This window comes from Citrobacter sp. wls613 (genome assembly GCF_005281195.1).
GTDB lineage: Bacteria > Pseudomonadota > Gammaproteobacteria > Enterobacterales > Enterobacteriaceae > Citrobacter > Citrobacter gillenii.
This window is the reverse complement of the sequence record NZ_SZXN01000069.1, coordinates 114,941-169,538: the sequence shown is the minus strand read 5'-3', so window position 1 is coordinate 169,538 and position 54,598 is coordinate 114,941. Positions and strand designations below refer to the sequence as shown.

Here is a 54,598-nt window from a genome sequence, read left to right as displayed (position 1 = left end):
CGGCGGGGGCGGCACGGCGAACCGCCGGGTTATAGCTGGCAGGCGTTTCATCAGCACTGTCAAACTGGGGTGCTGTAAGCGTATTAATTTTGCGCAGAGAGGGCATCGCGGCCAGCAGAATGGCGCCGACGATTAAACCAATCGCGACCGAACGTAAAAGCTTCACAAACATGATAGCGGCGTCATTAAAAAGGGGAACGGCAGCAGCATATCACGAGTTTACCGGACATCACACGGTGGGCTGATGTCCGGTCTACCAGCTTAACGCAGGAGCAGATAGATATTCTCGTTACCGCGTACCACCTGCAACGCGATGATCGACGGTTTCGCTTCCAGCACCTTGCGCATTTCGGCAATGGAGTTCACGCGATCGCGGTTTACACCGATGATAACGTCATCTTTGTGCAGACCGGCTTGCGCGGCTGGGCTGCTTTTTTCGACGTTATCAATCTTGATGCCCTTAGTGCCGTCTTTTAACTGACCGTTGCTAAGCGTTGCACCTTGTAATGCCGGGGCGATCATTTCCGCACTGGCGGACGACGACGTGCTGGTATCCAGTGTGACTTCCACCTCCAGTGGCTTACCGTTACGTAGCAGACCCAGTTTAACCTTGGTGCCCGGTTCAGTGGTGGCAATACGCGAACGTAACTCGGCAAAACTGTTCAGCGGCTTGCCGTTGAGGCTGGTAATGACGTCACCGGATTTCACGCCCGCCTTCGCGGAGCCAGAGTTCGGTAGCACTTCGCTAACAAACGCGCCGCGCTGTACATCCAGCTTGAACGCTTTGGCGATGTCGGCGGTCATTTCCGTCCCTTTAATACCCAACAGGCCGCGTTTGATTTCGCCAAACTGCATTAACTGCTGCGCCAGCGTGCGCGCCATGTTGCTGGGAATGGCAAAGCCAATGCCGATACTGCCGCCGCCCGGTGCCAGAATGGCGGTGTTAATACCGATCAATTCACCATTCAGATTAAGCAGCGCGCCACCGGAGTTACCCCGGTTAATGGACGCATCGGTCTGAATAAAGTTTTCCAGACCTTCCAGATTCAGGCCGCTGCGACCCAATGCCGAGACGATGCCGGAGGTTGCCGTTTGCCCCAGCCCGAACGGGTTACCGACGGCGACGGCAAAATCACCCACGCGGAGTTTGTCGGAGTCGGCGATGGCAATTTGTGTCAGGTTGCTAGGGTGCTGGATTTGCAGCAGGGCGATATCGCTCTGATCGTCGCTACCAATCAGCTTGGCGTCAAACTCGCGACCGTCGTTGAGCTGGATACTGATCTTCTGTGCCTGATTAATAACGTGGTTATTGGTTAGCACGTAGCCTTTGGCGGCGTCGATGATGACTCCTGAACCCAGGCCTTCGAACGGTTGTGACGGCTGATCGGGTAGGTCATCGCCAAAAAATTTTTTGAATTCTTCCGGGACTTTCTGCCCCTGCGCGGCGGTACCTTCGACCCTCACGCTCACGACCGCAGGTAACACTTTCTCCAGCATTGGTGCGAGGCTGGGGAGTGCGGCTTGACCGGGAACCTGGCCGGGTATCGACGCAATGGCCTGAAACGGCGCCGAGAGAGTTAACCCGACACTTAACGCTAATGCACTCAACAGCTGGGTTTGTTTTTTCATTGATCCTGCTCTCGTACCTTGAGTAAACGGAAGATGATTCAAAACAGTTTGATGTTATTGAATTTTCGGTTTGGTCACAATGCGGCTAACGACTAAATAATAGCTGGGACGGGAAGAGAAGCGGAGGGCGCAATTGCTGCGCCCAATAAATTTCTTAACGATGTGCAGTTAGTCGCGCTTTGCGCCACTACGCAGCAGGCCGGAGGCCCCTTCGGAATAGTCGCGTGGCATCTGAACCGGTGCCTGATCGTTGCCTGCTTCAGACTCTGCCAGACGGTTACGGAACGGGTTGGATTCTGGCGACATACCCGGCAGCAGGTTGCTGGAACTTTTTGCCATATGTTGGTAGATCTGACGATAGTCGTCGGCCATGTTATCCAGTAGCTCAGCGCTGCGGGCAAAGTGGCTTACCAGCTCTTCACGATACTCTTCCAGCTCAGCTTTGTTTTTTTCCAGTTCGTACTGCAATGCCTGCTGTTGGCGTAATTTACGATTACCAAAACGCATGGCTACGGCACCAATAATGATACCGACGACTAACCCAATTAGCGCATATTCCCAGGTCATGAACATCTCCCGTTGTCTTGTGTTTCCGTAGGGTGTTGGCTTTAGGCTCCATGCCTGCGCCTGATTATGCCACTATAACCGCTAATCCCGTAGAAGTGGAATCCCGACTTTATATCGCGTAGTGTAGAACGGCCTTTTTTTCGTCAACCGTGAGCGACGGCACATCGATTCTCAAGGAATAACAATAACATCATGCAAAGCTTTTCCCCGACATCGCGTTACCTGCAGGCCCTCAACGACGGCAGTCATCAACCCGACAACGTACAGCAAGAGGCAGTGAATCGACTGGATATTATTTTCCAGGAACTGACTGCCCCAGCCCGTCCTGCGTTGCAGGAAAGTGGGCTGATTGCTCGCTTTAGCAAATTTTTGGGTAAACGTGAACCGACGGAGAGCACGCCGGTGCGTGGTCTGTATATGTGGGGGGGCGTGGGGCGCGGGAAAACCTGGCTGATGGACCTTTTCTACCATAGCCTGCCGGGCACGCGTAAACAGCGTTTGCACTTTCACCGCTTTATGCTGCGCGTACATGAAGAGTTGACCGCCCTGCAAGGGCAAAGCGACCCGCTGGAAGTGATTGCCGACCGCTTTAAGGCAGAAACCGACGTGCTGTGCTTTGATGAGTTTTTTGTCTCAGATATCACCGATGCGATGCTGCTCGGTGGATTAATGAAAGCGCTGTTCGCCCGCGGCATCACGCTCGTGGCGACATCCAATATTCCGCCTGATGACCTGTACCGCAATGGTCTGCAACGTGCCCGCTTTCTTCCGGCGATTGAGGCTATTAAACAGTACTGCGACATCATGAATGTGGATGCCGGAGTTGATTACCGTCTGCGTACGTTAACCCAGGCGCATTTATGGTTATCGCCGCTGAATGATGAAACCCAACGGCAGATGGATAAGCTGTGGCTGGCTTTAGCGGGAAGCAAAAGTGAACATGCGCCGACGCTTGAGATAAACCATCGCCCGATGCAGACACTGGCCGTCGAAAACCAAACGCTGGCCGTCTCGTTTACTACCCTGTGCGTCGATGCCCGCAGCCAGCACGACTATATTGCGCTATCGCGCCTGTTTCACACCGTGTTGCTCTCTGACGTCCCAGTGATGACGTCGTTGATGGAGAGCGAAGCACGGCGCTTTATCGCGCTGGTAGATGAGTTCTACGAACGCCACGTCAAGCTGGTGGTGAGTGCGGCAGTTCCTTTATATGAGATCTACCGGGGAGAGCGCCTAAAGTTTGAATTCCAGCGCTGTTTGTCGCGTTTGCAGGAGATGCAAAGCGAAGAGTATCTGAAGCGCGAACATTTAGCCGGTTAAACCCATCGCAAATCACATAAAGGGGTCGATCTTTGACCCTGACTTCTCTATAATCTTGCGACCCCACGTTACGAGAGAGTTTTTTTCCCAAAACTTTCTATGTGCCGGCATAGGCTATTCGAAGGGGTAGGTTTGCTGGACAATGTCGTGTGAACCTCAACTGACAAAACGTTTGGGTGTTCACCAACGTGTAACTAATTTATTTGGGTAAGCTTTTAATGAAAACTTTTACAGCTAAACCAGAAACCGTAAAACGCGACTGGTATGTTGTTGACGCGACCGGTAAAACTCTGGGCCGTCTGGCTTCCGAACTGGCTCTGCGCCTGCGCGGTAAGCACAAAGCGGAATACACTCCGCACGTAGATACCGGTGATTACATCATCGTTCTGAACGCTGACAAAGTTGCGGTAACTGGCAACAAGCGTACTGACAAAATGTACTACCGTCACAGTGGCTACGTCGGTGGTCTTAAAGAAGCGACCTTTGAAGAGATGATTGCTCGCCATCCTGAGCGTGTGATTGAAATCGCGGTTAAAGGCATGCTGCCAAAAGGCCCGCTGGGTCGTGCAATGTACCGTAAACTGAAAGTTTACGCGGGCAATGAGCACAACCACGCGGCACAGCAACCGCAAGTTCTTGACATCTAATCGGGATTATAGGCAATGGCTGAAAATCAATACTACGGCACTGGTCGCCGCAAAAGTTCTGCAGCTCGCGTTTTCATCAAACCGGGCAGTGGTAAAATCGTTATCAATCAACGTTCTCTGGAACAGTACTTCGGTCGTGAAACTGCCCGCATGGTAGTTCGTCAGCCGCTGGAACTGGTCGACATGATTGGTAAACTGGACCTGTACATCACCGTTAAAGGTGGTGGTATTTCTGGTCAAGCTGGTGCGATCCGTCACGGTATCACCCGCGCACTGATGGAATATGACGAGTCACTGCGTGGCGAACTGCGTAAAGCAGGCTTCGTTACTCGTGATGCTCGTGAAGTTGAACGTAAGAAAGTCGGCCTGCGTAAAGCACGTCGTCGTCCTCAGTTCTCCAAGCGTTAATTGGTTTCTGCTTCGGCAGATTGCAATTTGCGAAAAAACCCGCCTCGGCGGGTTTTTTTATGGATTTTTACCCGCGAATAAGCACGGTAATCTGCTGATTGCCACCTCTTTTTTCCCATTTCCAGAATCGACTCACCACAAAGGTCACAAAATCTGGTAAACTATCATCCAATTTTCTGCCCAAATGTGCGGTATTGTTCATTTTTTGTTTGTATTTTGAACAGCAATGGCTTTCCGAATCTGGGTGACATCACTTCTGGCTGGCCACCTGGTGGCTGGTAGCAGTAAAATTCTTAATATACCTGGAGGTTTTCATGGCTGTCGCTGCCAACAAACGTTCGGTAATGACGCTGTTTTCTGGTCCTACTGACATCTATAGCCATCAGGTCCGCATTGTACTGGCGGAGAAAGGTGTTAGTTTCGAGATTGAGCATGTGGAGAAAGACAATCCACCTCAGGATCTGATCGACCTCAACCCGAATCAGAGCGTACCGACACTGGTGGATCGTGAGCTGACCCTATGGGAATCTCGCATCATTATGGAATACCTGGATGAGCGTTTCCCGCATCCGCCGCTGATGCCGGTTTACCCGGTTGCGCGTGGTGAAAGCCGCCTGTACATGCAGCGTATTGAAAAAGACTGGTATACGCTGATGAACGTCATCGTAAACGGTTCTGCTTCTGAAGCGGACGTCGCGCGTAAGCGACTGCGCGAAGAGCTGCTGGCAATTGCGCCAGTGTTTAGTCAGAAACCGTATTTCCTGAGCGATGAGTTCAGCCTGGTAGACTGCTACCTGGCGCCGCTGCTGTGGCGTTTACCGCAGATGGGTATTGAATTCAGCGGTGCTGGTTCGAAAGAGCTGAAAGGGTATATGACCCGCGTATTTGAACGTGACTCTTTCCTGGCTTCTCTGACTGAGCCTGAACGTGAAATGCGTCTGGGCCGGGGTTAATCTGTATGGATTTGCCACAGCTATCACCGCGCCGTCCGTATCTGCTGCGCGCATTCTATGAGTGGTTGTTAGACAACCAGCTCACGCCGCACCTGGTGGTGGATGTGACGCTTCCGGATGTGCAGGTTCCTATGGAATATGCGCGTGACGGGCAAATTGTTCTGAATATTGCTCCACGTGCAGTGGGCAACCTGGAACTGGCAAACGACGAAGTGCGTTTTAACGCGCGCTTTGGCGGTATACCACGTCAGGTTTCCGTGCCGCTGGCTGCTGTTCTGGCTATCTATGCCCGTGAAAACGGTGCAGGTACCATGTTCGAGCCAGAAGCGGCCTACGACGAAGATGTCGCCAGCTTAAATGATGACGACAACGACACGTCCGGCTTTGAAAGCGAAACGGTCATGTCCGTCATTGATGGCGATAAGCCCGATCACGGTGATGACAACGACCCGGATGATACGCCGCCACCTCCGCGTGGTGGGCGTCCGGCGCTACGCGTAGTGAAGTAAAATCAAACAGGCCCTTGCGGGCCTGTTTTGTTTTCTGTGCCAGCCATCAATAAAACAGCACAATCGTGGCTATCATATTCACCACAAATCCTACCGCCATTGGGATCGCCGTGCGTTTAACCACCTCAAAAGGCGATACACCCGCAATACCGGAAGTTACTACAATGACCGCAGTAATGGGTGAAACCGCGCGGGCCAGGGTAGTGGCAAAGTGCATTGGCATAATCATTACCACCGCCGGAATATGCAGCCCTGCGGCGATGTCCGGGATCAGGCTGGCGAAAGACATAAACGGCGCGTTACCGGAACCCATGACAATGGCGCAGGCGGCGATGACCACCGCCATGATGATCATCACGCCGATACCGCCAAGCCCGGAATGTTCCGCCCCCCTAATCACCGCGTCGACAGTGCCGATGGTGGTTAAGCCTTTGGCAAAGATCTCACCGGCGACGACCAGCGTCACGACGTTGGCGAACTGGGTGCCCATGCCATCAAAAAACGCCTGCACATCATCCATGGTTTCGCGCAGATTATGGGTGCGAAAGAATTCGACAAACATGGTGACTGTCATGCTCATCAGCATCACCACCACCAGATTCAGCTCTGTTTTCATGAGTCCACTATGTGCAAGGAACAGCGAGCCTAGCATCAGGATCAGTGGCATCACCGGTAAAATGGCGTAATAGAGCGGCGGAACATCTTCCAGCACCTTTTGTTCGGTAAAGCCGATGTTTTCTGGTGCCGCTTTTTTATCAAACTGGCGCTGCACAAAAAAATGCGCAATAGCAACGGCGATAATCACGCACGAGGCCACGGGTAACTGGTAGTGGAAGAAGTAGGTGGCGATTTTCATTCCCGCTACCTGAGCGGCAAAAATCGAGTTTGTTTCCAGAATACCCCATTCAATCGACATTGACGTGGCAATGACCGCCACTGCCGACAAACGGCTTACGCCAAGGCTGACCAGCGTCGGGAAGAGGGTGACCATCAGCAACATCCCTAACCCGGAGGCGCTGGTAATGAACTGCGCCATGATCTGACCGATCACATAGGTGGCGGCAAGCACGATATACGGTGAGCGGATAAGCTTTAGCGGACGGCTCAGCAGGCTCACCATCGCCCGACTGGCTCCCATCCTGTCCATATAGCGGGCATAGCCACCGACGGCCATAATCGATAGCCCCAGGCCTGCTGCACGACTGGAGAGCATGCGCAGAATTTCGTTATAAATATCAACCAGCAGGTAGCCGCTGCTTTTTTCGGGTGCAACCAGCGCACCGTACCCCAGCCAGACGCCGCAGATCATTAGGAAGATCCCAGCCGCCGCAAGGACCACCTGGGGTTTGTAGTTTTTGAGGATCAGGTAACCCATCGTTAATAAAACGATGACAGAAAGTATGATGCCGAACATTTTTTCACTCCATGCAGGAAAGAAGATAAATCCGGTAATAGCGCTGTTATAAAAGCGGATGTTATATTTTTTTTACCGTTTTTTATGGAGTGAATATCGTATTTTTAAAATCGAGATTAAATTATTTTTCGTTTTAAAATAGTGGGTTATGATAATTTTTCACGATCATATTCGCAGATTTCATAAATTCGATGTCATACTCAGAAATTAAAATTCATCATATTGTTTTTGAGTGAAAATATATTTGTATTTCATATGTTATCAATAAGCGGGCTAACCCGATTGACCTCCATTTCACCCCGCTTTCGATCCTGTGTTACGATGAACCCGCTGTTGTTTTTCACCAATGACTTAGCTGAATGGACCCTATGAACGCATTTGATTCGCAAGCTGAAGACTCTCCATCCACCATTGGCCGTAGTTTACGTAACCGCCCGCTGGCGCGTAAAAAGCTGTCTGAAATGGTTGAAGAAGAACTGGAACAGATGATTCGTCGTCGGGAGTTTGGCGAGGGTGAACAGTTGCCGTCCGAGCGGGAGCTGATGGCCTTCTTTAACGTCGGTCGTCCCTCGGTGCGAGAAGCCCTCGCGGCGTTAAAACGTAAAGGCCTGGTGCAAATCAACAACGGCGAACGTGCCCGCGTTTCGCGTCCATCTGCGGACACCATCATTGGTGAACTGTCGGGGATGGCGAAAGATTTTCTCTCGCATCCCGGCGGCATCGCGCACTTTGAACAGTTGCGACTGTTCTTTGAGTCAAGCCTGGTGCGTTACGCCGCCGAGCATGCAACCGACGAGCAAATTGACAGACTGGCGAAAGCGCTGGAGATTAACAGCCAGTCGCTGGATGACAACGCGCTGTTCATTCGTTCGGACGTGGATTTTCACCGTGTGCTGGCGGAGATCCCTGGTAATCCTATCTTTATGGCGATCCATGTCGCGCTTCTGGACTGGCTGATCGCCGCACGTCCGACCGTCGCTGACCGCGAATTATACGAGCACAATAGCGTAAGTTATCAACAGCATATTGCTATTGTCGACGCCATTCGTCAGCACGATCCTGATGAAGCAGACCGCGCATTACAAGACCATCTCAACAGCGTTTCCGCTACTTGGCACGCCTTCGGTAAAAATAAAAAATTGAGGAAGTGATCGCGATCCTGATGATCGTTTAGTGAGGCAGATCGCAATATAAGCGTTCTGTATTGTATTGCTGCTTATTTGGTCTGGTATAACAGGTATAAAGGTATGTAGTTAGACAACACTAATCATCGACAGAGGTAGTTATGGCAAGAGATTTAAGAGGCGTAATGCCAGCGTTGTTAACCCCATTCGACAACCAACAGCGACTGGACATTGAGAGCCTACGTCGTCTGGTACGTTTCAACATTGGGCAGGGTGTTGATGGCCTGTACGTCGGTGGCTCAACGGGTGAAGCGTTTGTCCAGAACCGGGCTGAAAGAGAGCAGGTACTGGAGATCGTGGCGGAAGAAGCGAAGGGTAAAGTCACGCTTATCGCACATGTGGGCACGGTGAGCACCGAAGAGAGCCAGCAGTTGGCGAGCGCAGCCCATCGCTACGGCTTTGATGCTGTCTCTGCCGTCACGCCGTTTTACTATCCGTTCAGTTTTGAAGAGCACTGCGATCACTACCGTGCAATTATTGATTCCTCTGATGGCTTGCCAATGGTGGTCTATAACATCCCGGCGCTGAGCGGCGTAAAACTGACGCTGGATCAGATCAACACGCTGGTCACGTTGCCGGGTGTTGGCGCGTTGAAGCAGACTTCTGGCGATCTCTATCAAATGGAGCAGATCCGTCGCGCCCATCCGGATCTGGTGCTGTACAACGGCTATGACGAAATTTTCGCGTCAGGCCTGCTGGCTGGGGCAGACGGTGGTATCGGCAGTACCTACAACATTATGGGCTGGCGCTATCAGGGAATCGTGAAAGCACTCAAAGAAGGCGACATCCAGACGGCACAAAAGCTGCAAACCGAGTGCAATAAGGTTATCGATTTACTGATTAAAGTCGGCGTGTTCCGTGGACTGAAAACGGTTCTGCACTATATGGACGTGGTTTCCGTCCCACTGTGTCGTAAGCCGTTTGCCCCTGTTGACGAAAAGTACCTGCCAGAACTGAAAGCGCTGGCTGACCAACTGCTGGCAGAAAAGGCGTAACAGCGGATTGCCGGGGGCTCTTTGCTTGCCCGGCCTACACAGGCAGACCGTAGGCCGGATGAGGCACAGTCGCCCACCAGTACAACAATGAAAATCGTCGGGAGAGTCACATGAGTACTTCTACCCAGAGCATTCCGTGGTACCGCCATCTCAACCGGGCACAATGGCGTGCGTTCTCTGCCGCCTGGCTGGGATATTTGCTGGATGGTTTTGATTTTGTCTTAATTGCCCTTGTGCTGACGGAAGTACAAGGTGAATTCGGGTTGACGACGGTGCAGGCTGCCAGCCTGATCTCGGCTGCCTTTATTTCTCGCTGGTTTGGCGGGCTGATGCTGGGGGCGATGGGCGATCGCTACGGGCGTCGCCTGGCGATGGTCACCAGCATTATTCTGTTCTCGCTAGGGACGCTGGCTTGCGGTTTTGCACCGGGCTACACCACCATGTTTATCGCCCGCCTGGTCATCGGCATGGGGATGGCAGGTGAGTATGGTTCAAGTGCGACCTATGTGATTGAAAGCTGGCCTAAACAGTTGCGCAATAAAGCCAGTGGTTTCCTGATTTCGGGCTTCTCCGTGGGGGCCGTGATCGCCGCTCAGGTCTACAGTCTGGTGGTACCGGTGTGGGGGTGGCGCGCGCTGTTTTTCATCGGCATTGTACCGATTATCTTCGCCCTCTGGCTGCGTAAAAATATTCCGGAAGCCGAAGACTGGAAGGAAAAACACGAAGGCAAAGCGCCGGTGCGCACGATGGTGGATACCCTCTATCGGGGTGAACATCGGGTCATTAATATTCTGATGACGCTCGCCGCCGCAACCGCGCTGTGGTTCTGTTTTGCTGGTAACCTGCAAAACGCGGCTATCGTGGCGATCCTCGGTCTGGTCTGCGCGTTTATCTTCATTAGCTTTATGGTGCAAAGCAGCGGTAAACGCTGGCCGACGGGCGTAATGCTGATGGTAGTGGTGCTGTTCGCCTTCCTCTACTCGTGGCCAATTCAGGCGCTGCTGCCGACCTACCTGAAAACTGAATTGATGTATGACCCGTCGACGGTCGCCAGGGTGCTGTTCTTCAGCGGCTTTGGGGCGGCGGTAGGCTGTTGTGTCGGTGGTTTTCTGGGTGATTGGCTGGGTACGCGCAAAGCCTATGTCTACAGCCTGCTGGCCTCACAGTTGCTGATTATTCCCGTGTTTGCGATTGGCGGTGCCAACGTCTGGGTACTGGGTCTGCTGCTGTTTTTCCAGCAAATGCTCGGGCAGGGGATCTCCGGGATCTTACCCAAACTGATCGGCGGTTATTTCGATACTGACCAACGTGCGGCGGGTCTGGGCTTTACCTACAACGTGGGTGCGCTGGGCGGGGCACTGGCGCCGATCATCGGTGCGCTGATTGCACAGCGTCTGGATCTGGGTACGGCGCTGGGATCGCTGTCGTTTAGCCTGACTTTCGTGGTGATCCTGCTAATTGGCCTTGATATGCCGTCCCGCGTGCAGCGCTGGCTGCGCCCGGAAGCGCTGCGTACCCATGATGCCATTGATGGTAAACCGTTTAGCGGAGCCGTGCCGTTTGGCAGCGATAAAAGCGCGCTGGTGAAATCAAAAAGTTAATCCGATTGCCCGGTCCTGCACCGGGCTATTTTGGTAAGGGAATAAGTATGTCGTTACTTGAGCAACTGACGCTGAAAAAGGTCGTGCTATGACAACGCTGGCGATTGATATTGGCGGCACCAAACTGGCCGCTGCACGGGTAGACCGCGATTTACAGATCCGCGAACGCCGTGAACTGCCGACACCTGCCAGCAAAACGCCGGATGCCCTGCGGGCCGCGTTACAGACGCTCATTGAGCCGCTGCAGGCGCAAGCAGAGCGCGTTGCCATTGCCTCCACCGGTATTATCCGCGAGGGCACACTACTGGCGATTAATCCGCTCAATCTTGGCGGGCTGATGCACTTCCCGCTGGTACAAACCTTAAGAGAGTTGACCGGCTTGCCGACCATGGCGGTCAATGATGCGCAGGCGGCGGCCTGGGCGGAATACCACGTAATGGCTGACGAGATAAGCGACATGGTATTTATCACCGTGTCGACCGGTGTGGGCGGCGGCGTGGTCAGCAACGGCAAGTTACTCACCGGGGCTGGTGGTCTGGCGGGGCATTTAGGGCATACGTTGGCAGATCCTAATGGACCAGTCTGCGGCTGCGGTCGTACCGGCTGCGTGGAGGCTATTGCATCTGGTCGCGGAATTGCCGCTGCCGCACAGGGCGACCTTGCCGGTTGCGATGCCAGAACGGTGTTTACGCGTGCGGTGCAAGGGCATGAACAGGCCACGCGGTTGATTGCACATTCTGCACAGGTGCTGGCGCGACTGATTGCCGACGTCAAAGCGTCTACCGACTGCCAGTGCGTAGTTGTGGGTGGCAGCGTCGGGCTGGCTGAAGGATATCTGACGCAGGTCCGCACGCTGCTGGCGCAGGAACCCTCGGTGTATCACGTCCCACTGCGCACCGCACATTACCGACATGACGCCGGGTTGCTAGGCGCAGCATTGTTAGCACAAGGAGAGTTATCATGATATTAGGCGAGTTACAGTCGCTATCCGCCGCGGGATTACCCCCTGTTCTGCTTGATGCGCTGACCCTTGCGCTGGCGGCAGACGTGCAGAATAACGCGCCGGGACACTATGTACTGAAAGGCGACGATCTGTTTATGAACGTGATGCAGTTCGCCACGCAACCGCCACAAGAAAAAAAGGCGGAGCTGCATGAATGCTATATTGATATCCAATTGCTGCTGGCAGGTGAAGAGCGTATTTTTTTCGGTTTGGCAGGTTCCGCACGTCAGTGCGAAGACGTGCATGTTGAAGAGGATTATCAACTGTGCAGCGAGATTGCCGATGAACAGGTTGTCACCCTGAAACCGGGGATGTTCGCGGTGTTTATGCCTGGCGAGCCACATAAACCGGGCTGCGTGGTGGGTGCACCTGGAGAAATTAAGAAGGTGGTGGTGAAGGTCCGAGCCAGCTTGCTACACGCCTGATAGGAATGCACCAACATGGTAATTGCCGCAGCTGCGTGTCTGCGGCAATTATTCAAAAGACAACCTACCGCTTAAATGTCACTGTTTCTGGCTGCGACAGATGCAACGTTGTTTGGCTCGGTACGGTCTCGGCGATGACCCGCCCGTGGCGAATGGAATAACGGGCAGGTGTTTGGCGACGAACCGCGTCAAACCCATTTTCTGCCGGTAAAATTACCAGGTTAGCGGAATTTCCAACGCTCAGGCCGTAGTCTTGCAAGTGCAGGGTTTTTGCGCTGTGAGTGGTTATCAGGTTCAGCCCATCATTAATCTGCCCGTATCCCATCAGTTGGCACACGTGTAATCCCATATGCAGCACCTGCAGCATATTCGCGGTGCCCAGCGGATACCACGGATCAAAGACATCATCATGGCCAAAGCAGACGTTGATCTCTGCCTCCAGCATCTCTTTGACGCGGGTGACACCGCGACGCTTGGGATAGGTGTCAAAACGTCCCTGCAGGTGAATGTTCACCAGAGGATTCGCAACAAAGTTAATACCTGACATTTTCAGCAGACGGAAAAGACGGGAAGCATACGCGCCGTTGTAGGAATGCATCGCTGTGGTATGGCTGGCAGTAACGCGCCCGCCCATTCCGTCGCGATGCGCCAGTGCTGCAACGGTTTCAACAAAGCGTGATTGTTCATCATCAATTTCGTCACAGTGCACATCGATAAGGCGGTCGTACTTCTGGGCCAGGGCGAAAATTTTATGCAGCGACTCCACGCCATATTCACGCGTAAATTCAAAGTGGGGAATCGCACCAATCACGTCGGCGCCCAGGCGTACCGCTTCCTCTAACAGTGCCTCACCGTTGGGGTAAGATAGAATCCCCTCTTGTGGGAATGCCACAATTTGCAGCTCCACCCACGGTGCGACCTCTTGCTTCACTTCCAGCATCGCTTTCAGTGCCGTTAGCGTGGGATCGGAAACGTCAACGTGCGTACGAACATACTGGATGCCGTTGGCCATCTGCCATTTCAGGGTTTGCATGGCACGCGTCTTCACGTCTTCGTGAGTCAGCATCGCTTTACGTTCAGCCCAGCGCTCAATACCCTCAAACAGCGTACCCGACTGATTCCAGCTTGGCTCGCCTGCCGTTTGCGTGGTGTCCAGATGGATATGCGGCTCGACGAATGGCGGGATGGCGAGTCCACCTTCGGCGTCCAGTACCTCACCTTGCGGTAAAGATGCTGCTTCCTGGGATTCAATACGGCTAAAACGCCCGTTTTCAATTGTAAGTTGCCATAACCCGTCGCGTCCCTGTAAACGTGCCTGACGAATGGTGAGGGTATTAGTCTGCATGGCTGACCTCCGTGGACTGAGCAAGACTGCGATTAAAAAGTGGATTCAGCAGGATAAAGCTGACTACACCGCCGAGTACGGCGTTGACGGGCACAATACCGGGAATATAGTGGCCGGCAGCGATGCCCAGTGCAACGGACAGAATGGCTATCCAATTCACCGGCGTAAATTGTGCGTTGTTGAAATCGGCGTATCGGCGGTGGTTTAACAGATAGTCGGCAATAATCACCCCGCCAATCGGAGGGATCGCGGCCGACAGAAATGTCAGCCAGCCGACAAAGTTATTGTACAGCCACAGCGCGCACAGCGTGCCAATAATACCGTTAACCACCGACAATGTACGGCTGGAAAAACCGGTAATATTGGCAAAGCCCAGACCCGACGCATACAGCGCGTTGTCGTTGGTTGTCCAGATATTCAGGCCGAGAACGACAATCGCTGGTAGCAGGAGCCCCTGGGCAATCATCACGTCGGAGATGTCCGCCTGTCCTACAGCGGCAGCGCCAGCAGCACCGAAGATAAACATCAAGGAGTTGCCGAGGAAAAAAGCCACCATGGCAATCAGCACCGCAGCTTTGGCATTACGGCCAAAGCGAACGAAGTCGGCCGTCAAGGTACCTGCGCTGACAAACGATCCCACGACCAGCGCCAGCGCGGTTGAAAAATCCAGCGGTGTCTGTGGCACAATCGTTTTTAAATGATCTAAGCCGCCCACGTCGGATACTGCCAGCCAGACGGAGTAACTACCAAGAATAACGATAGCGGGTACGGCGATAATTGATAAAACCGTCAGCGCCGAAATGCCAAAAAAGATGGTCATGGTCATCAACAGGCCAGACACGGCAATCAGGATATTAACGTCGATTCCCGTCGCTTTGCTGACCGGGATAGCAAACATCGCCACGCCAACACCAAACCAGCCCACCTGCGTGCCGCCTAACAGCATTGAGGGAAGCCATGAACCTTTTACGCCAAATGAGTAACGCGCCAGGAGATGGGTAGAGAGTCCGGTTTTTGCGCCGATGAAACCAAGAAAGGCAGTGTAAATACCGAGGAGAAGATTACCGAAGAGAACTGCCAGGAAGAAATCATTATAGGAAAGACCGGTACCGAGTGTGCCCCCGGTCCACATACTGGCGGAAAAAAACGTTAATCCCAACATTACAAATGTCAGTGGAACTATGCCTTTCCGCGCGGCCAGAGGGACGGGGCCCTGGCTATAATTGTTATCTTGCGACACAACGCCTCCATGAATTTTGCCCAAAAAATCCGCCGCATAATATACACTTTTCAGAAGAATGCAAACGTTTACGTACTGGCGTTTTAAGCTGGTTGGTCGCGAATTTATGCTATGTAGCAACTACGTATTTTTAGAAGAGAAGACGGATATCCGGCATCTCATCCATATGTGCGGACGAGATGCCAGAAAAGATGTGTTTATACTTCCAGGTAATTCAGGATCCCGTCTGCGGCTTTACGGCCTTCGGCAATCGCCGTCACCACCAGATCCGAACCGCGCACGATGTCGCCATTGGCTCAGTCGCTCCGTGAATGCTCTCATTGAGACGCTAATCGAGTTTGTGAACGGGCAAGTTCATCCGCCAGTAATTTCTCGTCAGGCAACTGCATTTTGTATTCGCTGGTAAGCACTTTATGAGGTAAACCGGTTAGGGCATAGTGAGCTTCGCCAGCACCTTTTTCCGCGCACAGGATTAAGCCTACGGGCGGATTCTCTCCAGGCATTGTCCAGTGCTCTTGGGCGTAATTCAGGTACATATTCATTTGCCCTGCATTGGCGTAGCTGAATTTTCCTACCTTGAGGTCAACGATGAGCAGGCAGCGTAAGCGTCGGTGGAAGAACAGCAGATCGATGCGAAACCAACTATCGTCAATGCGTAAGCGACGCTGGCGACCCACAAAGGAAAAATCATCACCGAGTTCCAGCATAAAATCCATCAGGTGGTTTATCAGCGCTTCTTCAAGGTCAGATTCAGAATATTCGTCCTTTAAATCTAGGAATTCAAGAATGAACGGGTCACGTATTGCTTGTTCTGGCGTAACGTCAGCGACGGTGGGGGCGACCTGCTGTAACATGGCGGTTTTGTCGTGGGACAATAATGTTCTTTCGTAAAATTGGGTGGTGATTTGCCTGTCGAGTTGCCGTACTGACCAGCCGTTACGTAGCGTCTCTTTCTCGTAAAAGATGCGGGCATCAGGATTTTTAACCGATAGCAGGCGGACATAGGCTGACCAGGGAAGCGGGAAAATTTTGGCGAGTTGTGCCAGACGGGAAGATTCACCAGACACTGTCTGCTGAATTTCAATATTTTGAAAATAAAGATAAAACGCTCGTATTTGTCGCAAGTTTCCCGTGGAAAACCCACGTTTGTACCGCTGGTTTAAATCGACGGACAAACGTTCAATCAGTTGAGTACCGTAAGCCGCTCGCGCTTCACCGCCTTGTTCAAATTCGACAATTCGATGGCCAATCTCCCAATAGGTTGCCGTCATAATTGCGTTGATGCTGCGGACCGTTTCTGTCCTGGCGTTATCCAATAAATGGATTATTCCGTCATGGATTTGCTGATAATCCTCAGCATGGTGTGTCGAGGTGAGTGTATTCATGTCTTCCCTAGCGTGATAGTTGCGAAATGAAAATATATCGTTATCAATACGCTCGAGGTCTAATGCCGTCAATCCATGACGATTGCATTACATGGACCTGCATCAGCATTTGCGAGTCGCTTTCCAGGAATGACGTGAATGTGTGAGGCAGAAGAAAACTGGCCCCCATCCAGCAATGTGAATTTTGGCAGGGGGCCAGCAGAGAGGCTTTTTATACTTCCAGGTAATTCAGGATCCCGTCAGCGGCTTTACGGCCTTCGGCAATCGCCGTCACCACCAGATCCGAACCGCGCACGATGTCGCCACCGGCGAAGATTTTCGGGTTGCTGGTCTGGAACGCGTTGTCGCTGCGTTCCGGGGCGATAATGCGGCCCTGTGAATCCAGCTCGACGCTGTGCTTTGCCAGCCATTCCATGCTGTGCGGACGGAAACCGAATGCCATCACCACGGCATCGGCGGGTACCACGTGTTCAGAACCGGGCACGATCTCCGCACGGCGGCGGCCTTGTGCGTCCGGTGCACCCATTTCAGTATGCGCCATTTTTACACCGCACACTTTGCCGTTGGCGTTAATTTCCACGCCCAGCGGCTGCACGTTGAACTGGAATTCTACACCTTCTTCACGCGCGTTTTTTACTTCGCGTTTCGAGCCAGGCATGTTTTCTTCGTCGCGACGATAGGCGCAAATCACGTGTGACGCGTTCTGACGAACGGAAGTACGTACGCAGTCCATCGCAGTATCACCGCCGCCCAGCACCACCACGCGTTTGCCTTCCATACTGATGTACGGCTCGTCGCTGCTTTCGCCAAAGCCCATCAACTGCTTGGTATTGGCAATCAGGAATGGCAGGGCATCGAATACGCCATCGGCATCTTCGTTTTCCAGCCCACCGCGCATCGACTGATAGGTTCCGACGCCGAGAAACACAGCGTCATAATCTTTCAGTAGATCGTCGAGCTGCACGTCACGACCCACTTCTACATTGAGTTTGAACTCAATGCCCATACCGGTGAAGATTTCACGACGACGGGTCATCACCTCTTTTTCCAGCTTGAAGGCTGGAATACCGAAGGTCAGCAGGCCGCCAATCTCCGGATGACGGTCAAACACCACCGCCTTTACGCCGTTACGGGTGAGTACGTCGGCACAGGCCAGCCCTGCCGGACCGGCACCGATAATGGCGACGCGTTTATCGGTCTGGCGTACGCCGGTCATATCCGGGCGCCAGCCCATTTCAAACGCTTTATCGTTGATATAGCGCTCAATGTTGCCGATGGTTACCGCGCCGAACTCATCGTTCAGCGTGCAAGAACCCTCACACAGACGGTCCTGCGGACACACGCGACCGCAGACTTCCGGTAGCGTGTTGGTCTGGTGTGACAGCTCGGCTGCTTCAAAAATACGTCCTTCGTTAGCCAGCTTCAGCCAGTTCGGGATGTAGTTGTGCACCGGGCATTTCCACTCGCAGTACGGGTTGCCGCAGGACAGGCAGCGGTCTGCCTGCGCCTTAGCCTGGCCTTCGGAAAACGGCTCGTAGATTTCGATAAACTCGATCTTACGGATCTTCAGCGGTTTCTTCGGCGGATCAACGCGCTGCAGGTCGATAAATTGGTATACGTTCTGGCTCATTGCTGCTACCCCTTACTGCGCCTGCACGCGCAGCTCAGCTGCGCTACGACTACGGTGACCCAACAGTGCTTTCACATCACTGGACTTCGGTTTAACCAGCGCGAATTTCGCCGAGAATGCCGGCCAGTTGGCCAGGATCTCTTCTCCACGTGACGAACCGGTATGCTGTACATGCTCGGTGATCAGTCCACGCAAATGCTCTTCGTGGATAGCCAGCGAGTCCACGCTCAGGACTTCGACCAGTTCCGGATTCACGCGTTTGCGGAATTCGCCGTCTTCGTCCAGCACGTAGGCGAACCCGCCCGTCATGCCAGCGCCGAAGTTGACGCCCGTTTTACCGAGAATACAGACGATGCCGCCGGTCATGTATTCACAGCCGTTGTCACCGATGCCTTCGACCACGGTGATGGCACCTGAGTTACGTACCCCAAAGCGTTCACCCGCGCGACCTGCGGCAAACAGACGACCGCCGGTTGCGCCGTACAGGCAGGTGTTGCCGATGATGCTCGCTTCATGGCTGCGGAAGGCAGAACCGACCGGAGGACGTACCGCCAGCAGGTCGCCCGCCATGCCTTTACCGACATAGTCGTTGGCATCGCCGGTCAGATACAGCTCCACGCCGCCCGCGTTCCACACGCCAAAGCTCTGGCCTGCGGTACCGCTGAAATGCGCCTTGATCGGGTCGGAAGCCAACCCCTGATCGCCGTGCGTCTGAGCGATATAGCCCGACAGTGATGCGCCGACAGAACGGTCGGTGTTGCGGATGTCGAACCAGAAAGTTTTACTCTGGCGCTCATCAACAAATGGTTTGGCCTGTTGCAGCAACTGCGCGTTGAGCACGCCGTTGTCGAACGGTGGGTTGTTCTCAGTACAATACACCGCTTTGCCTGGGTGAGGTTGTGCGGTTTCCAGCAGGTGAGACAGCTCCAGTTTCTGCTGCTTGGCAGTATACCCGTCCAGCTCTTTGAGCAGGTCGGTACGACCAATCAGATCCACCAGGCGTGTTACGCCAAGCGATGCCATCAGCTCGCGGGTTTCACGGGCGACAAACTCAAAGTAGTTGGTCACTTTGAACGGCAGACCGTGGTAGTGGTTCTTACGCAGTTTTTCGTCCTGGGTTGCTACACCGGTTGCACAGTTGTTCAGGTGGCAAATACGCAGGTATTTACAGCCCAGCGCGACCATCGGGCCGGTACCAAAGCCGAAGCTTTCCGCGCCGAGAATGGCTGCTTTGATGATGTCGACGCCGGTTTTCAGACCGCCATCAACTTGTAAACGGATCTTATGGCGCAGACCGTTAGCCACCAGTGCCTGCTGAGTTTCTACCAGCCCCAGTTCCCACGGACAACCTGCGTATTTCACCGAAGAGAGCGGGCTGGCACCGGTGCCGCCGTCGTAACCGGCAATGGTTATCAGATCCGCGTAGGCTTTTGCCACGCCGGTGGCGATGGTGCCGACGCCCGGTTCGGAAACCAGCTTCACAGAGATCATCGCCTTCGGGTTAACCTGTTTTAAATCGAAAATCAGCTGCGCCAGGTCCTCGATAGAGTAGATATCGTGGTGTGGCGGCGGGGAAATCAGCGTCACGCCCGGCACCGAATAACGCAGTTTGGCGATGTACGGAGTAACTTTATCTCCCGGTAACTGACCACCTTCGCCGGGCTTCGCGCCCTGTGCGACCTTAATCTGAATGACGTCAGCGTTGACCAGATACGCCGGGGTTACACCGAAGCGACCAGAAGCCACCTGCTTGATGCGCGACACCTTGTTGGTGCCATAACGTGCTGGGTCCTCACCGCCTTCGCCGGAGTTGGAATTACCGCCGATGCTGTTCATCGCTTCGGCCAGCGCTTCGTGCGCTTCCGGGCTTAACGCGCCGATGGACATGGCTGCGGTATCAAAACGTTTAAACAACTCGGTTGCGGGTTCGACGTCGTCAACACTTACTGCTTCATTGCCAGGTGCAATAGCCAGCAGATCGCGCAGCGTTGCTGCCGGACGTTCGTTAACCAACTTCGCGTATTGCTGGTAGTCGCTGTATTCGCCGCTTTGTACTGCCTGTTGCAGGGTGCGTACCACGTCCGGGTTGTAGGCGTGGTATTCGCCACCGTGAACGTACTTCAGCAGGCCGCCCTGGCTAATCGGTTTGCGCGCCAGCCAGGCATGTTTGGAGAGGTTCAGCAGATCCTGCTGGAAGTCGGTAAAGCCTGCGCCGCTGATGCGACTGACCACGCCCTGGAAGCACAGTGCCACCACGTCATCATGCAGGCCGACGGCTTCAAACAGTTTCGAACAGCGGTAGGAGGCAATGGTCGAAATGCCCATTTTGGACATGATTTTGTACAGACCTTTGTTGATGCCGTTACGGTAGTTCAGCATCACGGTCCGGTAATCTTTGGCAATAGCGTGAGTGTCAATCAGACGCCCCAGCGTTTCATAGGCCAGATACGGATAGATAGCTGTGGCACCAAAGCCGAGGAGTACCGCGAAGTGATGTGGATCGCGGGTACTGGCGGTTTCGACGATGATGTTAGCGTCGCAGCGCAGGTTTTGTTCCACCAGACGCGTTTGCACCGCACCAACCGCCATCGGTGCCGGGACCGGCAGGCGATTTTTGGCGATGTTACGGTCAGAGAGCACCAGCAATACCGTGCCGTTACGCACCATCTGTTCGGCTTTATCGCACAGCGCCTTGACGGTCTCTTCCAGCGTGGTTTCACTCACGTCGAAAGTGATATCGAGCCGGTCAGCGCGATAATGTTCCTCTTTCATGGTGGTGAGCTGGGTGAAATCAGAGTACAGCAGGATCGGTGATTTAAAGCTCAGGCGATGCGCCTGGCCTTCGGCTTCACAGAAGACGTTCATCTCACGACCAATGCTGGTGGCCAGCGACATCACGTGCGCCTCACGCAGCGGATCGATAGGCGGGTTGGTCACCTGCGCGAACTGCTGACGGAAGTAGTCATAAATGATACGCGGCTGGCTGGAAAGCACGGCAAACGGGGTGTCATCGCCCATTGAACCGACCGCTTCCTGGCCGTTTTCACCTAACACGCGAATCACGGAATCCAGTTCTTCGGCGCTGTAGTTAAACTGTTTTTGGTAGCTGGCAAGGGTGTCGTCGTCCAGCTCACGGCTGCCGACTTGATCGTCAGCCAGGTCTTCAAACGGTACCAGACGGCGGACGTTCTTTTCCATCCACTCTTTGTACGGATGGCGACTTTTCAGGTCATCATCGGTTTCCGCCGAGTGCAGAATGCGACCCGAGCGGGTGTCGATCACCATCAGTTCGCCGGGACCGACGCGGCCTTTCTCGACGACTTCATCGGGCTGATAATCCCAGATACCCACTTCGGAGGCGCAGGTGATGAGCTTGTCTTTGGTGATGACGTAGCGCGCCGGGCGCAGGCCGTTACGGTCAAGGTTACAGGCGGCAAAGCGACCGTCAGACATGACAATACCTGCCGGGCCGTCCCACGGCTCCATGTGCATCGAGTTAAAGTCAAAGAATGCGCGCAGCTCCGGGTCCATATCCGGGTTGTTCTGCCAGGCCGGTGGCACCAGCAGGCGCATCGCGCGGATGATGTCCATCCCGCCTGCCAGCAACAGTTCGAGCATGTTATCCATTGAGCTGGAGTCGGAGCCGGTTTCGTTGACGAACGGCGCGGCATCGTGGAGATCCGGGATCAGCGGGGTCTGGAACTTATATGTACGGGCGCGCGCCCACTGGCGGTTACCGGTAATGGTATTGATTTCGCCGTTGTGCGCCAGGTAGCGGAACGGTTGGGCCAGCGGCCAGCGCGGTACGGTGTTGGTGGAAAAGCGCTGGTGGAACAGGCAGATGGCCGATTCCAGACGCAGGTCCGCGAGGTCCAGGTAAAAGCGCGGCAGATCCGCCGGCATACACAGACCTTTATAGATATTGACCAGATTGGACAAGCTACAGACGTAGAAGTCTTTATCGTCCTGTAAACGTTTTTCGATGCGGCGACGCGCGATGAACAGACGGCGCTCCATATCGCGTGGACGCCAGCCCGCAGGGGCGTTAACAAAAATTTGCTCAATACGGGGCAGGGAGGAGAGGGCAATTTCACCGAGAACACCGTCGTTGGTCGGCACGTCGCGCCAGCCCACAATCGACAGGGTTTCCTGCTGTAACTCTTCTTCAACGATGCGACGAGATGCCGCCGCCAGTTCAGCGTCTTTATTTAAAAAGATCATGCCGACCGCGTAGTTTTTGGCTAAACGCCAGCCGCGCTCTTGCGCAACAATGCGGAAAAAGCGATCGGGTTTTTGTAATAACAGGCCACAGCCGTCGCCGGTTTTACCGTCCGCGAGGATGGCTCCACGGTGCTGCATACGGGCCAGTGCGTGTATGGCGGTACGCACTACCTTGTGGCTAGGTTCGCCTTCTATGTGGGCGATCAGGCCGAAACCACAGTTATCCTTCTCAAGGGATTTATCGTACAACATATCAGTGAACCTCCCCAGGCTCTGCGGGACGCCTCTCCGATACCGTTTGCGCACAGGCACACCAAGAGCATGGCGACGGGGGTTGCGCGTTATACGCTCACCTCGCATTCGCCCTCTTTAATCCTTTTCGCATAGGTCAAACAAGTTTGAGGACTTGCTTCAGAGGGAATCTCAATTACTGCATAAATATGATGAGCAGGCTGCTCATCCAGAAAGCTTCCAGCGGATTTCCACGTTATCGGGAATCCACACACAGGTCAAATGGCAATCTTATTTATGCAAAAATGTGCTATAGGTCGATTAACGATATGAATGTATTGAAATTAATGGCATTTTTACATTGATTTAACGCACAGTGGATGGCGAGGGAAGTGTGATCTGTCTCACTGTCAGAAAGGTCCGTTATCGCTTGTCCTCCCTTTGTTTATCGCGATGTTTGGTATTTTATGCTGGTTTATAGAGTTTACGCGTCTTAAAGATACTGTTTTTATCCGTTGGCCGTCGGAAGATAAAAAAAATCATCGGATATAAGGAAAAGTAATCACATTTTGATTGAATGAAATTTCATTTATTTTGCTTGAATATGCAATGAATAAAAGCACGCCGGGGCGATTGATCCAGGTCATCGCCGACGGGGGCTAAAAATGGCAGGCTTTGGCCTCTTTTCAAGGCGCGGTCTATCAGATTATGCAGTTACAGAAATTAGTCAATATGTTTGGTGGGGATCTTTCTCGTCGTTATGGGCAAAAGGTTCATAAACTCACGCTGCACGGCGGGTTTAGCTGCCCAAATCGCGATGGCACCATTGGACGTGGCGGGTGCACCTTCTGTAATGTCGCCTCCTTTGCCGATGAGGCACAGCAGCATCATTCGATTGCTGAGCAGCTCGAACATCAGGCTCAACTGGTGAATCGCGCCAAGCGCTACCTGGCCTATTTTCAGGCTTATACCAGCACGTTTGCCGAAGTGCAGGTGCTGCGTTCGATGTACCAGCAGGCGGTCACTCAGGCCAATATTGTCGGGCTGTGCGTCGGGACGCGCCCTGACTGCGTGCCAGAGGCGGTGCTCGATCTGCTGTGCGAATATAAAGACCAGGGCTACGAGGTGTGGTTGGAACTGGGGCTGCAAACGGCCCATGATAAAACGCTGCACCGTATTAACCGTGGGCATGACTTTGCCTGCTATCAACGCACCACGCAGTTGGCGCGTGAGCGTGGGTTGAAAGTGTGCTCACATCTGATTGTCGGCCTGCCGGGAGAAGGGCAAGCGGAATGTCTGCAAACGCTGGCGCGCGTGGTGGAGACCGGCGTTGATGGCATTAAGCTGCATCCGCTGCATATTGTGAAGGGCAGCATTATGGCGAAGGCCTGGGAAGCAGGGCGTCTGAGCGGTATTGAGCTGGCCGATTACACCGTGACGGCGGGCGAGATGATTCGCCATACGCCGCCAGAGGTTATTTATCATCGTATTTCTGCCAGCGCCCGTCGCCCGACGTTACTGGCGCCGCTGTGGTGTGAAAATCGCTGGACCGGGATGGTCGAACTGGACCGTTATCTCAATGAGCATGGTGTACAAGGCTCCGCTCTTGGAACGCCGTGGGCTCAGCCGGGGAGCTAACCCTCTGTAGGCCGGATAAGGCAAAGCCGACCTCCGGCAATCTGCGCCTGCTTGCCTGATGGCGCTTCGCTTACCAGGTCTACGATGAGCTCTCCTCAGTCATTTCACCGATAGCCTCCGCATTTATTGCACAATCTCAAACGTCACGCCGAGAATTGAGTATTATTGTGCCAAGTTGTCGTGAAGGAACCCTCTATGAAGCAAATTCGAATGCTGGCGCAGTATTATGTCGACCTGATGATGAAATTAGGTCTGGTGCGCTTTTCGCTGCTATTGGCGCTGGCTCTGGTGGTGTTGGCCATAGTGGTGCAAATGGCCGTCACCATGGTGCTGCATGGCCAGGTAGAAAGTATTGATGTAATACGTTCCATCTTTTTTGGCCTGTTAATTACCCCCTGGGCGGTCTATTTCCTGTCAGTGGTCGTGGAGCAACTGGAGGAGTCCCGGCAACGCCTGTCACGACTGGTGCAGAAGCTGGAAGAGATGCGCGAACGCGATCTCAAGCTTAACGTGCAGTTAAAGGACAATATTGCGCAGCTTAACCAGGAGATTGTCGAACGTGAAAAGGCGGAAGCGGAGCGCCAGGAAACGTTTGAACAACTCAAAGTCGAAATTAAAGAGCGTGAAGAAGCGCAGATCCAACTGGAACAACAATCCTCTTTTCTGCGTTCTTTTCTCGATGCTTCACCGGATCTGGTTTTTTATCGCAATGAAGATAAAGAGTTCTCCGGCTGTAACCGCGCCATGGAATTGCTGACAGGCAAGAGCGAAAAGCAACTGGTGAATTTAAAACCGATTGAAGTTTACTCGCCAGAAGCGGCTGAAAAAGTTATCGAAACCGACGAGAAAGTGTTCCGCCATAATGTCTCGTTGACCTATGAACAATGGCTGGATTACCCGGACGGACGTAAAGCCTGCTTTGAAATTCGTAAAGTGCCTTATTACGACCGCGTCGGTAAACGACACGGCCTGATGGGCTTTGGCCGCGATATTACCGAGCGCAAGCGCTACCAGGATGCACTTGAACGTGCCAGCCGTGACAAGACGACCTTTATTTCCACCATCAGCCACGAACTGCGTACGCCGCTGAACGGTATTGTCGGTTTAAGTCGGATCCTGCTGGATACGGATCTGACCGCTGAGCAGGAAAAATACCTGAAAACTATCCATGTTTCTGCCGTTACGCTTGGGAATATTTTCAACGATATTATCGACATGGATAAGATGGAGCGGCGTAAAGTTCAGCTCGATAACCAGCCGATAGATTTCACCAGCTTTATGGCGGATCTGGAAAACCTCTCCGGCCTGCAGGCGCAGCAAAAAGGGCTGCGCTTTGTACTTGATCCGACCTTGCCGCTGCCGCATAAGGTCATTACCGACGGGACGCGTCTGCGTCAAATCCTGTGGAATCTGATCAGCAACGCCGTGAAGTTTACCCAGAAAGGGCAGGTCACCGTGCGGGCGCGCTATGACAAAGGCAACATGCTGCATTTTGAAGTGGAAGATTCTGGTATCGGTATTCCGCAGGATGAGCAGGATAAAATCTTCGCCATGTATTATCAGGTGAAGGACAGCAATGGCGGTAAACCGGCCACCGGGACCGGGATTGGTCTGGCAGTGTCTCGTCGTCTGGCGAAAAACATGGGCGGCGATATTACGGTTTCCAGCCAGCCGGGGAAAGGTTCCGTCTTTACCCTTACCGTTCATGCCCCAGCCGTTGCGGAAGAGATTGAAGACGCCTTCGAAGAAGACGACATGCCGTTGCCTGCCCTGAATGTGCTGCTGGTTGAGGACATTGAACTGAACGTGATTGTCGCCCGTTCGGTGCTGGAAAAACTGGGTAACAGCGTGGACGTCGCCATGACCGGGAAAGCCGCGCTGGAAATGTTCAAACCGGGTGAGTACGACCTGGTGCTGTTGGATATTCAGTTGCCGGATATGACTGGTCTGGATATCTCCAGAGAGTTAACGCAAAAGTACGCGCGGGAAGATCTGCCGCCGCTGGTGGCGCTCACCGCTAACGTTCTGAAAGACAAAAAAGAATATCTGGAAGCGGGTATGGATGACGTGCTGAGTAAGCCGCTGTCGGTACCGGCGTTAACCGCCATGATTAAAAAATACTGGGATACCCGAAACAAAGAGGAGAGCACTGTGACATCTGAAGAAAGCAGTAAATCGCAAGCGCTGTTAGATATTCCCATGTTGGAACAATACCTCGAGCTGGTGGGACCGAAGTTAATTACCGACGGATTGGCGGTATTTGAGAAGATGATGCCGGGTTATTTAAGTGTGCTGGAGTCCAACCTGACCGCGCGTGATAAAAAAGGTGTTGTTGAGGAAGGCCATAAAATCAAAGGTGCCGCGGGGTCAGTGGGACTGCGCCATCTGCAGCAGCTGGGTCAGCAAATTCAATCCCCGGACCTTCCTGCCTGGGAGGACAACGTGGGGGAATGGATTGAAGAGATGAAGCAGGAGTGGCAGCACGACGTGGCGGTATTAAGAGCCTGGGTGGCGAGTGTTGAAAAAAAATGACCCCGGCTTAGCCGGGGTGCGCGAATACTGCGCCAACACCAGGGAAATCGTGGCTGCGCCGTAAATTATTATCATTGTTTACAAGGGCGCAGCCCTAATTTTCAGGCCGCACGCAGTTAAGATAGCAAATCTTAAATAATTTGTTACATGAATCAGTTAAATGTGTGAAGCGTAGCATTTTAATAAGAAATATTAATATGCTACAGCCAGTTGCGAAAGGAGTCTCACGATGAAGAAAATTGGCGTAGTGCTCGGTGGATGCGGCGTGTATGACGGCTCGGAGATCCATGAAGCCGTGTTAACGCTGCTGGCTATTGCCCGCAACGGGGCTCAGGCCATCTGCTTTGCGCCGGATAAACAACAAGCAGATGTGATTAATCATCTGACGGGCGAACCCATGCAGGAGACCCGCAATGTCCTGATTGAGGCTGCACGTATAACCCGTGGTGATATTCGCCCGCTTGCCCAGGCGGTCTCTGCTGAACTGGATGCGCTGATTGTCCCTGGTGGATTCGGTGCAGCGAAGAACCTGAGCAATTTCGCCAGCCAGGGAAGCGAATGCCGGGTGGATAGCGACTTAGCCGCGCTGGCAGTCGCCATGCATCAATCCGGTAAGCCGTTGGGGTTCATGTGTATTGCCCCAGCGATGCTGCCTAAAATATTCGATTTTCCGCTGCGTCTGACGATTGGCACCGATATCGATACTGCGGAAGTGCTGGAGGATATGGGGGCAGAGCATGTGCCGTGTCCGGTCGATGATATTGTGGTTGATGAAGACCACAAAATCGTCACCACGCCGGCTTATATGCTGGCACAGGATATTGCCCAGGCGGCGAGCGGTATCGACAAGCTGGTCTCGCGTGTGCTGGTGCTGACTGAATGAAAAAAGGGGTGACCGCCAGTTTGCGGCGACTCTTTCTGCGGGCGGTCATTGTCCTCGCCGTGTTCTGGGGCGGGGGCATCGCCCTCTTCAGCGTGCTGCCCGTGCCCTTTTCAGCGGTGATGGCTGAACGACAAATTAGCGCCTGGTTGCACGGTGATTTCGGCTATGTGGCGCATTCTGACTGGGTCAGTATGGATGAGATCTCACCGTGGATGGGGCTGGCGGTTATTGCCGCAGAAGACCAAAAATTTCCGCAGCACTGGGGATTTGATGTCTCTGCGATAGAAAAGGCGCTGGCGCATAATGAGCGCAATGAAAGCCGCATTCGTGGAGCATCGACGCTCTCGCAGCAGACAGCAAAAAATCTCTTTCTGTGGGATGGACGCAGTTGGGTGCGTAAAGGTCTTGAGGCCGGACTCACACTGGGTATGGAAACAGTGTGGAGTAAGAAACGTATTCTGACGGTTTATCTGAATATCGCCGAGTTTGGCGACGGTGTATTCGGCGTAGAAGCGGCAGCACAACGTTATTTCCATAAACCGGCCAGCCGCCTGAGTCAGTCTGAAGCAGCGCTGCTGGCGGCGGTGCTGCCAAATCCTCTGCGTTTTAAGGCGAATGCCCCGTCAGGCTATGTACGTAACCGGCAGGCATGGATCATGCGGCAAATGCGCCAGTTAGGCGGTGAGTCGTTTATGCGGGAAAATAAGCTGTATTAGTCGATGCTGACGCTGTTTTTGTAGGCCTGATAAGCGCAGCGCATCAGGCAGAATACGACACAACGACATTGCCGGATGTGGCGTAAACGCCTTATCCGACCTACTCGCTACGTGCTGAAATGGTAGCTCTGTACTGACTAATCCTCGTCAAACCCCGAATTAAACAGCGCAATCACCGCTGCCAGGGCTTCTACTTCCTGTGGGCCAGAGGCTTCAACCTCTATCTGGCGACCTTTGGCGGAATCCAGCATCAGCAGGGCGATGACGCTGTTCGCTTCCGCCTCTGTACCTTCATCGTTACGCAACAGCACTTCCGCCTCAAAACCCTGCATTAATTCAAACAGCTTCATCGCAGGCCGGGCGTGCATGCCCAGCTTATTGGTGATTTCGACAGTCTGTTTTACGGTCATGATTTGCGTTTTTCCAGCGTGCGATGGCGTGACTGCACGTTTTTACCGCGAGAGCGGAAGTAGTCAGCCAGTTGCTCTGCAATATACACCGATCGGTGTTTCCCGCCGGTACAGCCGATGGCTACGGTGAGGTAGCTGCGGTTGTTAGTCTCCAGCATCGGTAACCATAGCTCAAGATAGCTGCGAGTCTGGTAGATAAAATTGTGTACTTCTGTGTGGCGGTCGAGAAACGCGGCAACGGGCCTGTCCAGACCGGTCATCGGACGCAGTTTAGGGTCCCAGTGTGGGTTTGGCAGGAAGCGCACGTCAAAGACGTAATCCGCATCAATCGGGATGCCGTGCTTGAAGCCAAAGGACTCGAATACCATGGTCAGTTCACGTTCACGTTTGCCCAGCAGTCGGGTACGCAACATTTCTGCCAGCTCGTGCACGGACATTTCAGAGGTATCGACGATCAGGTCCGCGCGAGAACGTAGTGGCTCCAGTAAGTCACTTTCCTTATCGATAGCACTTTCCAGTGACAGATTTTTGCTGGAGAGTGGGTGCAGTCGACGGGTATCACTGTAGCGACGGATCAGCGTGTTACGGTCAGCATCGAGGAACAGCAGCTGCGGCGAGAAACCTTCAGGCAGGTTATTCATTGCCTGCTCGAAAATTTCTGGTGACTCAGGCATATTGCGCACATCAATGCTGACGGCCGCAGAAATTTGGCTATCGGCCAGGGTGCGGGCCAGATCGGGCAACAGCACTACGGGAAGGTTATCCACGCAGTAAAAACCCATATCTTCCAGCGCTCGCAGGGCAACAGATTTGCCTGACCCTGAACGACCGCTGACGATCATCAGTACCATGTACTGTTTCTCCTCACAACGACAAAAAAGGGTGCCATTGGGTTGTTATGCTTCATCCTGTACACCTTCGGTGTCCGTGATGATTTGATACAGCTCCTGATCGCTCTGCGCGGAACGCAGGCGGCGACAGATGGTTTTATCCGCCAGACGTTTTGCAACCAGTGACAAGGTGTGCAAATGCGTCTTGGTTTGGTCTGCGGGAACCAGTAGGGCGAACAACAGATCGACCGGTTGATTATCAATGGCGTCGAACGCGATAGGCGTTTCGAGCTGCACAAACACGCCGACCGCGCGCATCGTGTCTTCTTCCAGCTTTCCGTGCGGAATGGCAATACCATTGCCGATGCCGGTACTGCCCATTTTTTCACGCGTCAGAATGGCTTCAAATACCACCTGAGAAGGCAAGCTGAGCTGCTTTGCTGCCAGTTCGCTGATGATTTCCAGAGCGCGTTTTTTGCTTTGGCAGTGAACACCAGAGCGCGTACATTCCTGGTTAAGAACAGTACTCAGTTGTAGAGTCGTATCGTTATTTGTCATAATTTCACCTAAGCGCTAACTGTACAAATGGCCCGTTGTGCTGCACAACAGGCCGTCCTGCACCCGCTAACTGCCCGGACAAGTTAGTGCTGTTTCAGTTTATCTTTATGTTTTGTTAACTGCCGAGCCAGTTTATCAATTAAACCGTCAATGGCGGCGTACATATCCTGACCTTCCGCGCTGGCATGAATTTCGCCACCGTTCACATGCAGTGTTGCATCCGAGATGTGTGTCACCTTCTCCACCTTCAACACAATATAGACCTGATTAATCCGGTCGAAATATTGCTCAAGTTTGGCGAACTTTGTGTTCACAAAGTCACGCAGTGCTTCAGTGATTTCGACGTTGTTTCCAGTGATGTTGAGCTGCATAGTGTCTTCCTTATCGGTTGGGTCAGACCAGCTGTTTGCGCTGGTTAGACGGCGGAATGGATAAAGACTCTCGGTACTTCGCAACGGTGCGGCGTGCCACCATGATACCCTGTTCTGACAGCATAGAGGTTAACTTGCTGTCACTCAGCGGTTTCGCAGGGTTCTCCGCAGCAATTAATTTCTTCACCAGTGCGCGTATCGCTGTAGAAGAGGCTTCGCCCCCGCCCTCAGTGTTGACGTGGCTGGAAAAGAAATACTTGAGTTCAAAAATGCCGCGTGGACTGTGCAGATACTTTTGCGTGGTCACTCGGGAAATGGTCGATTCGTGCATCTCGACGGCCTGGGCGATATCCGCCAGCACCATCGGCTTCATAAATTCTTCACCTTTCTCAAAGAAGGCTTGCTGTTGCTCAACAATACATCGACTGACGCGCAACAGCGTGTCGTTACGGCTTTCCAGACTTTTAATCAGCCACTTTGCATCCTGGAGATTGGTGCGAATAAACTGGCTGTCGGCATCGTTGCGCGCGCCATTGCACATGGCGGCATAGTGCTGATTAATCTGTAGACGCGGAATGCTGTCGCTGTTCAGTTCGACGACCCAACGATCGTTATGTTTGCGCACCAGTACATCTGGGATCACGTACTCTGGCTCACCGGTTTGGATCGACTGCCCGGGTCTCGGATCCAGCGACTGGATCAGGTTGACGGCTTCTTTCAGCACATCTTCTTTCAACCGGGTAACGCGCATGAGCGAGCGGAAATCGTGATTGGCTAACAGATCGAGGTGATCGCTGATGATCAGGCGGGCTTCTTCCAGCCATGCTGTGGCTTTGTCAAACTGCGACAGTTGAATCAACAGGCAGTCGCGGAGATCTTTCGCCGCCACGCCAACTGGATCAAAACGTTGAACGCGTTTTAGCACGGCTTCGACTTCATCGAGACCAATGTCGTCATCACCCATGCTCTCGAGAATATCATCCAGAGAAACGGTGAGATATCCGGTGTCATCAACCGCATCGACAATTGACGTCGCAATGGCGCGATCGGTATCCGAGAACGGGGTCAATCCCACTTGCCACATCAGGTAATCTTGTAATGATTGCGTAGTTTCACCCTGATACACAGGCAGTTCGTCGTCGATGTAATCCCCACTGGTGCCCGACGGCGTGCCTGCGGTGTAAATTTCATCCCAACTGGCATCCAGCGGCAGTTCTTCCGGCATCTCTTTTTGTTCGAGAGCATCTGCGGTATCGAGGGAATCGCTGTCCTGCTTTTCCTGGGTATCAATTTCGTCGTGAAGATCGGTTTGCTCGAGCAGTGGGTTACTTTCCAGCGCTTGCTGAAGTTCTTGCTGAAGTTCCAGCGTAGACAACTGCAACAGACGGATAGCCTGTTGTAGCTGAGGCGTCATTGCCAGTTGTTGGCTAAGCCTGAGTTGCAAACCTTGCTTCATGTTCAGAGTGGTTTTCTCCTGCAGTAACGTGACGTCTTCTACCCTATCAGAGTCTGAAGTCTTCCCCAAGGTATACGCGCTTAACGTGTTCGTCTTGCAGTATTTCGGTTGGCGTGCCGTGTGCTATCAGATGTCCCTGACTCACAATATAGGCGCGTTCACAGACCGCCAGCGTTTCACGTACGTTATGGTCGGTGATCAGCACGCCCAGTCCGCTGTCGCGCAGGTGTTCAATGATACGTTTGATATCAATAACGGAGATCGGGTCAACGCCCGCAAATGGTTCATCCAGCAGGATAAATTTCGGATTTGCAGCCAATGCACGAGCGATTTCCACACGGCGACGTTCCCCCCCGGATAGCGACTGTCCCAGGCTGTCCCGCAGGTGTTCGATATGGAACTCTTCCATCAGTTCGTTAGCACGATCTTCGCGCTGTTCGCTGGAGAGATCGTCACGAATTTGCAGTACCGCCATCAGGTTATCAAACACGCTCAGACGACGAAAAATAGAGGCTTCCTGCGGTAAATAACCGATGCCGCGACGGGCGCGTGCATGCAGCGGCAGCAGGCTGATGTCTTCGTCATCGATGATGATGTTGCCCGCATCGCGCGGCACAATGCCCACCACCATGTAAAAGGTCGTTGTTTTGCCCGCACCGTTAGGGCCGAGCAGACCGACGATCTCCCCAGAGTTGACGGTCAGACTGACGTCTTCCACCACACGGCGGCCTTTATAGGCTTTTGCAAGGTTCTTTGCAGTTAATGTTGCCATAACGAATCAGTTACCTTTTTTCTCTGCCGGAGCTTTGGTTTTGTTTTTATCCTGCAGTTGTGACGGCACCAGAACGGTAGTGACGCGTTTGCCTTTATCGCTGAAGGCCTGCATTTTCTGCTCTTTTACCAGATAGGTAATTTTGTCGCCGGTGATGTTGCTGTCCACCTGCTCCAGATAGGCTTTACCCGTCAGCACAACGAAATCTTTTGCCAGTTCATAGTGCATCTGTAAGGCATGGCCGTTAACGGGTTTACCGTTATCCTGCATCTGGTAAAACGTTGCCGGATTGCCGTAGCCATCGATCACTTCTTTACCGTCTTCACCGCCCGGACGGGTCACGACAACCTTATCGGCATTAATTTTGATGGTGCCCTGCGTCACGATAACATTACCGGTAAATGTCACCACGTTACCCTGCATATCCAGGGACTGCTGATCCGATTCAATGTGAATCGGCTGCTCGGTATCGCCGGTGACGGCAAATGCCGGAATGCTGGCGGCCAGAAGGGAGCTGGCAAGCACAAGATTAAGGCTGAGTTTGTTTGTTTTGGATTTCATATGAGGTTCTAACCTTTTCAATCAGCTCGGCGTTCTTGCTGCGTAAATTGCCGCGCATCTTCAGTCCGCTGGAGTTAAATGTTGTTCCATACAACGTGACCAGATCGTTTGAGGTGACATCTTGCGTCACCAGGTTAATCTGCGCGTTATCGGTCGTAATTCTGCGTAGTTGAGAGTCTGCCACCAGGGCGTTGACTTCAACATGGCCATACAGATACAGCATCCGATCCTCAGTCAATTTTGCTTTATCAGCCTTGATAGACCAGGTCGGCACTTTATCCTTATCAAACGTGGTTAATACCGGTTGAGTAAACCACGAAACAGCCTGATCGGAATAATATTCAACGTGTTGAGCGATAAGTCGATAGCTCAGTGCGCCTTCCGGGCTATACACGACAGTGTCGGTATGTTCGCTCTTATAGGTCGGCTCGTTGTTATTGATTACCACCTGAGTGGTGTCGTCTTTGTCTGCCAGGTTAATACCGATCAGCACAAGGACGGCCAGCGACAGTAGAATGATAACCCAACGTCTGGTTTTGCTCATATCGATTGACCTTTGGCCTCGTCCAGTTTGCCCTGCGCCAGGAGTAATAAATCGCAGACCTCACGTACCGCGCCGCGCCCTCCATCAATGCGCGTGACATAGTCGGCACGGGGGATCAGCAGCGGGTGGGCATCCGCTACCGCCACGCTTAATCCGACTTTCGCCATCACCGGCCAGTCGATCAGATCGTCGCCGACGTATGCCACCTGTTCCGGCGCGATAGCCAGCTTGTTGAGCAGATCGTCGAAGGCGACCAGTTTGTCCGACTGTCCCTGGTACAGATGGGTAATCCCCAACGTGTTACAGCGGTCTTCTACAAGTTTAGCCTTTCGTCCGGTAATAATAGCAACCTCGATACCGGAAGTGAGCGCACAACGAATTCCGTAGCCATCACGGACGTTAAACGCCTTGAGCTCTTCGCCGTTGTTGCCCATATAAATCAGGCCATCAGACAGTACGCCATCCACATCAAGGATCAGCAGACGAATATTCTCTGCCCTGGTGATGACTTCAGCGCTGACGGGTCCATAACAGGTCGCAAGCGACGCACCTGCGTTACTCATTTCTTTTATCCTTGCGTTTCTACTCTACTTTTTACACTACGCCTGCACGCAGGAGATCATGCATATGTAACACACCGAGTAAACGGTCGCCATCAGCAACCATCACCGAGGTAATATGGCGGGATTGCATTAAATTCAGAGCGTCCACGGCAAGAATGCCCGGACGCACGCGAATGCCCCCGGGGGTCATCACGTCGGCAATCCCCAACTGGCGAACGTCAACGCCCATATCAAAGACGCGGCGTAAGTCACCATCCGTGAAGATGCCGTCGATCTTCATGGTGTCATCGCAAATGACGGTCATGCCGAGATTTTTACGCGTAATCTCAAGTAACGCATCGCGCAGGCTGGCGTTTTTATTCACATGCGGGATCTCGTCGCCCGTATGCATAATATCGTTAACGCGCAGCAAAAGCTTACGCCCCAGTGCGCCACCGGGGTGCGACAACGCAAAATCTTCCGCAGTAAAGCCGCGGGCTTTCAATAATGCCACGGCGAGCGCATCGCCCATCACCAGCGTCGCGGTTGTGCTGCTGGTCGGCGCCAGACCTAATGGGCAGGCTTCCTTGGGTACTTTAACACACAGATGCACATCTGCTGCACGCGCCATGCTGCTTTCCGGACGACCGGTCATGCAGATAAGCGGGACGTGAAGGCGTTTGAGCACCGGAATTAATGCGGCAATCTCATTGGATTCACCGGAATTAGAAATGGCGATCACCACGTCCTGCGGCGATACCATGCCCAGATCGCCGTGTGCGGCTTCACCAGGATGTACGAAAAAGGACGGCGTACCGGTACTGGCAAACGTGGCGGCCATTTTGCGCCCGATATGCCCGGATTTCCCCATTCCCATCACCACAACTTTACCCGCGCAGTTGACGATTTTCTCACAGGCGAGGGTAAAGTTCAGGTCGATGTACTGATCAAGCTCCGCCAGGCCTTCACGTTCAATAGCCAGGACTTCCTTGCCTGCTTGCTGAAAGTCAAAACCCGGTTGCAACTCTAAGTGCGACATAATGCGTTTCCAGTTATCCAACGAGAAGTGGCGATACCCAATACAGCATCGCCAGCCATATGATAAAACCGCCGGTCAGCAGCGCACCCGCGCCGCGACCAATCTGGCGCGGACGTCGCCAGCAGAGTAATGCAAAAATAACACTTACCAGTAGCATCACACTGTAGTCACGGACGAAGGCCATCGGATTGACCTCGCCCGGTGTGATCAGTGCGGGGAGTCCGAGAACGATAACAATATTAAAAATGTTGGCCCCGATGATGTTGCCGACAGCAATATCATTTTCACCCTTACGCAGGCCCGCGATAGCCGTTGCCAGCTCTGGCAGGCTGGTGCCAATCGCCACCACCGTTAATCCGATGGTGAGTTCGCTCATGGCAAAGTAATTCGCCAGTACGGTGGCGTTATCGACCACCATTCGCGTTGCCATTGGCATAATAATCAGCGCAATGCCCAGCCACAGAAAGGCGACAGGTAGTCCCCCTTCGCGCGGCAGTTCTGCCACTTGCTCCCGGGTCAGGCTGTCATTGCCTTCCCGTTCCGCCAACCGCGCGATTTTAACAATGAATAGCAGCCATAGCACGGCCAGAAGCAGAAGAAAAAAACCATCGCTGCGGCTTAGTTCCCCGTCGTACAGCACGGATGCGGCCAGAATACTGACCAGCAACATTAGCGGTAATTCGCGACGCAGAACATCAGAATGCACGGTAAAAGGGTGAATCAGCGCTGACAGGCCTAAAATCAGGAGAATATTGGTGATGTTTGAGCCGAGCGCGGTGCCGACGGCTAAATCGAGCTGCCCATTCATAGAGGCGGCAACGGAGACAATAATTTCAGGTAACGATGTGCCTATGCTGACGACGGTCATCCCAATGATGATGGGGGGAATGCCGAAGGTGCGGCATAAAATAGAGGCGGCAAATACCAGACGGTCGGCACCGTAGACCACCAGAAGTAAACCAATTATTAACAGCGCCGTCGCTAAAAGCATCTAAAGTCCTTTCTTCAGGTATACTCGCCGGTCCACGTGAAGGATCTTCTGGAAGCCGTAACGAAGTCTTAATTTTGACTTTATGCGGCTAAAAAGTAAAACAAATGCCAGCTTTCGCTAACCAGAGCGGGTAATAATCTGTAAATATGTTGGGTTCATGGCTAAATTGAGCGCCAAACTCTTCGATCAACGAGGCAATAGTAAAGGATGAATCAATGGGTCAGTCTGTGGCGAATCTAGTCGATATGCACGATGTCAGCTTTTCCCGAGGCGACCGCTGCATTTTTGATAATATTTCCCTGACGGTGCCGCGCGGCAAGATAACGGCGATCATGGGGCCATCAGGCATCGGCAAAACGACGCTGTTGCGTCTGATTGGCGGACAAATCCCCCCGGATAAGGGTGAGATCCTGTTTGATGGCGAGAACGTCCCGGCCATGTCTCGTTCGCGGTTATACACCGTGCGTAAACGTATGAGTATGCTGTTTCAATCGGGTGCGCTGTTTACCGATATGAACGTGTTCGACAACGTTGCCTATCCGCTACGTGAGCATACGACGCTACCCGCGCCGTTGCTGAAAAGCACGGTGATGATGAAGCTTGAGGCCGTTGGCCTGCGCGGTGCAGCAAAATTAATGCCTTCTGAATTATCTGGTGGGATGGCGCGACGTGCCGCACTTGCACGCGCCATTGCGCTGGAACCAGACCTGATCATGTTTGATGAGCCGTTTGTCGGTCAGGACCCCATCACCATGGGCGTGCTGGTGAAGCTGATCTCTGAACTGAACAGCACGCTGGGTGTCACCTGTGTGGTGGTGTCTCATGATGTGCCGGAGGTTCTGAGTATTGCGGATTACGCCTATATAATGGCGGATAAAAAAATTGTGGCCTACGGTAGTGCTCAGGCACTGCAAGAAAATGCCGATCCGCGTGTACGTCAGTTCCTCGATGGCATTGCTGATGGGCCGGTTCCGTTCCGCTACCCGGCGGGTGATTACCACTCCGATTTACTTAAAACAGGGAGTTAAGCCATCCATGTTGTTAAATGCGCTGGCCTCACTCGGACATCGAGGGATTAAAACCCTCAGGACGTTCGGGCGTGCCGGATTAATGTTGTTCAATGCGGTAGTCGGCAAGCCGGAGTTTCGCAAACATGCGCCGCTTCTGATCCGTCAACTCTATAATGTCGGCGTCTTATCGATGCTGATTATTATCGTTTCTGGCGTGTTCATCGGTATGGTGTTGGGGCTGCAGGGATACCTGGTTCTGACGACCTACAGTGCGGAAACCAGTCTTGGTATGCTGGTGGCGCTTTCGCTGCTGCGTGAACTGGGACCGGTTGTGGCGGCGCTGCTGTTCGCCGGGCGAGCCGGGTCGGCCTTAACCGCAGAAATTGGTCTGATGCGGGCAACCGAACAGCTTTCCAGTATGGAAATGATGGCGGTTGATCCCCTGCGTCGGGTGATATCCCCACGCTTTTGGGCGGGGGTGATTTCACTGCCGCTGCTGACGATTATTTTTGTCGCGGTAGGTATCTGGGGCGGTTCACTGGTCGGCGTAAGCTGGAAAGGTATTGATGCAGGCTTTTTCTGGTCTGCGATGCAAAATGCCGTCGACTGGCGCCTGGACCTGGTCAACTGTTTAATTAAGAGCGTGGTGTTCGCCATTACGGTCACATGGATTGCATTGTTCAATGGTTATGATGCAATCCCGACCTCTGCCGGGATTAGCCGGGCAACGACACGTACCGTTGTGCACGCCTCTCTTGCCGTTCTGGGGCTGGATTTTGTGCTGACCGCACTGATGTTTGGGAATTGAGTTCATGCAAACGAAAAAAAATGAAATTTGGGTCGGGTTATTCCTGTTGGTTGCGCTGCTGGCGGCGCTGTTCGTCTGCCTGAAAGCAGCTAACGTCACTTCTATGCGTACTGAGCCGACCTACACGATTTATGCGACCTTTGATAACATTGGCGGCTTGAGAGAACGCTCTCCGGTGCGGATTGGCGGGGTAGTTGTTGGACGCGTGTCGGACATTTCGTTGGATCCGAAATCGTACCTGCCGCGTGTGACGCTGGAGATTGAATCGCGCTTTAACCAGATTCCAGATACCAGTTCGCTGAGTATCCGCACTTCCGGTCTGCTGGGTGAGCAATATCTGGCATTGAACGTCGGTTTTGAGGATCCTGAACTGGGAACCGCTATTCTCAAGGATGGTGATACGATCCAGGACACCAAATCGGCGATGGTGCTGGAAGATATGATTGGTCAGTTCCTTTACAACAGTAACAGTAAAGGCGATGACAATAAGAATTCTGGCGATGCGCCGACTGCGGCTCAGGGTAATAATGAAGCCACCACGCCTGCGGGCGCGACGAAATAATCTCAGGAGAATCGACATATGTTTAAACGATTGATGATGGTGGCTATGCTGGTCATTGCTCCACTTAGCGCAGCAACGGCAGCGGATCAAGCCAACCCTTACAAACAGATGGATGAGGCGGCGCAGAAAACCTTCGACCGTCTGAAGAACGAACAGCCGAAAATCCGTTCTAACCCGGATTACCTGCGTGATATCGTCGATCAGGAGCTGTTGCCGTACGTGCAGGTGAAATATGCCGGCGCGCTGGTGCTGGGTCGTTATTACAAAGAAGCGACGCCTGCACAACGTGACGCGTATTTTGCTGCGTTTCGTGAGTACCTGAAACAGGCCTACGGCCAGGCGCTGGCGATGTACCATGGCCAGACTTATCAGATTGCCCCGGAACAACCGCTGGGTGACGCGACCATCGTGCCGATCCGTGTCACCATTATCGATCCGAATGGCCGTCCTCCGGTACGTCTGGATTTCCAGTGGCGTAAAAACTCCCAGACCGGTCACTGGCAGGCGTATGACATGATCGCCGAAGGCGTCAGCATGATCACCACCAAACAAAATGAGTGGAGTGACCTGCTGCGGACCAAAGGTATTGATGGCCTGACGGCGCAACTGAAATCTATTTCTCAGCAGAAAATCACCCTGGAAGAGAAAAAATAATGACGCAGTCACTCGCCTGGGCGCGTGAAGGTGACAAGTTGTTGCTGGTGGGGGAACTGGATCAGGACGTGTTAAACCCATTATGGGATGCGCGTGTTGAAGCGATGAAAGGGGTTACCTGCATCGATCTGAGCCAGGTTTCCCGGGTTGATACCGGTGGACTGGCACTGCTGGTCCATCTTATTGACCAGGGCAAGAGGCAGGGGAACCGTGTTGTACTCAGCGGTGTGAACGATAAGGTTTATACGCTGGCAAAGCTTTACAATCTGCCTGACGATGTCCTTCCGCGTTAATTTTTTGTAGGCCGGATAAGGTCTTGTGCCGCCATCCGGCAAACCCCCTGAGGGGGTAGCAGCCACTAAAGCCTTGTCTGATTTATCGGCGAGGCTTTTTGCTTATTTATGACAGCGCAACTTTGCTCTAAGATGTTGGGCTGTTTTCACTATCTGACGAATGAAGAGCCCATGGAAAATAATGAAATTCAGAGCGTGCTGATGAACGCACTCTCCCTCCAGGAAGTCCACGTCTCTGGCGATGGCAGTCACTTTCAGGTTATTGCCGTGGGTGAGATGTTTGACGGCATGAGCCGGGTCAAGAAGCAGCAATCGGTCTATGGCCCATTGATGGAGTACATTGCGGACAACCGCATTCATGCCGTGTCGATCAAAGCATTTACCCCAGCGGAATGGGCACGCGATCGCAAACTTAACGGTTTTTGAGCTACGGGTGATGCGCCGGTAGCGAATATGAATTCTTAACAGAGAACAGAATAATGGATAAGTTTCGTGTACAGGGGCCGACTAAGCTCCAGGGCGAAGTCACAATTTCAGGCGCTAAAAACGCCGCACTGCCAATCCTGTTTGCGGCATTGCTGGCAGAAGAACCTGTCGAAATCCAAAACGTCCCGAAACTGAAGGACGTTGATACCTCGATGAAGCTGCTGAGTCAGCTGGGCGCAAAGGTTGAACGTAACGGTTCCGTGCACATTGATGCTCGCGATGTTAACGTCTTCTGCGCGCCATACGACCTGGTAAAAACCATGCGCGCGTCCATCTGGGCGCTGGGTCCGCTGGTGGCTCGCTTTGGTCAGGGCCAGGTATCACTGCCGGGCGGCTGCACGATTGGCGCGCGTCCGGTTGACCTGCACATTACCGGTCTGGAGCAGTTAGGGGCGACCATCAAGCTGGAAGAAGGCTATGTGAAGGCGTCCGTTGATGGTCGTCTGAAAGGCGCGCACATCGTGATGGATAAAGTGAGCGTCGGCGCGACGGTCACTATCATGTGTGCGGCTACGCTTGCCGAAGGTACGACCATCATCGAGAACGCCGCGCGCGAGCCGGAAATCGTTGATACCGCGAACTTCCTGATTGCACTGGGTGCGAAGATCACCGGTCAGGGCACCGATCGTATCACCATCGAGGGCGTTGAGCGTCTCGGTGGCGGCGTGTATCGCGTTCTGCCAGACCGTATTGAAACCGGGACGTTCCTGGTGGCAGCGGCGATTTCTCGCGGCAAAATCATCTGCCATAACGCACAACCGGACACGCTGGATGCCGTTCTGGCGAAACTGCGTGATGCAGGTGCGGATATTGAAGTCGGGGCAGACTGGATTAGCCTCGACATGCACGGCAAGCGTCCGAAAGCGGTCAATGTGCGCACTGCTCCGCATCCGGCGTTCCCGACTGACATGCAGGCACAGTTCACGCTGCTGAATCTGGTGGCAGAAGGCACCGGTTTCATCACGGAGACCGTGTTTGAAAACCGCTTCATGCACGTGCCTGAACTTAGCCGTATGGGCGCTCACGCGGAGATTGAAAGCAATACCGTGATTTGTCACGGCGTTGAAACGCTCTCCGGCGCGCAGGTGATGGCAACGGATCTGCGTGCGTCAGCAAGCCTGGTACTGGCAGGCTGTATTGCAGAAGGCACCACGGTAGTTGATCGCATTTATCACATCGATCGCGGCTATGAGCGCATCGAAGATAAGCTGCGTGCGCTGGGCGCAAATATCGAGCGCGTGAAAGGCGAGTAATAGTCAACGTGTCTAGTGACCCCTTGGTTTTTGCTCAGGGGTCACTGTTCAGCACTTCACTCGAGGGGCATTTTCTCTTTACGCACTCTCATCATCCGTGTTCTGTCGATGAATTCATGCGTCTTTGCGTCGTGATATCGTGACGGCCAAATTACCCAGGGTTCCGTGCCTAGCGCTTTCGCGATAATGACTTCTCCTTTTGGCCATGGACGAGTTAACGCATTTGCCAGCGTTGATGAACTCAACCCATTTCTCCGCGACTCTGCGGCCATTGAGGTCCCTTTCTTGCGCAGTCCTGCGATGATATCAGCTGGATGCCAGTCAATGAGTTTGCTTTCCATACGTCCCTTTCTCCTTTGGTTCACCACTTATGGTTTAACAATTAGCCAGTAGTGACACTATACTCGCGGAGAACGAATGTTCTAAAATGTTCGTGTAAAGGGTTTGTATATTCAGAATAAACCAAGATTTTTTCTAGTGTTATGTAAAATTGTTGTGTTTATTGGAATTTACTGGAATGTAAAAAATCCCGTGCAGTGCACGGGATGATGTTATACGAAGAAAGGTGAGGAAAGGATTAACGGTCGCGCTGTACGGCGATATGTGCCAGGCCAATCAGGGCTTCTTTCCATTGCGTTTCAGGGAGTACCTGAAGCGCGGCGATGGCCTTGTCGGCCTCTTCTTCTGCACGCTGGCGGGTCCATTCCAGCGAGCCGCAGGCGTTCATGGCCTCCAGAACCGGCTCCAGAAGATGACGCCCGTTTCCTTGCTCGATAGCCTGACGAATCATTTGCGCCTGTTCTGGGGTACCGTGGCGCATCGCATGCAGCAGCGGCAGCGTCGGTTTCCCTTCGTTGAGATCGTCGCCCACGTTTTTACCCAGTTGCTCGCCGTCTGCGCTGTAATCGAGTAAGTCGTCGATTAACTGGAAAGCTGTGCCAAGATAGCGGCCATAATCCTGCAAGCCTTTCTCTTGTTCTTCGCTGCAGCCGGCAAGAATACCAGAGCACTGTGCTGCCGCTTCAAACAGGCGCGCTGTCTTGCTGTAGATGACGCGCATGTAGTTTTCTTCGGTAATGTCAGGGTCGTTGACGTTCATCAATTGCAGAACTTCACCCTCAGCAATGACGTTCACTGCCTTAGACATCACTTCCAGCACTTTCAGTGAGCCAAGGCTGGTCATCATCTGAAAGGCGCGGGTATAGATAAAATCGCCGACCAGTACGCTGGCTGCATTACCAAACGCTGCGTTTGCCGTTGCTTTCCCACGGCGCATGTCGGATTCATCCACCACATCGTCATGAAGCAGGGTTGCGGTGTGGATAAACTCGATTAGGGCCGCGATCGTAACGTGGGCGTTTTCCTGATAGCCAACGGCGCGAGCAGCAAGTACGGCGATCATTGGGCGAATGCGTTTTCCGCCGCCGCTGATGATGTAGTACCCCAACTGATTGATCAGCTGGACGTCGGAATTGAGCTGTTCAAGGATTGTCGCATTGACACCCGCCATATCTTGCGCGGTTAACTCATTGATTTTTTCTAAATTCATCGCAAAAGCCGGGCTTCTCGCCCCGATTACCTCACTGTATGGCAAGGTAACTACGGGTTTAGGGTTAGAAATATATGCTGATTGTACTGAAAAAACGCCACAGATAAACGTTACCATACACGTTGTGTTTTTTTTCTGCATGTATTGACGGTAGCACTTGTCAAAGGCTCGCGTTTTGCGTAATATTCGCGCCCTATTGTGAATATTTATAGCGCACTCTGAATCATCAAAAAGGTGTGCGCGGAAGCGGAGTTTTTTATGTACGCGGTTTTCCAAAGTGGTGGTAAACAACACCGAGTAAGCGAAGGTCAGACCGTTCGCCTGGAAAAGCTGGACATCGCAACTGGCGAATCTGTTGAATTCGCAGAAGTTCTGATGATCGCAAACGGTGAAGAAGTCAAAATCGGCGTTCCTTTCGTTGATGGCGGCGTTATCAAAGCTGAAGTTGTTGCTCACGGTCGTGGCGAGAAAGTTAAAATTGTTAAGTTTCGTCGTCGTAAACACTACCGTAAGCAGCAGGGCCATCGTCAGTGGTTCACTGATGTGAAAATCACTGGCATCAGCGCTTAAGTTAAGAGGAGCAGATTAAATGGCACATAAAAAGGCTGGCGGCTCGACTCGTAACGGTCGCGATTCAGAAGCTAAACGTCTGGGCGTAAAACGCTTTGGCGGCGAAACAGTTCTGGCAGGTAGCATCATCGTTCGTCAACGTGGTACTCAGTTCCACGCTGGTTCTAACGTGGGCTGCGGCAAAGACCACACTCTGTTTGCTAAAGCAGACGGTAAAGTGAAATTCGAAGTGAAAGGCCCGAAAAACCGTCGTTTCATCAGCATTGTTGCTGAATAAGTTTTTCGCGTCCCGGTAACGGATGAAAGCCCCGCAACGTGTTGCGGGGCTTTTTACATTCGATGGCCGGTAAATATGCTCGTCTCGCCGTGACAACCCGGAAACGAGCTCTTGCAGGGAATACGGCATGAAGCAGCAGGCAGGTATTGGTATTCTTTTAGCGCTGACGACGGCAGTCTGTTGGGGCGCTTTACCAATAGCGATGAAGCAAGTGCTGGAGGTGATGGAGCCTCCTACGGTAGTGTTCTACCGTTTTTTAATGGCAAGTATTGGCCTTGGGGCGATTCTTGCGGTTAAAAAAAAGCTCCCGCCATTGCGTATTTTTCGCAAAGCGCGTTGGTTGGTACTGTTGGCAATCGCCACCGGTGGGCTGTTTGGTAACTTCATTCTGTTTAGTTCATCTTTGCAATATTTGAGCCCAACGACTTCGCAGGTTATCGGACAATTGTCACCGGTTGGCATGATGGTCGCCAGCGTCTTTATCCTGAAGGAAAAGATGCGCGGTACGCAGATTATTGGCGCCATAATGCTGCTGAGTGGACTGGTGATGTTTTTTAATACCAGTCTGATCGAGATTTTTACCAAACTCACTGATTACACCTGGGGTGTGATCTTTGGTGTGGGTGCGGCGACGGTCTGGGTGAGCTATGGGGTTGCGCAAAAGGTGTTATTGCGTCGCCTGGCATCACAGCAGATCCTGTTTTTACTGTACACTTTATGTACGCTCGCGTTGTTGCCGCTGGCTAAACCCGGTGTGATAACGCAGCTCAGCGACTGGCAGCTGGCTTGCCTGATATTCTGCGGCCTGAATACGCTGGTAGGATACGGCGCACTTGCGGAAGCAATGGCGCGCTGGCAGGCGGCTCAGGTGAGCGCCATTATTACGCTCACACCGCTGTTTACGTTATTATTTTCAGATTTATTATCACTGGCCTGGCCCGATTTCTTCGCCAGACCGATGCTAAACCTTTTAGGTTATCTCGGTGCGTTTATCGTGGTTGCGGGCGCGATGTATTCCGCCATTGGTCATCGTATTTGGGGCGGTTTACGTAAGCATGAAACGGTGGTTTCGCAACCCCGCTCAGGCGAATGATTTACGGAGAGTAAAATGAAGTTTGTTGATGAAGCATCGATTCTGGTCGTTGCAGGTGATGGCGGTAATGGTTGCGTCAGCTTCCGCCGCGAAAAGTACATCCCGAGAGGCGGTCCGGACGGCGGTGATGGTGGTGATGGTGGTGACGTCTGGCTGGAAGCCGACGAAAACCTGAACACGCTGATCGATTACCGCTTCGAAAAATCGTTCCGTGCGGAACGTGGTCAGAATGGCGCGAGCCGTGATTGCACCGGTAAGCGTGGTAAAGACGTTACGATTAAAGTGCCTGTCGGTACGCGTGTGATCGATCAGGGCACGGGCGAAACCATGGGCGACATGACCAAGCACGGTCAGCGTCTGATGGTCGCTAAAGGCGGCTGGCACGGTCTGGGTAACACCCGTTTCAAATCCTCGGTCAACCGTACTCCGCGTCAGAAAACAATGGGTACGCCGGGCGATAAACGCGATCTGATGCTGGAGCTGATGCTGTTAGCGGATGTCGGTATGCTGGGTATGCCAAACGCCGGTAAATCAACGTTTATCCGTGCGGTCTCTGCAGCGAAACCGAAAGTGGCGGATTATCCGTTCACCACGCTGGTGCCGAGTCTGGGCGTTGTGCGTATGGACAACGAAAAGAGCTTTGTGGTTGCTGACATCCCGGGTCTGATTGAAGGCGCTGCGGAAGGCGCGGGTCTGGGGATCCGATTTCTGAAGCACCTGGAGCGTTGCCGCGTCCTGCTGCACCTCATCGATATCGATCCGATTGACGGTTCAGATCCGGTAGAAAACGCCCGTATTATTATTGGCGAACTGGAGAAATACAGTCAGGATCTGGCCTCCAAGCCGCGTTGGTTAGTGTTCAACAAAATTGATTTGATGGACAAAGACGAAGCGGAAGAGAAAGCGAAAGCGATCGCTGAAGCGCTGGGCTGGGAAGGTAAATATTACCTGATCTCTGCTGCCAGTCAGTTGGGCGTGAAGGATCTTTGCTGGGATGTGATGACGTTTATCATTGAGAACCCAATTGTTCAGGCTGAAGAAGCGAAGCAGCCAGAGAAAGTGGAGTTCATGTGGGACGATTATCACCGTCAGCAGCTCGCTGAAGTCGAAGACGAAGCGGAAGATGACTGGGATGAAGATTGGGACGAAGACGACGAAGAAGGCGTTGAGTTCATCTACAAGCGTTAATCCTGGTGCCGGATGGCGACGCGATTGCGTCTTATCCGGCCAACAATATCAACGGACCGCAAATGCGGCCCGTTTTGTTATGTGCGCTGTAGGTCGGATACGCGCAAGCGCTATCCGACAGCATCACCGTCAGTTGTTCTGATAAATATCTTTGTACAACCGGCTTTCAAAGCGTACCAGCGGGATACGGCGGTTACGCTGGTCAGCGGGTTCTACCGCATAGCCAGACAGATACTGTACAAACGCCATGCGTTGCCCGCTTGCCGTGGTAATGAATCCTGCAAGGTTATACACTCCCTGTAACGAGCCGGTCTTCGCGGAGACTTTGCCATCCACGCCAGCCTGATGCAGACCCGCACGGTATTGCAGAGAGCCGTCATGGCCTGCCAGCGGCAGCATCGTAATAAAGTTCAGCTCGTTGTCATGCTGTGCGATGTACTGCAGCACCTGCATCATGGTGGCAGGCGCAATCAGGTTGTGGCGAGAGAGGCCGGATCCGTCGGCAATGATCGTGTTACCAATATCGACACCCGCCTGCTGGCGCAGGATCTGGCGTACGGCATCGGAACCTGCGCGCCAGGTGCCAGGGACATTAAATCGCGCGTGGCCGATCATACGAAAAACGGTGTCAGCAATCATGTTGTCCGACTTTTTCAGCATAATCTTAAGCAGGTCATGTAAAGGTGCTGACTGCTTGCTGGCGACAACGGTACCCGGCTCGTTGACTTGCGTCTGGCGAAGCAGCGTACCGCTGTAGGCGATACCCGCTTGTTTCAGCTCATCTTTAATAATTGCCCCGGCATAGCTGGCGCCGTCCTGAATGGCAAACGCCAGCGGCAGTGGGTCGGTGCGCTGGGGCAGACAACCGGTTAGCGTGAAGCGGTTTAAATCGCCAGGAACGACATCCAGTTCACAATATTGCGCTTCTGCAGAACCACGTGCGAGGGTGCGAACCTGGCTGAACATGGTTACCGGGTAGTATGATGCCACGCGAATAAAGGCGAGATCGTTAGGTTTTTGCGCACTGTAAAGTGACACCGAGAAGCAGTTACGATCAACAATCGCTGCCGCAGGCGGTGCGCTAAAACACTGCGTCATGTCGTTCCAGGGCCAGCCAGGTGCTTTATCATGACTGGCGAAAATGGACGTGTCGATGAGGACATTTCCGGCAATTTGCGTCACGCCTGATTTTTTCAGGGTTGCTACCATATTGCGAATATCCTGACGTTTTAGCGTCGGATCGGCACCAAATCGCGCCACCAAGTCGCCTTTCAATACCCCGCCTTCCACGCGACCTTTGGTTTCTAACGTAGTAGTAAAACGGAAGTCCGGCCCAAGTTGGATCAAGGCCGCCAGGGCGGTGATGACTTTTTGGGTGCTGGCGGGTAGGGCCATTTGTTGGCTATGGTAATCAATAGCAGGCGTCGGAGCCCCAACCTTCTGTACCATAAGGGCGAGGTTGGCCCCGGCAGGGAGCTGGTTGATATACTCGTCAACATTCGCAGCCTGAACGCTGAACGCCGCAATACTGGCAGTCAATCCGATGGTAAATCTGGGAAATCGCATAATCTCGCGCTAACAACCTGGAAACAGGCCGTCATACTACGGCGCAACGCCCCAAAAAGTAAACGATGACCCATAGGGAACTCCAGGGTAAAATGATCATCAAATAGAGAATTGTAGCTGACCTGGGTCCTCGGGCCCGGGTCGGTATTTTTTTGCTTCTGACTCTGGCATCGCGTTTGCCAGGGTGGGCTTAGCAGCCGGGGTGAGGACAACCGCCCCCTACAGGAATGTTCAAGAGGTATAACAAATGCAAGCTATCCCGATGACCTTACGTGGTGCTGAAAAACTGCGTGAAGAGCTGGATTTTCTGAAATCTGTGCGCCGCCCTGAAATCATTGCCGCGATCGCCGATGCGCGTGAACACGGTGACTTGAAAGAGAACGCGGAGTACCACGCGGCCCGTGAACAGCAGGGATTCTGCGAAGGACGCATTAAAGATATCGAAGCTAAGCTGTCTAACGCGCAGGTTATCGACGTCACTAAAATGCCGAACAATGGCCGTGTCGTTTTCGGTGCAACGGTGACCGTTCTGAATCTTGATAACGATGAAGAACAGACCTGGCGCATCGTAGGTGATGACGAAGCCGATTTTAAACAGAACCTGATTTCAGTTAACTCGCCTATTGCTCGTGGCCTGATTGGCAAAGAGCAGGATGACGTGGTGGTTATCAAAACGCCGGGCGGTGAAGTGGAATATGAAGTGGTGAAAGTAGAATACCTGTAATTCGCATCTTGGTTAAGATGTTGATACATTGTAAAGAAAGGAAAAAGGCCGCATAGCGGCCTTTTATCAACGAAGAGAGCGTGGCATTTTGCTCTCCTGCTAGCGGAAATTCCCGCGTTTTACACAAACTACGTGTTCAACTTTGGGATATTCTTAGCGTGGCAGCGAGATTTTACGTTCTTTAGTCGGGCGATACAGTACCAGCGTTTTGCCGATGACCTGTACGTTACAGGCGCCGGTTTCGCGTACGATAGCTTCCACGATCAAGGTTTTGTTATCGCGATCTTCCGAGGCGATTTTCACCTTGATAAGTTCATGGTGCTCTAGCGCTTGTTCAATCTCGGCCAGTACCCCTTCGGTCAAACCATTATTGCCAAGCATGACTACAGGCTTGAGCGGATGTGCCAGACCTTTCAGGTGCTGTTTTTGTTTAGTACTCAGATTCATCGTATATTTTTGCTTAGGTTGGGATTGAAAACGGGTCATTCTACCGCCATCTCCCATATATCACCAAATAGCAGTGTAGAAATTTACACCATTGGTTACGATGAACTGCCCGATGGGAAAGTAAAATGACAGGTAAAAAGCGTTCTGCCAGCTCAAGCCGCTGGCTTCAGGAACACTTTAGCGATAAATATGTTCAGCAGGCACAGAAAAAGGGGTTACGTTCCCGTGCCTGGTTTAAACTTGATGAAATACAGCAAAGTGACAAAATTTTTAAACCGGGGATGACGATAGTTGACCTCGGCGCTGCACCCGGTGGCTGGTCGCAATACGCGGTTACGCAGATCGGAAACAGCGGCCGCATTATCGCTTGCGATCTTTTACCTATGGATCCAATCGTTGGTGTGGACTTCCTTCAGGGCGACTTTCGTGATGAATTAGTCCTGAAAGCGTTACTTGAGCGCGTAGGTGACAGTAAAGTACAAGTTGTCATGTCCGATATGGCACCAAATATGTGTGGAACACCGGCGGTGGACATTCCCCGGGCCATGTATTTGGTAGAGCTGGCGCTTGGAATGGCTCGTGATGTATTAGCGCCAGGTGGTAGTTTTGTAGTTAAGGTGTTCCAGGGCGAAGGCTTCGATGAGTATCTAAGAGAGATTCGCTCCCTGTTTACGAAGGTCAAAGTTCGTAAGCCGGACTCTTCCCGCGCTCGTTCGCGTGAAGTGTACATTGTAGCGACCGGGCGTAAACCATAACCGGCAGATTTTAAACGAAAGTTTGAAAGACGCTGGATATAGAGTATCCTGACGCTGTTTTTAACACAGTTGTAATAAGAGGTTAATCCCTTGAGTGACATGGCGAAAAACCTAATACTCTGGCTGGTCATTGCCGTTGTGCTGATGTCAGTATTCCAGAGCTTTGGGCCCAGCGAGTCTAATGGCCGTAAGGTGGATTACTCTACCTTCCTGCAAGAGGTCAATCAGGACCAGGTTCGTGAAGCGCGTATCAACGGACGTGAGATTAACGTTACCAAGAAAGACAGTAACCGTTACACGACCTACATCCCGGTTAACGATCCGAAGCTGCTTGATAACCTGCTGACCAAAAACGTCAAGGTTGTTGGCGAGCCGCCTGAAGAGCCGAGCCTGCTGGCTTCTATCTTCATTTCCTGGTTCCCAATGCTGCTGCTGATTGGTGTCTGGATCTTCTTCATGCGTCAAATGCAGGGCGGGGGTGGCAAAGGCGCCATGTCGTTCGGTAAGAGTAAAGCGCGCATGCTGACGGAAGATCAGATCAAAACCACTTTTGCCGACGTTGCAGGTTGTGACGAAGCGAAAGAAGAGGTGGCTGAGCTGGTTGAGTACCTGCGCGAACCGAGCCGTTTCCAGAAGCTGGGCGGTAAGATCCCGAAAGGCGTCCTGATGGTCGGCCCTCCGGGTACCGGTAAAACCCTGTTGGCAAAAGCCATCGCGGGTGAAGCGAAGGTTCCATTCTTCACAATTTCTGGTTCTGACTTCGTGGAAATGTTTGTGGGTGTCGGCGCATCTCGTGTGCGTGACATGTTCGAACAGGCCAAGAAAGCAGCACCGTGCATCATCTTTATCGATGAAATCGACGCCGTCGGCCGCCAACGTGGCGCGGGTCTGGGCGGTGGTCACGATGAACGTGAGCAGACGCTGAACCAGATGCTGGTTGAGATGGATGGCTTCGAAGGTAACGAAGGTATCATCGTTATCGCGGCAACTAACCGTCCGGACGTTCTTGACCCTGCGCTGTTGCGTCCAGGTCGCTTTGACCGTCAGGTGGTTGTAGGTCTGCCGGATGTTCGTGGTCGTGAGCAGATTCTGAAAGTGCATATGCGTCGCGTACCGCTGTCTCCGGACATCGATGCGGCAATTATTGCCCGCGGTACGCCTGGTTTCTCCGGTGCAGACCTGGCGAACCTGGTGAACGAAGCAGCGTTGTTCGCTGCCCGTGGTAACAAGCGCGTTGTATCGATGGTTGAGTTCGAGAAAGCGAAAGACAAAATCATGATGGGTGCGGAACGTCGCTCCATGGTGATGACGGAAGCGCAGAAAGAATCTACCGCGTACCACGAAGCAGGCCACGCGATTATCGGTCGCCTGGTACCGGAACACGATCCGGTGCACAAAGTAACGATTATTCCACGCGGTCGTGCGTTGGGTGTGACCTTCTTCCTGCCGGAAGGCGATGCAATCAGCGCTAGCCGTCAGAAACTGGAAAGTCAGATCTCTACGCTGTACGGCGGTCGTTTGGCTGAAGAGATTATCTACGGTGCTGAACATGTTTCTACCGGCGCGTCGAACGACATTAAAGTCGCGACTAACCTGGCACGTAATATGGTGACGCAGTGGGGCTTCTCTGAAAAGCTGGGTCCGTTGCTGTACGCGGAAGAAGAAGGCGAAGTGTTCCTCGGTCGTTCTGTTGCTAAAGCAAAACATATGTCCGATGAAACCGCGCGCATTATCGATCAGGAAGTTAAATTGCTGATTGAACGTAACTACGAGCGTGCTCGTCGTCTTCTGAACGATAACCTGGACATTCTGCACTCGATGAAAGATGCGCTCATGAAATATGAGACCATCGATGCACCGCAGATTGACGATCTGATGGCTCGCCGCGATGTGCGTCCGCCAGCAGGTTGGGAAGAGTCAGGTACGTCTAACAACTCTGGCAATAATGGCACCCCAAGTGCGCCGCGTCCGGTTGATGAACCGACCTCGCCGAATCCGGGTAACATGTCAGAGCAGTTAGGTGACAAATAAGTTATCGTTGCTGATGACCGTGCTTTAATTGAAAACCCTGGGGCTTGCTCCGGGGTTTTTTTATTTATCAACTTATACCCAATGAATTTCGAGTTGCATCAAGGCGGCGACGTAGGGAATCCCCAGGAGCGTACATCAGTACGTGACTGGGGTGAGCGAGGACAAACCGGCTATGCCGGTTTGAACAGCGCTTGCGCTGGCCCCGAAGGGGTGAGGCCGAAGGCCGAATAAAGCTAACGCAGATGCAGCTTGAAAGACGATGGGTATATACCAGGGATAACACTATGAAACTCTTTGCTCAGGGTTCTTCGCTGGATCTCAGCCATCCCCACGTCATGGGGATTTTAAACGTCACGCCGGACTCTTTTTCCGATGGCGGCGCGCACAACACCTTGGTTGAGGCGGTGAAACACGCCAATCTGATGATTAACGCCGGGGCGACTATCATTGATGTGGGTGGCGAATCCACGCGGCCGGGGGCGGCAGACGTCAGCGTAGAAGAAGAACTGGAACGGGTGATCCCGGTCGTTGAGGCCATTGCCCAACGCTTTGAGGTGTGGATCTCGGTGGATACCTCAAAACCGGAGGTGATTCGTGAATGTGCCCGAGTCGGTGCGCATATCATTAATGATATTCGCTCCCTGACAGAACCAGGTGCACTGGAAGCTGCGGCGGAAACTGGATTACCCGTGTGTCTGATGCATATGCAGGGGCAGCCGAAGACCATGCAGGAAGCGCCAAAGTACGAAGATGTTTTTGCTGAGGTAAATCGCTACTTTGTTGAGCAAATAGCACGTTGTGAAAGGGCTGGGATCGCAAAAGATAAATTGTTGCTCGACCCGGGATTCGGTTTCGGTAAAAATCTTACCCACAACTACACATTACTGGCACGCCTGGCAGAGTTTCATCATTTTAATCTGCCGCTGCTGGTCGGGATGTCACGAAAATCAATGATTGGTCAGTTACTGAACGTGGGGCCATCTGAACGTTTGAGCGGAAGCCTGGCATGTGCGGTGATTGCTGCCATGCAGGGCGCGCAGATTATTCGTGTCCATGACGTCAAAGAAACCGTAGAAGCGATGCGTGTGGTGGAAGCCACATTGTCTGCAAAGGAAAAAAAACGCTATGAGTAATCGTAAATATTTTGGCACTGACGGTATCCGCGGTCGCGTTGGCGATACCCCAATTACGCCTGATTTTGTGCTTAAACTGGGCTGGGCGGCAGGAAAAGTGCTGGCACGTCATGGTTCACGTAAAATTATTATCGGTAAAGATACGCGTATTTCTGGCTATATGCTGGAGTCAGCGCTGGAGGCTGGTTTGGCCGCAGCGGGCCTGTCTGCTTCATTCACCGGGCCAATGCCAACCCCCGCGGTTGCGTATCTGACGCGCGCTTTCCGCGCCGAAGCAGGGATTGTCATCTCTGCCTCGCACAACCCGTTTTATGATAACGGAATTAAGTTCTTCTCCATCGACGGGACCAAATTGCCTGACTCCGTTGAAGAAGCTATCGAAGCCGAGATGGAAAAGCCGCTCACTTGTGTGGACTCTGCTGAACTGGGGAAAGCCAGCCGTATTGTCGATGCTGCGGGCCGCTATATCGAATTTTGCAAAGGTACGTTCCCGAACGAGCTGAGCCTGAACGAGCTAAAAATCGTGGTGGATTGTGCGAACGGCGCGACGTATCACATTGCGCCAAATGTACTCCGTGAACTGGGCGCAAATGTCATTGCGATTGGCTGTGAGCCGGATGGCGTCAACATCAATGAAGAAGTGGGTGCGACCGACGTTCGTGCGCTGCAGGCGCGCGTGATTGCAGAAAAAGCCGATCTGGGTATTGCGCTGGATGGTGATGGCGACCGCGTGATCATGGTGGACCACGAAGGTAATAAGGTCGATGGCGATCAGATCATGTATATCATTGCCCGTGAAGCGTTACGTCAGGGGCAACTGCGTGGTGGTGCTGTCGGTACGCTGATGAGCAACATGGGTCTCGAGCTGGCGCTGAAGCAGCTGGGTATTCCCTTTGCTCGGGCGAAAGTGGGTGACCGCTACGTGCTGGAAAAAATGCAGGAAAAAGGCTGGCGCATCGGGGCTGAAAACTCAGGGCACGTGATCCTGCTGGATAAAACCACCACCGGTGACGGTATTGTGGCGGGTCTGCAGGTGCTGGCAGCAATGGTACGTAACCATATGAGTTTGCACGACCTGTGCAGCGGTATGAAAATGTTCCCACAACTGCTGGTTAACGTTCGCTTTACCGCCGGTAGCGGCGATCCGCTGGAACATGAAACCGTGAAAGCGGTGATGGCGGACGTTGAAGCGGCGTTGGGTAACCGAGGTCGTGTTCTGCTGCGTAAATCAGGTACTGAGCCGTTAATCCGTGTGATGGTTGAAGGCGAAGATGAAGCGCAGGTTACTGAGTTCGCGCACCGTATTGCAGATGCGGTGAAAGCCGTATAACTCCTGAAGTTTGAGAGCCGGAGTCCGAGACTCCGGCTTTTTTTTATCCTACTGAAAGTGCCTGTTTGCGTCGATGCTGCCAGAAGTAGCCCCCGGCCATCATCAGCACAAGAGCAGCCAGCCACGGCAGGACCGCCAGCAAATGCCCTGAACGGGAAAATGTCAGGGCAATCATCAACAACCACCCTCCCAGCATTGGAATTGCGGTACGTTTAACAATATCCACTGGCGATACGCCTGCGATCCCGGCAATGGCAATGATCACGCCAGCGATCGGCGATAACGTCCGGCCAATACCCGCCGAAATCTGAATAGGTAG

General features: G+C 53.0%; 53 protein-coding genes and 2 pseudogenes. 30 read left to right on the top strand and 25 right to left on the bottom strand.

Annotation, left to right across the window (positions count from 1 at the left end):
• From FDX01_RS23935 to zapG, 3 genes and pseudogenes are all read right to left on the bottom strand, one after another.
• Positions 1 to 172, bottom strand: a pseudogene (locus FDX01_RS23935) (outer membrane-stress sensor serine endopeptidase DegS); the annotation flags it as partial.
• Between the two features lie 89 nt (positions 173 to 261).
• The gene (degQ, locus tag FDX01_RS17530; RefSeq protein ID WP_137400208.1) at positions 262 to 1,629 is read right to left on the bottom strand and encodes a serine endoprotease DegQ; all 1,368 of its coding nucleotides are present in this window, start codon (positions 1,627 to 1,629) and stop codon (positions 262 to 264) included.
• 168 nt (positions 1,630 to 1,797) lie between these two features.
• Positions 1,798 to 2,196 (bottom strand): Z-ring associated protein ZapG, encoded by a 399-nt coding sequence (gene zapG / locus FDX01_RS17525; protein ID WP_045448139.1) that lies wholly within the window; start codon positions 2,194 to 2,196, stop codon positions 1,798 to 1,800.
• Positions 2,197 to 2,388: 192 nt separating this feature from the next.
• Here zapG and zapE point away from each other — a divergent pair, with 192 nt between their 5' ends.
• The 5 genes from zapE to sspB all read left to right on the top strand — a co-directional run bounded on the left by zapE (position 2,389) and on the right by sspB (position 6,033).
• The gene (gene zapE / locus FDX01_RS17520) at positions 2,389 to 3,516 is read left to right on the top strand and encodes a cell division protein ZapE (RefSeq protein ID WP_137400207.1); all 1,128 of its coding nucleotides are present in this window, start codon (positions 2,389 to 2,391) and stop codon (positions 3,514 to 3,516) included.
• A 218-nt stretch (positions 3,517 to 3,734) separates the two neighbouring features.
• Positions 3,735 to 4,163, top strand: a complete 429-nt coding sequence (rplM, locus tag FDX01_RS17515; protein ID WP_096755482.1) for a 50S ribosomal protein L13 — start codon at positions 3,735 to 3,737, stop codon at positions 4,161 to 4,163.
• A 15-nt stretch (positions 4,164 to 4,178) separates the two neighbouring features.
• Positions 4,179 to 4,571, top strand: coding sequence for a 30S ribosomal protein S9 (rpsI, locus tag FDX01_RS17510; RefSeq protein ID WP_062774136.1), 393 nt, complete (start codon positions 4,179 to 4,181; stop codon positions 4,569 to 4,571).
• A gap of 314 nt (positions 4,572 to 4,885) precedes the next feature.
• The gene (gene sspA / locus FDX01_RS17505) at positions 4,886 to 5,524 is read left to right on the top strand and encodes a stringent starvation protein SspA (protein WP_135911317.1); all 639 of its coding nucleotides are present in this window, start codon (positions 4,886 to 4,888) and stop codon (positions 5,522 to 5,524) included.
• 5 nt (positions 5,525 to 5,529) lie between these two features.
• Positions 5,530 to 6,033, top strand: a complete 504-nt coding sequence (sspB, locus tag FDX01_RS17500; RefSeq protein WP_096755484.1) for a ClpXP protease specificity-enhancing factor — start codon at positions 5,530 to 5,532, stop codon at positions 6,031 to 6,033.
• 46 nt (positions 6,034 to 6,079) lie between these two features.
• Here the strand turns inward: sspB and dcuC are convergent, their stop codons facing one another.
• Positions 6,080 to 7,447 carry an anaerobic C4-dicarboxylate transporter DcuC gene (gene dcuC, locus FDX01_RS17495; RefSeq protein WP_137400206.1) on the bottom strand — a complete coding sequence of 456 codons (1,368 nt, stop codon included), beginning with the start codon at positions 7,445 to 7,447 and terminating at the stop codon, positions 6,080 to 6,082.
• A 359-nt stretch (positions 7,448 to 7,806) separates the two neighbouring features.
• Here dcuC and nanR point away from each other — a divergent pair, with 359 nt between their 5' ends.
• From nanR to nanQ, 5 genes are all read left to right on the top strand, one after another.
• Entirely contained in the window at positions 7,807 to 8,598 is a 792-nt protein-coding gene (nanR, locus tag FDX01_RS17490) for a transcriptional regulator NanR (protein ID WP_115257365.1), read from the top strand.
• Between the two features lie 134 nt (positions 8,599 to 8,732).
• Entirely contained in the window at positions 8,733 to 9,626 is an 894-nt protein-coding gene (gene nanA / locus FDX01_RS17485) for an N-acetylneuraminate lyase (protein ID WP_117342748.1), read from the top strand.
• A gap of 110 nt (positions 9,627 to 9,736) precedes the next feature.
• On the top strand, positions 9,737 to 11,227 hold the full coding sequence (gene nanT / locus FDX01_RS17480; protein WP_117342747.1) for a sialic acid transporter NanT: 1,491 nt from the start codon (positions 9,737 to 9,739) through the stop codon (positions 11,225 to 11,227).
• An 88-nt stretch (positions 11,228 to 11,315) separates the two neighbouring features.
• Positions 11,316 to 12,191, top strand: coding sequence for an N-acetylmannosamine kinase (locus FDX01_RS17475; protein ID WP_137400205.1), 876 nt, complete (start codon positions 11,316 to 11,318; stop codon positions 12,189 to 12,191).
• A complete protein-coding gene (nanQ, locus tag FDX01_RS17470) occupies positions 12,188 to 12,655 on the top strand; it encodes an N-acetylneuraminate anomerase (protein WP_137400204.1) in 468 nt (155 codons plus the stop codon). The genes FDX01_RS17475 and nanQ overlap by 4 nt, the downstream gene beginning before the upstream one ends.
• Positions 12,656 to 12,719: 64 nt before the next feature.
• Here the strand turns inward: nanQ and FDX01_RS17465 are convergent, their stop codons facing one another.
• From FDX01_RS17465 to gltB, 5 genes are all read right to left on the bottom strand, one after another.
• Complete coding sequence (locus FDX01_RS17465) at positions 12,720 to 14,000, bottom strand: cytosine deaminase (protein WP_135911324.1); 1,281 nt, start codon at positions 13,998 to 14,000, stop codon at positions 12,720 to 12,722.
• Positions 13,990 to 15,240 carry a cytosine permease gene (gene codB, locus FDX01_RS17460; RefSeq protein WP_137400203.1) on the bottom strand — a complete coding sequence of 417 codons (1,251 nt, stop codon included), beginning with the start codon at positions 15,238 to 15,240 and terminating at the stop codon, positions 13,990 to 13,992. Before codB ends, FDX01_RS17465 begins: the two co-directional genes overlap by 11 nt.
• A gap of 317 nt (positions 15,241 to 15,557) precedes the next feature.
• The gene (locus tag FDX01_RS17450) at positions 15,558 to 16,625 is read right to left on the bottom strand and encodes a PDDEXK nuclease domain-containing protein (protein ID WP_137400202.1); all 1,068 of its coding nucleotides are present in this window, start codon (positions 16,623 to 16,625) and stop codon (positions 15,558 to 15,560) included.
• A gap of 211 nt (positions 16,626 to 16,836) precedes the next feature.
• Complete coding sequence (locus FDX01_RS17445) at positions 16,837 to 18,255, bottom strand: glutamate synthase small subunit (protein ID WP_096755493.1); 1,419 nt, start codon at positions 18,253 to 18,255, stop codon at positions 16,837 to 16,839.
• A 12-nt stretch (positions 18,256 to 18,267) separates the two neighbouring features.
• The gene (gene gltB / locus FDX01_RS17440) at positions 18,268 to 22,728 is read right to left on the bottom strand and encodes a glutamate synthase large subunit (protein WP_137400201.1); all 4,461 of its coding nucleotides are present in this window, start codon (positions 22,726 to 22,728) and stop codon (positions 18,268 to 18,270) included.
• A gap of 687 nt (positions 22,729 to 23,415) precedes the next feature.
• On the opposite strand from gltB, the gene FDX01_RS17435 reads away from it, so the two are divergent.
• From FDX01_RS17435 to mtgA, 4 genes are all read left to right on the top strand, one after another.
• Positions 23,416 to 24,345 carry a TIGR01212 family radical SAM protein gene (locus FDX01_RS17435; RefSeq protein WP_115257371.1) on the top strand — a complete coding sequence of 310 codons (930 nt, stop codon included), beginning with the start codon at positions 23,416 to 23,418 and terminating at the stop codon, positions 24,343 to 24,345.
• 195 nt (positions 24,346 to 24,540) lie between these two features.
• Positions 24,541 to 26,877, top strand: coding sequence for an aerobic respiration two-component sensor histidine kinase ArcB (arcB, locus tag FDX01_RS17430; protein ID WP_117342737.1), 2,337 nt, complete (start codon positions 24,541 to 24,543; stop codon positions 26,875 to 26,877).
• 229 nt (positions 26,878 to 27,106) lie between these two features.
• A complete protein-coding gene (elbB, locus tag FDX01_RS17425; protein ID WP_117342736.1) occupies positions 27,107 to 27,760 on the top strand; it encodes an isoprenoid biosynthesis glyoxalase ElbB in 654 nt (217 codons plus the stop codon).
• Positions 27,757 to 28,476 carry a monofunctional biosynthetic peptidoglycan transglycosylase gene (gene mtgA, locus FDX01_RS17420; protein WP_137400200.1) on the top strand — a complete coding sequence of 240 codons (720 nt, stop codon included), beginning with the start codon at positions 27,757 to 27,759 and terminating at the stop codon, positions 28,474 to 28,476. The genes elbB and mtgA overlap by 4 nt, the downstream gene beginning before the upstream one ends.
• Positions 28,477 to 28,613: 137 nt before the next feature.
• Here the strand turns inward: mtgA and npr are convergent, their stop codons facing one another.
• The 11 genes from npr to FDX01_RS17365 form a co-directional block, all read right to left on the bottom strand.
• Positions 28,614 to 28,886: a PTS phosphocarrier protein NPr gene (gene npr / locus FDX01_RS17415; RefSeq protein ID WP_096755498.1), complete on the bottom strand. Its 273-nt coding sequence runs from the start codon at positions 28,884 to 28,886 to the stop codon at positions 28,614 to 28,616.
• On the bottom strand, positions 28,883 to 29,737 hold the full coding sequence (gene rapZ / locus FDX01_RS17410) for an RNase adapter RapZ (RefSeq protein ID WP_096755499.1): 855 nt from the start codon (positions 29,735 to 29,737) through the stop codon (positions 28,883 to 28,885). Before rapZ ends, npr begins: the two co-directional genes overlap by 4 nt.
• 45 nt (positions 29,738 to 29,782) lie before the next feature.
• Positions 29,783 to 30,274, bottom strand: coding sequence for a PTS IIA-like nitrogen regulatory protein PtsN (gene ptsN, locus FDX01_RS17405; RefSeq protein WP_096755500.1), 492 nt, complete (start codon positions 30,272 to 30,274; stop codon positions 29,783 to 29,785).
• Between the two features lie 83 nt (positions 30,275 to 30,357).
• Positions 30,358 to 30,645 (bottom strand): ribosome hibernation promoting factor, encoded by a 288-nt coding sequence (gene hpf, locus FDX01_RS17400; RefSeq protein WP_003025078.1) that lies wholly within the window; start codon positions 30,643 to 30,645, stop codon positions 30,358 to 30,360.
• Positions 30,646 to 30,667: 22 nt separating this feature from the next.
• Positions 30,668 to 32,101 carry an RNA polymerase factor sigma-54 gene (gene rpoN / locus FDX01_RS17395; protein ID WP_135911328.1) on the bottom strand — a complete coding sequence of 478 codons (1,434 nt, stop codon included), beginning with the start codon at positions 32,099 to 32,101 and terminating at the stop codon, positions 30,668 to 30,670.
• 46 nt (positions 32,102 to 32,147) lie between these two features.
• The gene (gene lptB / locus FDX01_RS17390; RefSeq protein WP_040234138.1) at positions 32,148 to 32,873 is read right to left on the bottom strand and encodes an LPS export ABC transporter ATP-binding protein; all 726 of its coding nucleotides are present in this window, start codon (positions 32,871 to 32,873) and stop codon (positions 32,148 to 32,150) included.
• A 6-nt stretch (positions 32,874 to 32,879) separates the two neighbouring features.
• A complete protein-coding gene (gene lptA / locus FDX01_RS17385) occupies positions 32,880 to 33,434 on the bottom strand; it encodes a lipopolysaccharide ABC transporter substrate-binding protein LptA (protein ID WP_115257377.1) in 555 nt (184 codons plus the stop codon).
• Positions 33,403 to 33,978 carry an LPS export ABC transporter periplasmic protein LptC gene (gene lptC / locus FDX01_RS17380; RefSeq protein ID WP_115257378.1) on the bottom strand — a complete coding sequence of 192 codons (576 nt, stop codon included), beginning with the start codon at positions 33,976 to 33,978 and terminating at the stop codon, positions 33,403 to 33,405. Before lptC ends, lptA begins: the two co-directional genes overlap by 32 nt.
• Positions 33,975 to 34,541: a 3-deoxy-manno-octulosonate-8-phosphatase KdsC gene (kdsC, locus tag FDX01_RS17375; protein ID WP_115257379.1), complete on the bottom strand. Its 567-nt coding sequence runs from the start codon at positions 34,539 to 34,541 to the stop codon at positions 33,975 to 33,977. Before kdsC ends, lptC begins: the two co-directional genes overlap by 4 nt.
• A gap of 31 nt (positions 34,542 to 34,572) precedes the next feature.
• A complete protein-coding gene (gene kdsD / locus FDX01_RS17370) occupies positions 34,573 to 35,559 on the bottom strand; it encodes an arabinose-5-phosphate isomerase KdsD (protein WP_096755505.1) in 987 nt (328 codons plus the stop codon).
• Between the two features lie 13 nt (positions 35,560 to 35,572).
• A complete protein-coding gene (locus FDX01_RS17365) occupies positions 35,573 to 36,550 on the bottom strand; it encodes a calcium/sodium antiporter (protein ID WP_096755506.1) in 978 nt (325 codons plus the stop codon).
• Positions 36,551 to 36,765: 215 nt separating this feature from the next.
• Between FDX01_RS17365 and mlaF the strand changes: the two genes are divergently transcribed.
• From mlaF to murA, 7 genes are all read left to right on the top strand, one after another.
• Positions 36,766 to 37,578, top strand: a complete 813-nt coding sequence (mlaF, locus tag FDX01_RS17360) for a phospholipid ABC transporter ATP-binding protein MlaF (protein ID WP_115257381.1) — start codon at positions 36,766 to 36,768, stop codon at positions 37,576 to 37,578.
• Positions 37,579 to 37,585: 7 nt separating this feature from the next.
• Positions 37,586 to 38,368 carry a lipid asymmetry maintenance ABC transporter permease subunit MlaE gene (gene mlaE / locus FDX01_RS17355; RefSeq protein ID WP_045448070.1) on the top strand — a complete coding sequence of 261 codons (783 nt, stop codon included), beginning with the start codon at positions 37,586 to 37,588 and terminating at the stop codon, positions 38,366 to 38,368.
• A gap of 4 nt (positions 38,369 to 38,372) precedes the next feature.
• Positions 38,373 to 38,930, top strand: coding sequence for an outer membrane lipid asymmetry maintenance protein MlaD (gene mlaD, locus FDX01_RS17350; RefSeq protein WP_115259895.1), 558 nt, complete (start codon positions 38,373 to 38,375; stop codon positions 38,928 to 38,930).
• 18 nt (positions 38,931 to 38,948) lie between these two features.
• Complete coding sequence (gene mlaC, locus FDX01_RS17345) at positions 38,949 to 39,584, top strand: phospholipid-binding protein MlaC (protein ID WP_115257382.1); 636 nt, start codon at positions 38,949 to 38,951, stop codon at positions 39,582 to 39,584.
• Positions 39,584 to 39,877 (top strand): lipid asymmetry maintenance protein MlaB, encoded by a 294-nt coding sequence (gene mlaB, locus FDX01_RS17340; protein ID WP_096755509.1) that lies wholly within the window; start codon positions 39,584 to 39,586, stop codon positions 39,875 to 39,877. The genes mlaC and mlaB overlap by 1 nt, the downstream gene beginning before the upstream one ends.
• Before the next feature lie 171 nt (positions 39,878 to 40,048).
• Positions 40,049 to 40,303, top strand: a complete 255-nt coding sequence (ibaG, locus tag FDX01_RS17335; protein ID WP_005121314.1) for a BolA family iron metabolism protein IbaG — start codon at positions 40,049 to 40,051, stop codon at positions 40,301 to 40,303.
• 53 nt (positions 40,304 to 40,356) lie between these two features.
• Complete coding sequence (gene murA / locus FDX01_RS17330) at positions 40,357 to 41,616, top strand: UDP-N-acetylglucosamine 1-carboxyvinyltransferase (protein WP_096755510.1); 1,260 nt, start codon at positions 40,357 to 40,359, stop codon at positions 41,614 to 41,616.
• A gap of 56 nt (positions 41,617 to 41,672) precedes the next feature.
• On the opposite strand, the gene sfsB is transcribed toward murA, so the two are convergent.
• Both sfsB and ispB read right to left on the bottom strand, forming a co-directional pair.
• A complete protein-coding gene (sfsB, locus tag FDX01_RS17325) occupies positions 41,673 to 41,957 on the bottom strand; it encodes a DNA-binding transcriptional regulator SfsB (protein WP_115257384.1) in 285 nt (94 codons plus the stop codon).
• Between the two features lie 236 nt (positions 41,958 to 42,193).
• Positions 42,194 to 43,165 (bottom strand): octaprenyl diphosphate synthase, encoded by a 972-nt coding sequence (ispB, locus tag FDX01_RS17320; protein WP_115257385.1) that lies wholly within the window; start codon positions 43,163 to 43,165, stop codon positions 42,194 to 42,196.
• Between the two features lie 258 nt (positions 43,166 to 43,423).
• Here ispB and rplU point away from each other — a divergent pair, with 258 nt between their 5' ends.
• The 4 genes from rplU (at position 43,424) to cgtA (ending at position 46,293) form a co-directional block, all read left to right on the top strand.
• Positions 43,424 to 43,735: a 50S ribosomal protein L21 gene (gene rplU, locus FDX01_RS17315; RefSeq protein WP_003025032.1), complete on the top strand. Its 312-nt coding sequence runs from the start codon at positions 43,424 to 43,426 to the stop codon at positions 43,733 to 43,735.
• A gap of 19 nt (positions 43,736 to 43,754) precedes the next feature.
• The gene (gene rpmA / locus FDX01_RS17310; RefSeq protein WP_096755516.1) at positions 43,755 to 44,012 is read left to right on the top strand and encodes a 50S ribosomal protein L27; all 258 of its coding nucleotides are present in this window, start codon (positions 43,755 to 43,757) and stop codon (positions 44,010 to 44,012) included.
• A gap of 127 nt (positions 44,013 to 44,139) precedes the next feature.
• Positions 44,140 to 45,105 (top strand): DMT family transporter, encoded by a 966-nt coding sequence (locus tag FDX01_RS17305; RefSeq protein WP_096755517.1) that lies wholly within the window; start codon positions 44,140 to 44,142, stop codon positions 45,103 to 45,105.
• A gap of 15 nt (positions 45,106 to 45,120) precedes the next feature.
• Positions 45,121 to 46,293, top strand: a complete 1,173-nt coding sequence (gene cgtA / locus FDX01_RS17300; RefSeq protein WP_096755518.1) for an Obg family GTPase CgtA — start codon at positions 45,121 to 45,123, stop codon at positions 46,291 to 46,293.
• 129 nt (positions 46,294 to 46,422) lie between these two features.
• On the opposite strand, the gene dacB is transcribed toward cgtA, so the two are convergent.
• A complete protein-coding gene (gene dacB / locus FDX01_RS17295; RefSeq protein WP_135911329.1) occupies positions 46,423 to 47,859 on the bottom strand; it encodes a serine-type D-Ala-D-Ala carboxypeptidase in 1,437 nt (478 codons plus the stop codon).
• Between the two features lie 247 nt (positions 47,860 to 48,106).
• Here dacB and greA point away from each other — a divergent pair, with 247 nt between their 5' ends.
• A complete protein-coding gene (gene greA, locus FDX01_RS17290; protein WP_096755520.1) occupies positions 48,107 to 48,583 on the top strand; it encodes a transcription elongation factor GreA in 477 nt (158 codons plus the stop codon).
• 153 nt (positions 48,584 to 48,736) lie between these two features.
• On the opposite strand, the gene yhbY is transcribed toward greA, so the two are convergent.
• Complete coding sequence (gene yhbY / locus FDX01_RS17280; RefSeq protein WP_096755522.1) at positions 48,737 to 49,030, bottom strand: ribosome assembly RNA-binding protein YhbY; 294 nt, start codon at positions 49,028 to 49,030, stop codon at positions 48,737 to 48,739.
• Positions 49,031 to 49,155: 125 nt separating this feature from the next.
• Here yhbY and rlmE point away from each other — a divergent pair, with 125 nt between their 5' ends.
• From rlmE to glmM, 4 genes are all read left to right on the top strand, one after another.
• Positions 49,156 to 49,785 (top strand): 23S rRNA (uridine(2552)-2'-O)-methyltransferase RlmE, encoded by a 630-nt coding sequence (rlmE, locus tag FDX01_RS17275; RefSeq protein ID WP_004106110.1) that lies wholly within the window; start codon positions 49,156 to 49,158, stop codon positions 49,783 to 49,785.
• Positions 49,786 to 49,884: 99 nt separating this feature from the next.
• Positions 49,885 to 51,816, top strand: coding sequence for an ATP-dependent zinc metalloprotease FtsH (ftsH, locus tag FDX01_RS17270; RefSeq protein WP_115257388.1), 1,932 nt, complete (start codon positions 49,885 to 49,887; stop codon positions 51,814 to 51,816).
• A 284-nt stretch (positions 51,817 to 52,100) separates the two neighbouring features.
• The gene (gene folP / locus FDX01_RS17265) at positions 52,101 to 52,949 is read left to right on the top strand and encodes a dihydropteroate synthase (RefSeq protein WP_096755524.1); all 849 of its coding nucleotides are present in this window, start codon (positions 52,101 to 52,103) and stop codon (positions 52,947 to 52,949) included.
• The gene (gene glmM, locus FDX01_RS17260) at positions 52,942 to 54,279 is read left to right on the top strand and encodes a phosphoglucosamine mutase (RefSeq protein WP_115257390.1); all 1,338 of its coding nucleotides are present in this window, start codon (positions 52,942 to 52,944) and stop codon (positions 54,277 to 54,279) included. The genes folP and glmM overlap by 8 nt, the downstream gene beginning before the upstream one ends.
• Positions 54,280 to 54,322: 43 nt before the next feature.
• On the opposite strand, the pseudogene FDX01_RS23930 reads toward glmM, so the two are convergent.
• Positions 54,323 to 54,598 (bottom strand): annotated as a pseudogene (locus FDX01_RS23930) (C4-dicarboxylate ABC transporter); the annotation flags it as partial.

Coding starts and splice junctions, on each gene's coding strand:
- murA (WP_096755510.1), top strand. CDS start 40,357: ATGGATAAGTTTCGTGTACAGGGGCCGACTAAGCTCCAGGGCGAAGTC.
- gltB (WP_137400201.1), bottom strand. CDS start 22,728: ATGTTGTACGATAAATCCCTTGAGAAGGATAACTGTGGTTTCGGCCTG.
- greA (WP_096755520.1), top strand. CDS start 48,107: ATGCAAGCTATCCCGATGACCTTACGTGGTGCTGAAAAACTGCGTGAA.
- nanQ (WP_137400204.1), top strand. CDS start 12,188: ATGATATTAGGCGAGTTACAGTCGCTATCCGCCGCGGGATTACCCCCT.
- elbB (WP_117342736.1), top strand. CDS start 27,107: ATGAAGAAAATTGGCGTAGTGCTCGGTGGATGCGGCGTGTATGACGGC.
- mtgA (WP_137400200.1), top strand. CDS start 27,757: ATGAAAAAAGGGGTGACCGCCAGTTTGCGGCGACTCTTTCTGCGGGCG.
- hpf (WP_003025078.1), bottom strand. CDS start 30,645: ATGCAGCTCAACATCACTGGAAACAACGTCGAAATCACTGAAGCACTG.
- cgtA (WP_096755518.1), top strand. CDS start 45,121: ATGAAGTTTGTTGATGAAGCATCGATTCTGGTCGTTGCAGGTGATGGC.
- lptB (WP_040234138.1), bottom strand. CDS start 32,873: ATGGCAACATTAACTGCAAAGAACCTTGCAAAAGCCTATAAAGGCCGC.
- FDX01_RS17305 (WP_096755517.1), top strand. CDS start 44,140: ATGAAGCAGCAGGCAGGTATTGGTATTCTTTTAGCGCTGACGACGGCA.
- ispB (WP_115257385.1), bottom strand. CDS start 43,165: ATGAATTTAGAAAAAATCAATGAGTTAACCGCGCAAGATATGGCGGGT.
- FDX01_RS17445 (WP_096755493.1), bottom strand. CDS start 18,255: ATGAGCCAGAACGTATACCAATTTATCGACCTGCAGCGCGTTGATCCG.
- nanR (WP_115257365.1), top strand. CDS start 7,807: ATGGACCCTATGAACGCATTTGATTCGCAAGCTGAAGACTCTCCATCC.
- npr (WP_096755498.1), bottom strand. CDS start 28,886: ATGACCGTAAAACAGACTGTCGAAATCACCAATAAGCTGGGCATGCAC.
- ibaG (WP_005121314.1), top strand. CDS start 40,049: ATGGAAAATAATGAAATTCAGAGCGTGCTGATGAACGCACTCTCCCTC.
- yhbY (WP_096755522.1), bottom strand. CDS start 49,030: ATGAATCTGAGTACTAAACAAAAACAGCACCTGAAAGGTCTGGCACAT.
- glmM (WP_115257390.1), top strand. CDS start 52,942: ATGAGTAATCGTAAATATTTTGGCACTGACGGTATCCGCGGTCGCGTT.
- FDX01_RS17450 (WP_137400202.1), bottom strand. CDS start 16,625: ATGAATACACTCACCTCGACACACCATGCTGAGGATTATCAGCAAATC.
- lptA (WP_115257377.1), bottom strand. CDS start 33,434: ATGAAATCCAAAACAAACAAACTCAGCCTTAATCTTGTGCTTGCCAGC.
- ptsN (WP_096755500.1), bottom strand. CDS start 30,274: ATGACAAATAACGATACGACTCTACAACTGAGTACTGTTCTTAACCAG.
- rapZ (WP_096755499.1), bottom strand. CDS start 29,737: ATGGTACTGATGATCGTCAGCGGTCGTTCAGGGTCAGGCAAATCTGTT.
- FDX01_RS17435 (WP_115257371.1), top strand. CDS start 23,416: ATGCAGTTACAGAAATTAGTCAATATGTTTGGTGGGGATCTTTCTCGT.
- zapE (WP_137400207.1), top strand. CDS start 2,389: ATGCAAAGCTTTTCCCCGACATCGCGTTACCTGCAGGCCCTCAACGAC.
- degQ (WP_137400208.1), bottom strand. CDS start 1,629: ATGAAAAAACAAACCCAGCTGTTGAGTGCATTAGCGTTAAGTGTCGGG.
- kdsC (WP_115257379.1), bottom strand. CDS start 34,541: ATGAGTAACGCAGGTGCGTCGCTTGCGACCTGTTATGGACCCGTCAGC.
- rpmA (WP_096755516.1), top strand. CDS start 43,755: ATGGCACATAAAAAGGCTGGCGGCTCGACTCGTAACGGTCGCGATTCA.
- rplM (WP_096755482.1), top strand. CDS start 3,735: ATGAAAACTTTTACAGCTAAACCAGAAACCGTAAAACGCGACTGGTAT.
- mlaD (WP_115259895.1), top strand. CDS start 38,373: ATGCAAACGAAAAAAAATGAAATTTGGGTCGGGTTATTCCTGTTGGTT.
- rpoN (WP_135911328.1), bottom strand. CDS start 32,101: ATGAAGCAAGGTTTGCAACTCAGGCTTAGCCAACAACTGGCAATGACG.
- mlaC (WP_115257382.1), top strand. CDS start 38,949: ATGTTTAAACGATTGATGATGGTGGCTATGCTGGTCATTGCTCCACTT.
- nanT (WP_117342747.1), top strand. CDS start 9,737: ATGAGTACTTCTACCCAGAGCATTCCGTGGTACCGCCATCTCAACCGG.
- FDX01_RS17365 (WP_096755506.1), bottom strand. CDS start 36,550: ATGCTTTTAGCGACGGCGCTGTTAATAATTGGTTTACTTCTGGTGGTC.
- rpsI (WP_062774136.1), top strand. CDS start 4,179: ATGGCTGAAAATCAATACTACGGCACTGGTCGCCGCAAAAGTTCTGCA.
- lptC (WP_115257378.1), bottom strand. CDS start 33,978: ATGAGCAAAACCAGACGTTGGGTTATCATTCTACTGTCGCTGGCCGTC.
- mlaE (WP_045448070.1), top strand. CDS start 37,586: ATGTTGTTAAATGCGCTGGCCTCACTCGGACATCGAGGGATTAAAACC.
- rlmE (WP_004106110.1), top strand. CDS start 49,156: ATGACAGGTAAAAAGCGTTCTGCCAGCTCAAGCCGCTGGCTTCAGGAA.
- arcB (WP_117342737.1), top strand. CDS start 24,541: ATGAAGCAAATTCGAATGCTGGCGCAGTATTATGTCGACCTGATGATG.
- dcuC (WP_137400206.1), bottom strand. CDS start 7,447: ATGTTCGGCATCATACTTTCTGTCATCGTTTTATTAACGATGGGTTAC.
- rplU (WP_003025032.1), top strand. CDS start 43,424: ATGTACGCGGTTTTCCAAAGTGGTGGTAAACAACACCGAGTAAGCGAA.
- sspB (WP_096755484.1), top strand. CDS start 5,530: ATGGATTTGCCACAGCTATCACCGCGCCGTCCGTATCTGCTGCGCGCA.
- nanA (WP_117342748.1), top strand. CDS start 8,733: ATGGCAAGAGATTTAAGAGGCGTAATGCCAGCGTTGTTAACCCCATTC.
- FDX01_RS17465 (WP_135911324.1), bottom strand. CDS start 14,000: ATGCAGACTAATACCCTCACCATTCGTCAGGCACGTTTACAGGGACGC.
- mlaB (WP_096755509.1), top strand. CDS start 39,584: ATGACGCAGTCACTCGCCTGGGCGCGTGAAGGTGACAAGTTGTTGCTG.
- sfsB (WP_115257384.1), bottom strand. CDS start 41,957: ATGGAAAGCAAACTCATTGACTGGCATCCAGCTGATATCATCGCAGGA.
- zapG (WP_045448139.1), bottom strand. CDS start 2,196: ATGACCTGGGAATATGCGCTAATTGGGTTAGTCGTCGGTATCATTATT.
- mlaF (WP_115257381.1), top strand. CDS start 36,766: ATGGGTCAGTCTGTGGCGAATCTAGTCGATATGCACGATGTCAGCTTT.
- dacB (WP_135911329.1), bottom strand. CDS start 47,859: ATGCGATTTCCCAGATTTACCATCGGATTGACTGCCAGTATTGCGGCG.
- folP (WP_096755524.1), top strand. CDS start 52,101: ATGAAACTCTTTGCTCAGGGTTCTTCGCTGGATCTCAGCCATCCCCAC.
- ftsH (WP_115257388.1), top strand. CDS start 49,885: ATGGCGAAAAACCTAATACTCTGGCTGGTCATTGCCGTTGTGCTGATG.
- FDX01_RS17475 (WP_137400205.1), top strand. CDS start 11,316: ATGACAACGCTGGCGATTGATATTGGCGGCACCAAACTGGCCGCTGCA.
- kdsD (WP_096755505.1), bottom strand. CDS start 35,559: ATGTCGCACTTAGAGTTGCAACCGGGTTTTGACTTTCAGCAAGCAGGC.
- sspA (WP_135911317.1), top strand. CDS start 4,886: ATGGCTGTCGCTGCCAACAAACGTTCGGTAATGACGCTGTTTTCTGGT.